Source organism: Glutamicibacter sp. B1 (assembly GCF_039602135.1).
Taxonomy (GTDB): Bacteria; Actinomycetota; Actinomycetes; order Actinomycetales; family Micrococcaceae; genus Glutamicibacter; species Glutamicibacter ectropisis.
Genome location: NZ_CP125942.1, coordinates 3,555,743 through 3,603,828, shown reverse-complemented (window position 1 = coordinate 3,603,828; position 48,086 = coordinate 3,555,743). Strand labels below are relative to the sequence as shown.

Sequence of the window (48,086 nt, the reverse complement as noted above, 5' to 3'; positions counted from 1 at the left end):
TAAGGGCGCCCCACTCTCGTCAAAAATGCAATGTTGGTCACACGATCCTTGTTTCCAAGAGTCGAAAACACCGCCTTTTGGGACGGCATCACCATTGATTCTATCCACCATCCACACAGTTATGCACAGCTAGGTGGAAAAAGTTGACCTTGAAGGTGTGGAAAACAGGTTTTCCCATGAAAATGTGCGTTTTAAGCAGGGAGATGACTAGCACTTTCATGTATAGATGTGAACTTTCTTTCCTTCTTCATCAAAGTAATCCACAACTTTGAGGTAGATTATTCACAGGCCAACAGTTCCCATAGGTGCCGCTGGCGCTACTTCCATGCCAATTTGACCTATGGCGCGCATTTTTCTATTGTTATTCAGTCCTGTGTGCATCATTTTGCGACTTGCTCATTTTGTAGAGCCCGTGAATTTAGCACATTTTATAAAAACAAAGAGCGTCAACCTGTTGTTATCGAGCTAGCTGGTCAACGGGAAGAACGCATCATCTAGATCGTCTTGGAGTGTCACCGTGAGCAAGCGGACTTTTCAGCCTAACAACCGTCGTCGTTCGAAGAAGCACGGTTTCCGTCTTCGTATGCGTACCCGTGCAGGTCGTGCCATCCTTTCGGCACGTCGCGGCAAGGGCCGTGCAGACCTTTCAGCATAAATTTGCTAATCAGCTGTTGGCTTCATGATTTCAACGAGCTCAACTAAAGAGCTGGTCCAAAAAACATGTTGCCAAAGAATCAGCGACTGCGCCTAGCGCAGGATCTTACAGCCACAGTACGTTCCGGCGTCCGAAGCGGACGCCGGAACGTCGTGCTATATGCACGCCGCCGTCAAACTGATGAGTTTGTGGGGGACCGGTTTGGATTCATTGTGTCCAAGGCTGTAGGTATTGCCGTTAAAAGGAATCTCGTCAAACGACGAATGCGAGAAATTGCCCACGAGCTCAGGCGCGTAGATGGCGATGTCGACATTGTCGTCCGAGCTCTTCCTGGCGCCTCGGAACTTTCATGGGATGAACTTCGTTCCCAAGTAAACGCATCTTTTTCCGCTGCGTTACGGAAACTCGAGGATCGCTGATGCGTAAGGACTCCGCTCCCCGGACTGGTGTTTTGTGGTTCATTGCCGATATTCCACGGAACATAGTCATTGGGTTGCTTAAGATTTACCGAAAAATCATCTCGCCACTTTATGGCGATGTATGCCGATACTTTCCTAGCTGTTCTGCCTATGGGCTCGAAGCAGTGACTCAGCACGGCGTCATTAAGGGTGCCGGACTGACCACTTGGCGTATCCTTCGGTGCAATCCGTGGTCTCACGGAGGCGTCGATCACGTTCCCGAGGGACCAAGGATTTGGCCAGAAGGCAAACTGCCGAGGATCATAGTTCTGAATCATCCTGTGATTCCCGACGATGAAGACGCCGCGGATAGCGGCCGCAAGGAGCTCGACCACTGATGAACAACTTTCTAGACACGATATTGACTCCGTTTACGTATGCGGTGTCGTGGGTTTTGTGGGCATTCCACGAACTGTTCACTCGGATTGGGATGGATGAAGGCTCAGGTGTTACCTGGACCCTGTCGATCATTTTCCTTGTGCTGCTGATTCGTACCTTGCTGATTCCAGTCTTCGTCAAGCAGATCAAGTCGCAGCGAGCCATGCAGGCCCTGCAGCCTGACCTTCGTAAGCTTCAGGCTAAGTACAAGGGCAAGACCGACCAGCTCTCGCGTCAGGCAATGGTGCAAGAGCAGCAGGCGCTGTTCAAGAAACACAAGACCAATCCACTGTCGTCGTGCCTGCCACTGTTGATTCAGATGCCGTTCTTCTTCGCGCTGTTCCGCGTACTGAACAACGCCTCCCACGCCAGCGAGAACGGTCAGTCCGTTGGCGCTCTGTCTGTTGAGAACATCCGTAGCTTTGATAGCGCCCAGATCTTTGGCGCACCGCTTTCGGATACCTTCTTGGGCACCTTCAACTCGGGGAACACTAACTGGGCTGTAGTGATCGTGGCCGTTGTCATGATCCTGGCCATGATTGCTTCGCAGTTCTTCACCCAGCGTCAGCTGATGACCAAGAACATGAGCAAGGAGGCCCTCGAGGGTCCGTTCATGCAGCAGCAGAAGATGATGCTGTACATCTTGCCTTTGGTCTTCGGTATCGGTGGTATCAACTTCCCAATTGGTGTTCTGATCTACTGGACCGCAACCAACCTCTGGACCCTCTGCCAGCAGTTCTGGGTTATTCGCAACAACCCAACCCCAGGTTCGGAAGCAGAGCGTGAATTGAACGCCCGCCGTGCCGCTAAGGGTCTGCCACCAGTAGGCATGAAGAAGGAAGAAGCAGCTGCAGCCGCTGAAGAAGCCGCCCAGAAGGCTGCTAAGGGCCAGCGCGAACAGCCAAAGCGTAATAACCGCCGGAAGAAGAAGTAGCAATGACTGCAACTGAGAATATCGACGTACCAGAACTTGAAACTCAGATCGATGACGATCAGGAGGTTTTAGACGAGGGTGAAGTCGCGGCCGACTACCTCGAAGAACTTCTGGATATTGCTGATCTTGATGGTGACATTGACATCGAAATCCGTGGCGGACGCACCTACATCTCCATCGTCACTGAAGAAGAAGACACGTCCTTGGACAGCCTTGTGGGTGAAAAGGGCGAGATCCTTGACGCCCTTCAGGAGCTGACTCGTCTTGCTGTACTGACGGCTACCGGTGAACGTTCGCGATTGATTCTGGACATCGCAGGCTACCGTACGAGCCGTGCTCAGCAGCTCAAGAAGGTTGCCGAGAACGCTATCGAAACCGCTCGCGAAACCGGGGAAAAGGTTCATCTGGAACCGATGAGTGCATACGAGCGCAAGCGCGTTCACGATGTGATTGCCGATGCAGGACTGCATTCGGAATCAGAAGGCGAATCAACTCGACGCCATATCGTTGTTTCGGTATTGGACAGCTAAGTAACAATACGCACCAGCGTGCTGATCGACCTAAAGGACCAAGACCATGACTGAGGATCTCAGCCTTACTGCAGAAGAGACCCTGGCTGCCGAAAAAATCTTCGGCGACCGACTGGATCTAGTTAAGCGCTATGTTCAGCATCTGGCTAGTTCGGGCATTGAACGCGGACTGCTTGGTCCTCGTGAAGTCCCTAGGCTGTGGTCCCGTCACGTGCTCAACTGTGCAGTGATTGAATCGGTGATGGAACGAGACGTTGAGGTTGCCGACGTAGGCTCCGGAGCGGGCCTTCCAGGTCTTTGCCTTGCTATTGCCCGCCCAGACCTGAAGCTGACCCTGATTGAGCCCCTTGAACGTCGCTGTATCTGGCTGTCCGAGGTCATTGATGATCTAGGTCTTGATAACGTGACCGTCATGCGTGGACGTGCCGAGCAAATGGTTGACGCAGTCAACGCTCGGTATGTCACCGCACGTGCGGTGTCGGCATTGACCAATTTGGCAGGCCTGACGATTCCTCTGCTGCACGGCCAGGGCGAACTAATCGCCATCAAGGGTCGCTCGGCTGCAGAAGAGATTGAGAAGGCGTCTAAGGCTATTCGTAAGCTCGGTGGCAAAGAAACTGAAGTCTTGACCCTGGGTGAAGATTTGCTTGCAGAGCCTACTACGGTGGTTCGCATTAAGGTTGGCTAGGCCGACGCGATAGTCTGTTAATTAGTGCTGGATCGCTGACAAGCTTTTCTTTGGAGTTTCGAAGATCAAGTTTTGTTCGCAATTCAAATAACTTGTTTTGAATGTTTCACGTGAAACATTGTCAGTGAAACCATCGATAAGGTTTTCACTAATTCACGAGGAGGAGTTTTACCGGTGTCCAAGACTAAGAGCTCGTCGGATAGTGCTTTTGATTTCAGTGACTCGTCCTCGCCTCTGGCTACGCAGATAGCTAGCGAACATCGTCGTCGCGAAGCTTTGGAGGCCCGCACGGTGCCAGCTCCTGAGAAGACCCGCTATTTCACAATCTCCAACCAGAAGGGCGGCGTCGGCAAAACTACGACGACCGTCAACTTGGCCGCTGCATTGGCCAAGGGTGGCTTGAATGTTTTGGTTATCGACATAGACCCACAGGGCAATGCGTCAACCGCATTGGGAATTGAGCATCATTCCGAAGTTGATAGCATTTACGACGTACTTATCAATGATCTTCCGTTGTCTGATGTTGTCGCAACGTGCCCAGATCTACCGTCGCTTCAGGTTGCACCAGCCACGATTCACCTCGCTGGTGCAGAGATTGAGCTCGTCTCTTTGGTTGCACGAGAGCAGCGCCTACAACGAGCTCTGGACGACTATGCGCGTACGCGCCAACGTGAGGGGCTGCCACGCCTGGACTACGTGTTCATTGACTGCCCTCCAAGCCTCGGACTCTTGACTGTAAATGCGTTCGTTGCCGCGCGTGAGGTTCTGATCCCAATTCAGTGTGAGTACTACGCACTTGAGGGCCTCAGCCAGCTTTTGAAGAACATTGAGATGATTCAGAAACACCTGAATTCCAAGCTCACAGTTTCTACCATCTTGCTAACGATGTATGACGGTCGAACCAAGCTCGCAGCTCAGGTTGCCAACGAAGTTAGAGAGCATTTCCCCGAGCAAGTCCTCGACGCCGTCATTCCTCGCTCGGTACGTATCTCTGAGGCTCCGAGCTACCAGCAGACCGTGATCACCTATGATCCGAACTCTACTGGCGCTCTTTCCTACACTGAAGCGGCCTATGAAATGGCTGAACGGGGCGCTTAGCCAATATTCGTCGCTTCTCGGCTGAAGAATGCAGTTATTCAACGGTGAATTGTTGTTTTAGATAACTAGATTTTCCTCAAACTAACAGTATGCAACACCGACGCTAACTTTCATCAAGCATCCCCGGTTCAATGTCTAAAAACAGTAGACTAGTCTCGGGCTGAATGTTCGGACGAAAGGGCGTGCAAATATCATGGCAGAGAAGAAGCGTGGTTTAGGTAGGGGACTGGGAGCGCTGATCTCAAGCTCACCGGTAACTGAAGCGCCCGAAGATACCTCGGTTGTTTCACGTGAAACAAATAAGCCAGAAGCTAAAACTGCTGCACCTGCAAAACCTAAGACGTCTCGTCCTGTCGACATGTTCTTTGAGCCTGGGCGTAAGTCGACCTCACCTAAAACTGCAACTCCTACTGCTAAGTCGACGAAGCGTCCTCGAGCGACCATGCCAGGTCTGAGTACAACACTATCTTCCAAGCCGGCATCTTCTGGAAAGTCGACCTCTAAGAACGTAGAACCCACGGTCACACCCGTAGAATCAGCTGCTCAGGCCGACAAACCAACTACTGAGATTGATAATGCGACTGGGCTGGTAGAAGTACCGGGTGCACAATTTGCCGAACTCGACGTAAAGCTGATTCACCCGAATCGCAAGCAGCCACGTACCAATTTCGATGAAGAGCATATGGATGAGCTCATCCACTCCATTCGAGAGATTGGGTTGCTGCAGCCTATCGTCGTTAGGCCTTCCCGTGAGTCTGATGATGCCCCTTATGAGCTCGTCATGGGTGAGCGCCGTTGGCGCGCGACTCAAGCGGCTGGTCTCGATAAGATCCCTGCGATCATTCGTGACACGCAAGATACTGATCTTCTGAGAGACGCCCTCCTCGAGAACCTTCACCGTTCGCAGTTGAACCCACTAGAAGAAGCGGCCGCTTATCAGCAGCTTTTAGAAGAGTTCAATTGTACTCAGGAAGTTCTTTCTGATCGGATCGGTCGTTCAAGGTCGCAGATCTCGAACACGATTCGTCTCATGAAGTTGCCTCCATTGGTTCAGCGTCGCGTGGCTGCAGGCGTTCTTTCTGCCGGCCACGCAAGGGCTCTGCTTGGCCTGTCGAGCGGTGAAGCGATTGAACAGCTGGCACAGCGAATCATCAACGAGGGACTCTCAGTGCGTGCCACTGAGGAAGCCGTGGCCCTGAGTGATGACAAGCCAAAGAAGGCAACAAAGAAGCCGAGAGAGACCCAACGAAACGAACGGCTTGATTTCCTGGCCACGTCGTTGGCGGATCGCTTAGATACGAATGTGAAGATTCAGCTTGGCTCACGTAAAGGCAAGGTGAGCATTGAATTTGCGTCTGTTGAGGACCTGAACAGGATCATGCAGGTTATTGATCCGAATATGAAGCAGTAAATTATTTGCGATTGGCTCATGTTTCACGTGAAACATGAGCCAATCTCTTTTTAAGGCGATGTTTCACGTGAAACCTTGCACCTCACCAATGGCTGTAATTAGGAATCTAAGCGTGGGGAAATGAGTCTCTTTGTCCACTCTCGGAGAGGACTCGTTACTGAAAACGGCAGCTTGCTGCGATACCCGTTTCCAGTAGCAAAAGGATCGCAATGCAGATTTGAAGGCTAGTGGCGAAGAACGAGGGACTGCAGTGAATGAAAGTTACCGACATCCTGAACCAAAGGGTCGGGGAGCGGTCGGAAAGAACTAACCCACCCAAATTATGATGGACGGTTCGAGCTTGTGCGTGTTTCACGTGAAACAAGCATGAATCTAGACTGTATCTGGGCTTCAGGAAAACTGCCTTGCACTTAGGCTTCATTGCAGAACTGACTGTACCTTTGACTACTAGCGAGTTCTTCGTGCGGGGTTCACGGCGCGTAACTGCACTATTGGAGATACTAGCCTTCTCGATATTTGGAGGTTTGGAAACTAGCTGAACTGCCTATACGAGCCACTGAACCAAGTCTTGGTTATTGCCCTTGGATACTGCCTCTAGCAACGTCTCGTGCCATCAAGGGAATTGGTATCACTTGATGAGGTCTATCTGGTGAAGAGATTCATTTCCAATAGTTCGTAGAATACTTACGAATCTTGCAATGTGCTTCGAGCCGAAGGAACCCTTCATAGGTCGGTGTCCATGCGTCAAGGCTTCGAAAGACGTGGCACAGCCATTGCTCTCACCCCTTCAGACAGTGAGTAGCGGTGCTGGGACTTCATTCGGGAAGCTGCGGATTCCGCGGTTCACGACCAGCTGTTCTTTGGACGATGAATATTTACAAGATCCGGCGTTCAACTAGATCGGGTTCATGCTCATCACCAAGTAGCTAAAGTGAGCGCGAGGCTCAGCCTTCTTCGTCGCCTGTAAGTTGAATAGAACGATGGCGGGAATGAGTAGACGATGAGTCATAACCGTTTCCAAAGATCCTATCAACGCTTTAAGTCGGCGTCGAACGTTATGATCCGTGCATACGACAAGGCAGGAACCAGCACGGAAATAAACAACGCAGAACTGACTATGACGCTCTGCGATCGATTCGCAGGGGGAGAGCCATCAAGAGCTAACATCTTCGTCGCGTGCCCCAGCAAGGCGGATACCCCATCCTCGAAGCTTCGTTGAACATCACGGAGAGTTCCTGCCCGGCAGACGCGTGTCCATGTTTGAAACCTTTGACGCTAGATTATTCTACGAATCATGCCGGGACGCGCACTGCAGCGTTACAGGAACAACCGCAGCTGTTGCTACGTTCACGGCTTGTCCGTGCCCTAAATAACCAGTGGCTGGGAATGTGTACGCGAGGAAGAAAGTATCAGTTAGACCGCTTACTAACGCAATTACGGCACCGTTGCCATCACCCACCTTGAAGTCTGCGTGCACATAGAATTCACCGACGCAGTTCTTGAAATCCTCCATGGCCAACAACGGTTGCTTGGCCACAATACTGCTCCGAGCTTCATGCCATAATCAGCACCGAACTCTTGAATCGTCCATCTAAGGATGACACCGCTTTGCCCAATGCGATCTGCAATGGCTGTGCAATTGGGTGTAATGATCTGGTGAGCAAACTTGGGGAATGGTCGTCAGATCCTTTCATCTGATGTCGGTTAAGGAACACGGGGTCAATCTGGCGTTGCCGGTACTGCGCCTGAGTCGTGAATAAAGTGCTGGTTGAATTGGAAACGGTCTACCCAGTTGCTCAACATCATGCATTGAGCTCACCGTACGAAGTTCATTTGGGCTCGTCCCTCAAGACCGTCAAGATACGCATCTTAGTTGTGCATAGGTCGGTGGATCCGGACTCTACTGGCATTCGTGAGATAGTAACTAATACGCGAGGAGAGCTAACGATCAGCACTGTGGACTTGGATTCTAAACGTGGGTTACGCCAGGGATGGGTTCGGGGGAGTGATTGTAATCGATGGATTCTCTCGGAACTATTGAGCCTCTTTCTGAGCTTGGGTTTCAACGAACAGATGTGGGGTCGTTGAGGTAGCTCATTTCGGCTAGCCTCAGATTGTGTTAGGTGGTCTGATTCGTCGATCCAAGTTGAGGTATATCGAGCCATGAACATTCGTAGGTTTACGAGTCACCAAAACTCTCAATCGGAGTCACCTGCCCGATATGCCTCCCGGCAAACGACTAGACAGACATTGCACATCAGTGATGTCTACTAGAACTTTCCTGGCGGCCATAGGGACATCCAACATGAAATGGCGAACTGCTGTGGCTCCGGATTCAGAGAACCATTGTGTTAGCACTGCAAAACACGCGGGTACCGTAGCAGAGCGTAGCTCGATTGCTGGTCGAGAATGGGCCTGGCAGCGACGAAGTGATACAGCATTGCGCGGATGATGCTCAATAAGGATTGTGGGTGGCTCTCACCGAGAATAATGCTGTCCTCTGCTTATGGCTCTGAACGGCAATATTGGTGGCTCTCAATGATCCAGATATTCAACCATGCTGAGGTGGTGCCTTTGACTGGTGATTCGTACGTAGCGAAGAATCATTAGAACCTGCAATGTAGTTTTAGGACAGTTAGTACGGTGCGGTCAATTTTCCTTTGACATTAGAAGATCAATATTCACTTAGCGATGACTCTGAGACAAGAACAAACGACACTCGTGAACAGCTGAGCCTGTCGTGGCCCCAAAGCTGCTGGTGGTTGGCAGTGTCCTTCAAGGTGTTTGCTGGCTACCCATAGCAGTATTGGTGGTCCCTATAGGCAATATTGAGTGGCACCCAGACCTACGAATATTCATTTCCGCTAAGCTCGATTGCTAGATCGTGTGGGGGAGTAGTTATAGGTGGTAATCAGACAGCATGGCCACTCAAACCATTACGCCATACTGCAGAATGAAATGCCTTGATCACTGATCGATGCTCTTTTCAGAAGTTCAGCTATGACGCAAGTCAGGTGAATGTGTTTGTAGACGGAACGACGGATTGTTCGAATTAGACATTCTCCCTCTGCCTGATCAGGCTGACTGGCATGCTCAGCTATGTGCTGAAGCAATGAGCGATGGATATATAGACGGGTTGCACCGTATGGAACGTGAGCCGAGAGAGACTTCTAAGTAACTCGTTGCGATGAGCCGATCACGTGCGTAAAGCGACATACAGCGATATCTTCGATGCAGGGATTGTGTTCACCACAGACAGTTTCTCGTTGAGGTTAGGTTGTAGGAAAGTGCCGACATTCTGAATAGAACCGAACTGCGATATTTGGCGGCGCTCAAAAGGAATAACGTTGACGATCGACTAACCAAGGAATCCTGACTTTGAACCAAGAAGTCTTCGTGCCGGGTACATGTTCATTGATTCAGTTCATCAGCAGATTTCGACGTGGCACGTTTCGGATCGATGCGCGATTCAAAACCCGAGTGGGTGGAAAATTTGAAAGTACAGGGATGGGTGCCGTCCATACAAGGAAGCGCCGATGGTGTGCCAAAGCTACTCGCTGTCAACGTGTTCACGATTGAAGACGTTGGGGGAGTAGGTACCAGAGCTCTCAAACCACGTTCGCAGACGCTTCTTCAGGCTGTCTAGTTGCATTGAAAACATGCCCGCGGCGTTGGGGTACCTCGTTCCACCTGGACACTAGATCCATCCTGATGGCGGTCGTGTTTCACGTGAAACATTGCTTACGGCTCTTTTTGAGACAGCTACAGTAGTAGTTCCATAATCGTGTTTCACGTGAAACATGTTTGCTTCTTGGGACTGAAAGTTGGTCAGGACCAAGGGGTATCAGTAACGCCTGAATTCGGTGCAGCTGCAGAAATGGAAGATGCGTTCCGACTCGATTCTAATGAAGAGTCGATTGAAGGCTATTCACATTCAGCAGGTCTAACAGCTTCCGAGGTTCGGAACTACACAGATACTCCATCGGTGCTAGGGCCTACACTCCTCGTCGTCAATATCATCTCTAGCAACGTCGGAAGCCGTAACCTAAGCTCCTTCCATAGTCGTGGAACAAACTGATGAAGAAGCTGATTCAACGATAGGTAATCCGGGTAGAAATGATCCTTCAGTTCCACATGTAGGGGAACCTTGGAGGTGAATCTCGATTACTTGAGAGGTCTTACAACGAAGTACTGCAACTACTTTTTCGAAGCTTTGACCGTGACAATCTGAAATGACGAACGAACACGAAGAGCAAGGAAGCCACACTCTGTGGCTAGCTGCTTCCTGGACGAGACTTCAAAGAAAGCACATTCTTCCGACTCTAACGAACACAATCGCATTTAGAACTAAGGAAACCCGTCCTCACGCGAATGCTCACGTATAGCCCGTACATTGATCAGACCGGCGGGTAGGGGAGTCGATGATGGGTTACGGCGCTTTCGACTGCAGATGCCAGTGCTACAACCGGGAGTCTCAGTCGTTGCTTCATGCACTGGACACGACGCCAAGAACAACGTGGACGCGAGGCACTAGGCACATTACGTTCTCGAGCCTCGGAGACCAGATTGCGAACAAGATTTATTTGTTCGCTTCCTTCCTTCTAAGAAGTAGTAACTGTCTAAAGGGAGACGGAATAGGAGCAAATGTTGTTGTGTGCTGGCCCGTCCTACCGTTGAATTTTTCGGACACCGTCACAACAGCTAGCGCCGATAGCTTCAACGCAAAGGTGGCCATTGCTTGCTTGGAAGCGAAAACACCTTCGTCGATGCCTAAAGATTTTTGACATCGGTGGTCTTGTTGCCACCAGGATGATCACTGAATATCAGGAACTAGACTTTTGGGCCGCTCGAACAGCTACGCCAATGAAACCGCGAACACCACCAGAAGCACCGTCTGTAGCTGTTACGCCTCATAAGCTCTTTTACGGCCTCCTGTGGGGATTACAAGGAACAACTGCGTCTCACTCGACCACGACCGTACAGAAGCTTTCTAAGCTCCTCGTTGATAACAATTACCGACAGCCCAGACCCAGTCTTCGGTAGGCTGCACAGTCACGCAGACTTCAATCTCCAACGAAGAAAGGCACTAGCATCCGCCTGTCCGCATTGGGCACCAACACAACCTCGAAATAGGAAGCTCGATATGATCCACGATTGCATGGACCTCGGCAGTGCTCTCGTTTAGCCTCTGGCGCATCTGGTATGCGACGGCGATGTCTTTAGAATCTATGGCATTCATTGTTGATGCCGGCCCTAGGCTCTGGCCTAGATAGGTAATTCTCTTTCATGTTTCTCGATGGATCGGTCTCATCAGCTGCAGATCTCATCGTCAACGAAATGTAGGTGGAGCCGAGGGGTTCTACTTATAGATTTTCGTCTGCAACCGAAGATGCTGAGTTTGTTTCGAGGGTCCATGAGCACTGTCGGTTCAGAGAAAACGAAGAGCAGTTCCGGCTTCTCAACGCGAGTGGTGCTTCTTAGGTCCTCGCCGTAGAAACAACCGAACACCGATGTACATTCTGTTTCAGAGCGTTAGGAGGATCCTTGATACAGAGCGAACAACATATTTGATCTTCGAATGAGATTCATGATGTCTGGCAGCTTAAGACGCATTGAATTCGTCGATTGTCCTGACGTTTCAACGATTCGGAGTCGTAAAAATTCTTTTTACTTCAAAAACAAACGAAACAGTTTTCTATGCATGACTTCTTTTTCAGTAACGCTTCAAACGCACCGTTACAGATGCCTTGACCCCAGCTAGGGTCGATTAGTACCTACCGACACAGAAAAAGGGACCAGCCGAAGCTAGTCCCTCTCTCAAAACTGTTTTAAGACTTACAGGTATTCTGCGAAGTCCTTCTCGATGACAGCCTTAGGCTTAGCACCGATCGAGGTAGCAACGTGCTCGCCACCCTTGAAGACATAAACAGCAGGGATGCTGGTGATACCGTACTTAGCAGCAATGCCCTGGTTCTCGTCAACGTTAACCTTGACGACGTCTACCTTGGCAGCGTGCTCTTCAGCGATCTGATCCAGAACTGGACCGAGCTGGCGGCAAGGGCCGCACCATTCTGCCCAGAAATCGACGATGACTGGCTTTTCGGCTTCCAGAACTTCGCTCTGGAAGGTTGCTTCAGTTACTGCTTTTGCGTTGCTCATGAGAGACAACCCCTTTCTGAAAAACTAATTAGGCGGTAGCTACGGATTCGTTGACGTTAGCCAGGTAGTGCTCCACATCCTGTGCAGCAGCGCAGCCGGAAGCAGCTGCAGTAATTGCCTGACGGTAAGTGGAATCGATGACATCGCCAGCAGCAAATACGCCTGGCAGCGAAGTCTTCGAGGTACGTCCTTCGACGGCAATGGTGCCCTCGGAAGTTAGTTCGAGCTGATCCTTGACGAGATCAACGCGTGGATCATTGCCAATGGCAACGAAGATACCAGTGACATCAAGGGTGCTCTCTTCACCGCTGGTACGGTTCTTAACAACCAGACCCTGGACCTTGTCGTCACCGTTGATGCCAACCACCTCGGAATCCCACACGAAGTCAATCTTCTCGTGAGCCAAAGCGCGGTCAGCCATGATCTTCGATGCGCGCAGTTCGTTGCGGCGGTGTACGACGGTGACCTTGGAAGCAAACTTGGTCAGGAACAGTGCTTCTTCCATTGCGGAGTCGCCACCACCGATGACGGCAATGTTCTGTTCGCGGAAGAAGAAACCATCGCAGGTTGCACACCAGGAGACGCCGTGGCCGGACAGGCGCTTCTCATCTTCCAGACCCAGCTCGCGGTATGCGGAGCCGGTGGAAACGATGACGCTACGGGTACGGAAGGTGGTGCCGTCGGCCAGTGAGAGGGTCTTGATATCGCCTGTGAGATCCATCGCAGTGACATCATCGAAGAGGATTTCGGCGCCAAAACGCTCAGCCTGCTTCTGCATGTTGTCCATCAGGTCTGGGCCCATGATTCCCTCTGGGAAGCCTGGGAAGTTCTCCACGTCCGTGGTGTTCATCAGTTCGCCGCCAGCGGTTACTGAACCGGCGATGACCAGTGGTTTCAGGTTCGCACGCGCGGTGTAAATCGCAGCGGTATAACCCGACGGGCCGGAGCCGACGATGATTACGTCGCGGATTTCGTCGTTCTGTGCTGAAGTCACGGGGTAGAACCCTTTCGTCCTAATAATGCGAGGTGGATAGCGAGGCTTAACCTCACTATCCACCTCAACGTATGTCTTTGCTAAAAAATTCCGCTTCTATTACTTAGCGGAGAACTCACCGATTTGCAGACCGAATGGGCGTGATTCGTTACCGCCCGAAGCCTTACGAGGCAGGTCGGTGACGTTGAGGAAGACGTAGGAACCCTCCATGGAATCCTTATCGCCATCCTTGACCGTCACGGAGATTGATGGGCCGGAGAATGAACCCTTGGCCACGGACTTGGCATCGCCTAGGTCATCGGAGTCGCCGACTAAAATTTCGTAGTCACCGCCGGTAGCGTTGAGGCCCTCGAGGTTCACCTCGGAGATATCTGACTTATCTTCGAGCTCGAGGATGAAGACCATATTCGAGGCGAAGCCACCGAAGTTGCTGGTGGTGTACGTGTAGGTGTTGTAGACGCTGGAAGCGTTGCCGTCGATCATCTTCGACAAGGTGCCATCGGTTTCAGCATTCAGCTGCTGATTGCCTGGAACCAAGCGCGAGATGTCGGCGATCTTAGGTGCAGCGAGGGAAGGCTCGGTAGATTCCTTAGCCTTTTCAGTTTCTGCAGGCTGCGATGCCTCCGTCTTTTCGCTTGGACCGTTGGCAGTGGTGTTCTTATCTCCACCGAGGAAGTTGAACGCGAAGACTACGGCGAGAACCAAGACGATCAGTAGCACCGCGCCAACAAGCAGGCGGGTACCCTTCGAGCTGCTCTCTTCCTCTTCTTCCTTGGCTACAGGAGCTGCGGCGCTCTGCGCGGGCACGTTCTTCGCTGCTGCAGGGAAGGTTGATGCCTTGGCAGCCCCGGCGGTATCGGCAGCTGCAGCGGCACCAGTGGCTGCGCCGGTCGCGGCAGCCGCCCCCTTCTTCTTGGCTGGCTTAGCCTCGTCCTTAGCAGGCTTCTGTTCAGCAGGCTTCTGTTCAGCCGGCTTCTGCTCAGCTTCTGGCTTCTTTTCTGTCGACTCGGCCTTGGCCTGCTGCGACTTGGAATCTGCTGGGGTGTTGCCCTTGGACTGAGCGGCCGCAGCCAGAGCCGCGGTGGCGGTGACGTTTGGCTCGTCGTCTTTGTCATCGTCCAAACGGGTCACCTTGGGCTGACCCTCGGTAGCGGGCTGTTCAGCGGGCGCTACAGGGTTGGCGGTGGTGGCAGCAATCTGCTCGTTGGGAGCAGTCTGATCGAACTGCTGCTCTTCAGACTGCTCTTGGTTCTTCTTGCCGAAGCGGTTCTTCAGACCTGCGAGGCCACTGGAGAAGGCGGTGCCGAGCTTGCGCTGATGCTCTGGTTCCTCGTCTTCGTACTGCAGCTGGTCGTAGTACTGGCTGTCGTCGTCATAGGTTTCTGGCACGGCCTGGCGAGATTCGCCGAAGATTTCGGTGCCGAGGGTGTCGGTGAAGAAAGGCTCCACATAGGGTGCCTCGTCGGATTCGAGTACGAGATCCAACAGGTCCGAGGAACGAGCCACATTGGCGACTAGGTAAGTCTGGTTGGCGTCGGTGATGCCAAGGTCGAGAACCTGAACGTTGGAGGCACGCTCACCCATGGCGATTTCCCGGGCGCTGGCGGCAAGCTGCGAGGAATTCTCGCTGGAGGCCACCATGATGCTCACGGATCGATTGAGAACCTGGTCAATGCCGCCGAGTACCAAATCACCTTCAGCTGATGAAAGGACAGTCTCGGTGACCTGGTAACGGCCGCTGAGGACAGAGCCGACATCGATTGGCTGCGACACGTGCATCTCCAAGGGTTGATTGTTCTTCGGTAGCAGTCCAGAGACCACCACCTGTCATGTTACCTGTCAGCGGGGTCTAAATCGTGCCAATTTGCCCATAATCACTAGCAAGTTTTAGAGGATTTTCAACGCTTGATTCCTGGGATACGACGAAGGAACGGACCGAGGAAGCCAGCAAGCTCCGGCACCTTAGTTTTGTGCAGTAACCCGAGGTAAATCACGCCCATGGTTCCGGCGACGAGAATGATCGAAATAATCGCGTTGAACAACGAGCTATAGGCGAATCCAAAGCTGAATCCACCCAATAGCCATAGCACTAGGCAGCCGGCTGCCCCGGAGATGGTCGCCATCCAGCCCACACGGACGTAGGTATCGATAACCGAGGTGACACCATAATTGCCGTAGCGGCGTTTGACCAGGTAGTGCGTGCCGATGCAGGAAAGAATATTGGTCAGCCCGTAAATGAACGCGATGGCTGCGGCAATATGCAAAGGATCAACTAGCGCGGCAGCGGAGAAGGCCAGAATCAGGCCAAGGGCTGCGGTGGCACTCTGGATCAGCATCGGGGTACGCGTGTCTTCTTCGGCGTAAAACACGCGCAGCATGAAGAACTGTAGCGACTTAAACGGCAACCCCAACGCGGTGAGGACTAACAACTGACCCAATGCACCGGCTGCTTGAGCAGCATTCTGCGAGGAACCGGCGAAGAGTCTGCCCAAGGGGCCCGCAAGCACGATGAAGACGATGGTGCAGAAAACGATGGGGATTGCGGTGGAACGCATTCCGCGATTGAGCAGTTGGCCGACATCACCGGCACGCTTCTCGGCAAAGGCACGAGCAAAGTCGTTAAAGAGCACCGTGGCCACGGTCAGTGCGAACAGTGAGTGTGGCAGGACGGTGATCAGCTGGGAGGTGTTCAGGGCATATTCGCCGGCCACCGAGGCGGCCTGATCGGCTGGCATCTGGGCACGTGCTGCGGTCGCACCGGAGACGATCTTGGAGTACAACAACGAAGAAAGGTTGCCGATGACCATGGCAGCCAAGGTCCAGATCGCAAGCTTGCCCACGTGGCGCAGGCCCATGCCTCGCCATCCAAAATCGAAGCTGAGTTTCAGTCCGCTCTTTTTCAACGGCCAGAACAGGACCAGCGCCTGCATGACGATGCCCAAGGTGGCCCCGCCAGCGAGCCAGATGGTTTTCAGGGTGCTCCAGTTCTCCATTGGATCACCCGAGGTATAGGAACCGAAGGTCAGGATGAACGCACCAATCACCAGAAGCTGGATGATGTTGTTAATCGCCGGTGCCCACATGAAAGCGGCAAATCGGCCGTTGGCGTTCAGTACCTGCCCGAGTACCGCATAGAGCCCGTAGAAGAAGATCTGCGGCAGTGACCAGTAGGCGAAGGCCGTGCCCAGCACGATCATAGGCTCTGACCAGTTGTTGGTCAGGGCGATGATCAGCGGCCTAGCACTCAGCGTGAGGATCAGGGTCAAAATACCCATCACCACCACGGTGAGCGTAATCAGTTTGGAGGTGTAGGCAGCTCCGCGGTCTCTGGCCTTGGACGCCTTGATCAGCTGTGGGATCAGCACGACGTTGAACACGCCGCCGGCCAGCAACATGTAGATGATCGTGGGGATGACGTTGGCTTTTTCGAAGATATCGGCAACCGAGGTCACCGAACCGATGGCCATTGCCAGCAATGCCGTGCGAGCAAAACCAAGCAAGCGGGACACCATGGTGCCCGAGGCCATCAGGGCATAGATCTTCGAGCGCGACCTACCTTGCTGATGATGTAGCTCCGCTGGAGGTTCGGCGACTAAGTCCATGGCCCCGGTCATTGGTTGCTGATCGGAGCCGACGGATGGATTAGGAACCTGAGTCATGCTTTGTTAGAACCTCGCGTGCCAGATCAGCGATCCGGCGCTCATTAGGGAAGGACAGACGTTTGCCAAGTGAACCTAGCGGAACCCAGGCAACATCGACGGCTTCATGATCGGGATCGTTCTCGATCGTCAGATGCCCGCCGGTAGCTTCCAACAGGAAATGGTGCACGGTTTTGTGCACACGGTAGTTTGTCACGGTGAACCAATAATCGACCGAACCCAGTGGTGCCAGGATCCGTCCGGCGATGCCAGTTTCTTCCTCGATTTCACGGATAGCCGCTTCCTCGTTGGATTCCACACCTTCAGGATGTCCCTTGGGCAGGCACCATTCCAGACGGCCTCCACGGTTATACCGAGCAATAATCGCCACGGGAAGTTGTGGATCATTAAAGTCAATGACGATGCCACCGGACGAGACTTCTTCCACTGTTGGCAAGCTTGTGTGACCGCCAGTTGCCTGCGCGCGAGCCATTGACGCAGTCAATGGAGTGCGCTTTGGGGCAGACGGGATCGGTCGGTTCATGGATCCACTCTATCGAGAAAGTGGCCAGGTTCGCCTTATCGACGTGGACAAGTAAGTTATCTCGCAAGCAAACTCGGTGCTTTTTCAAGCATTTCGCCCAGATTTCTGGCACGCTTAAGTAACTATGCATGCACTTCCCTCACCTGACGCGTTGCGTCAAATCCTGCCCTCGGTCATTTTCGACTTGGCCGACCGCTTTGTCGCGGCAGGCCATGAGCTGTCCCTGGTGGGTGGACCGGTTCGAGATTTGTACCTGGGTCGAGTTTCTCCAGACCTTGACTTCACCACGAGTGCGCGCCCCGACGAAACTATCAAGGTGATCTCTGGTTGGGCCGACAACATCTGGGATGTGGGACGCGAGTTTGGAACCATCGCACTGAAAAAGGGCGAACACACCCTAGAAGTCACGACTTATCGTGCTGACGCCTATGACAGTCAATCCCGTAAGCCGATCGTGGCTTTTGGTGATAACTTGCACGATGATCTCTTCCGGCGTGACTTCACCATGAACTCCATGGCCCTTCGCTTGCCTCAGCTTGAACTGGTTGACCCGTTTGATGGCGTCTCCTCTTTGAAGGATCAGTCGATTCGCACCCCAGGTGCTCCCGATGTTTCCTTCTCGGATGACCCGCTACGCATGATGCGTGCTGCTCGTTTTGCTTCGCAACTGAAAATTGAAGTCAGTGCCGAGGTACGTCAGGCCATGAGCGAAATGACCGATCGCATCGATATCATTTCCGCCGAGCGCGTGCGCGATGAACTGGTCAAGCTGATCAACGGGGCAGATCCACGTTCTGGCATTAACTTGCTTGTTGAAACTGGGTTGGCCGATAAAGTGCTTCCCGAAGTTTCTGCGCTGCGGCTGGAGATTGACGAGCACCATCGTCATAAGGATGTTTATCAGCATTCGCTCACCGTGCTCGAGCAGGCTATTGCCTTGGAAACCGATCAGGACGGGCCGGTTCCAGGTCCGAACTTTGTGTTGCGCTTTGCAGCGTTGATGCACGACATTGGGAAGCCTGCCACGCGTAAATTTGAACCAAACGGTGCGGTGTCTTTCCGCCACCACGACGTGGTTGGTTCCAAATTGGTCAAGGCACGCATGCGAACCTTGCGCTTTGATAAGGAAACCACCAAGGCCGTTGCTCGACTCGTTGAATTGCACATGCGTTTTTACGGCTATGGGGACGCTGGATGGACTGATTCAGCAGTCCGTCGATACGTCACTGACGCAGGTGACCTTCTCGAGCATCTTCATCGCTTGACCCGTTCGGATGTCACCACCCGTAATCGTAAGAAGTCCGACCGGTTGGCCTTTGCTTACGACGATCTCGAGGCGCGCATCGCACAGATTGCAGAGCAGGAAGAACTCAAGGCCATCCGTCCAGATTTGGATGGTCAGCAAATCATGGCCCTGCTGGCAATCAAACCCGGACCTGTGGTTGGCCGGGCGTACAACTACTTGCTGGAGCTTCGTTTGGACGAGGGGCCGCTGGGCGAAGAAGTAGCGACAGAGCGACTTCGCTCATGGTGGGAAGAGCAACCCGAAGCTCAAGAGGCTGTTACCGGAGAGTAACGCCTGACATGAGAAGAGTTGAGTGAAGATGCCTGGAGCCGTAGTGGCGCCAGGCATTTTTGCGTCTCAAAAAAGATCTTAAACTTTTTGACTTAACTAGTGGCGTTGCGAATCGAATCCATGTAAGCTAAATATTGTGATTGGGAAGTCTCAATGAGATTTGCGGATCGATAAAACTTATCAACTAAGCCTCGTGGTTGCTCACGACTGGCTACGAATAGATTTTAGGAGGTGGAGAAACGATGAATATCATCCTGGATATTTCTACTCATCGCGCATGGCGACGTCAGGGCGGCTTTGTGCCGACCGGCAATTTCGGCTTCGTCTCTCCAACCTCCGGAACAGTGGATTCCTAGACTACGGTGAATCCCCACCCAAGTTCCTGAGGTTGCAGGTCAGTAATCGACTCTCACCTTAGGAACTTTTTTCATGTCTAGCACCCTGTACTCCTCGTCCGCTCAACGGGCCGTTCGCACCGCGGAACTGATCTTCGCTGGTCCAGAAAGCCTGAAAGCTCGCGCTGTTTCAACTACGCGCCAAGATCTTCCCTCTCCTTCAACAGTGAATGAAGGGAGGGACAGCAAATGAAAAAGCGTCAAGAGAGCAGCAAGCTGAAAAACTTTGACAGCACGGAATTCCATCGCCGAATGCGAGAGCACGAACTGAAGAATCACGTGCCTGTAGAAATGTACTTACGTATTCGATAATTGCGCACAACGCCATTACCGTTGTCCGCCAATCGAATAAGAGGTACCCACTATGAACTCGCAAATTAGTGCTCAGAGGCCCGCCGGCCTGCAAGCCGGCGGGCTTCTCCGCGTCTATGGGTATCTATAGATACAACAATGGGCCAGAACAACAAGTCCTGACCCATTGAATGCTTTTCAGCTTGAACGAAAAGCTTAACGCTCGACCTCGCCACGAATAAAGGCTTCTACCTTGGCGCGTGCGGTTTCGTCGTCGTACTGCTCAGGTGGCGACTTCATGAAGTAGCTCGAAGCCGACAGGATCGGGCCACCAATGCCACGATCCAGAGCAATCTTGGCTGCACGAACAGCGTCGATGATGACACCAGCAGAGTTTGGTGAGTCCCAAACTTCCAACTTGTATTCCAAGTTCACCGGAGCATCACCGAAGTTACGGCCTTCTAGGCGAACAAATGCCCACTTGCGGTCATCAAGCCACGCAACATAATCACTTGGACCGATGTGAACATCATCAGCACCCAGCTCAGCCGAGGTGTTTGAGGTGACTGCCTGAGTCTTGGAAATCTTCTTTGACTCCAAACGATCACGCTCGAGCATGTTCTTGAAGTCCATGTTGCCACCTACATTCAGCTGGTAGGTGCGATCAAGAACTACGCCGCGGTCTTCGAACAACTTGGCCATCACACGGTGGGTGATGGTCGCACCGATCTGAGATTTGATGTCATCGCCAACAATTGGAACACCAGCGTCGGTGAACTTCTGGGCCCACTCTGGGGTGCCTGCGATGAAGACTGGCAGTGCGTTCACAAAAGCGACGCCGGCGTCGATGGCGCACTGTGCGTAGTACTTAGCTGCTTGTTCAGAACCAACTGGCAAGTAGCACACGAGGACATCAACCTTGTTGTCCTTGAGCGACTGAACAATGTCTACAGGTTCGGCATCAGATTCTTCGATGGTTTCGCGGTAGTACTTTCCAAGCCCATCTAGGGTGTGGCCACGCTGCACAGTCACGCCAGTGGTTGGAACGTCCGCGATTTTAATGGTGTTGTTTTCGCTGGCCAGGATAGCTTCGGACAGATCAAGTCCGACCTTCTTGGCATCAACGTCGAAGGCGGCTACAAACTGTACGTCACCTACGTGGTACTGACCGAACTGAACGTGCATGAGTCCAGGAACGGTGGACTCCACATCCGCATTTCGGTAGTACTCGACACCCTGGATAAGGGATGTGGCGCAGTTACCTACGCCAACGATGGCAACGCGGATCGGGTTAGCCGACACATGAGCTCCTTATTGAAATGTATAAATCCTTGGGAATCCTGGCATGCCAAAGGCAGGCCATCTAAATAGACTCCCATTGATCTTAAGTCCTTAAGACCGTGGAACATTCCCATTCAACTTGGTTTTCAGTCATTTGGCTGATCGTTAGGAGTGTTCACAAAATAACGTGAGCACCGATCCTATGGATTGATCTTTGATTCAGTACAAGTGCAAAACATAAGATGCTAATGACAACTACTGCGTATTCAGACTAGAACCTGATGTCATTTGCAAAACTACTTTTAGTCATGACGCACTTTTGTACCCTGCCCACGTGATTGCCGGTAGCCATGACGCATTCTTAATAGCGCCTTAACCAAAGGAGTTGGCAATGCGGTACGCAGCCGATGGCGCAACGGTTGGCGCCGGATGAAGGTCAGAATTTCTGGATCTGTACGCAATTTACCGGCATTGGCACGTTGGGCAAGGATCTCCAAGGATTGAGAGAAACTGCGATCCATGCGATGGAAGTAGTTCTCCCGTAGCCACGCCTTGCTCGGGACACCAAAATTCAGGGACACGACGTCCTCCAAGTTTCCGATGATTCCGGAAGCAACAAACACGGTATTGATCATTTGTCGGTTCACGCCGAAATCCGAAAGCACCATCGTGGGTAGGCCTCGATCGATGGATTCCAACGCAGCCGTTGAGGAAACCGTCACCAGCGCGCTGCCAGCGACCAGGGCTTCACTCATGGATCCGGTATCAAAACGAATCCGTGATTCGCAACTGATCTTTTGACGCGCCTGCAGATCTGCGAAGAGGCTGTCATAAGGATAGGCCTCGAGGTGTGTCTGAGGTTCGCCAGCCTTAGCGCGAAGCTTGATCACAACTTCCACACCAGGATTCATCTTGCTGGCCTGCTCGAGCGCGAGCAGGATTGATTCGCGCTCTGCGAGGGTCTCAGGCACCTTGGCTTGGGGCGCGAAAACCAAACGGGTGATCTTCTGATCTGGTTCTGGTGGGAAGCCGGCACAATGCAAAAACGGCAACTTGCTGACCATAATCGTCGGTTGATGCCCAGAGTGAGACTCGGTCATAAACGAAAAATCGCGGGCTTCGGCATGCGAATGGCAGATGAACGCGTCGCCGGCACGACGATAGTTCCAACCCTTCTGCGTGGCTGGGTAAGCAACACCTGGCAGTGCAGAAATTAGGGCGGTGCGCCGGGCGTCAACGGGCTCGGAACGCAGGATCCGTGAATATATCTCCGCGACTACTGGACCGGTGGCCGAAGCGAAGAGAATATCCTCATGGACCGAGTCTGCATCTAGTTGGGAAAGGTTTACGACCTCCAACATTTGTGGATCCAGATCGGTACCTTCAAAGGCTGCAGCAATTTGGGCCTCGGTGGGCATCACCGGAGTGCGCGCCAAAAACACCCTCCGGTCCCATTCTGGACCGAGTCGATGCAAAAAACTGGTCGCCAGCTTCAGATACGAATCTGAATCGGCGATGGCAAGTACTGAGGGTTTCATTCGTGGCTTCACACCTTCAACGAACTAGACAGGTGTTCACGCAACTCGAGATCGGTGCTCTCAGTCCACCAGTGGTCGGGGACCGCCTGAGGATAGAGATACCTAGAATCTGGCCCCAATAGCAGGCGTAGAGATGGGATAACCGTAGAGGGCAATGCGCGGATTTCCTGACCAGGACGCAGCACACGCAACCGCATTTCAATGGGGACCGTGTGTTCCTTGAGCACAACCTGGTCAATCTTCGAGATCTTTTCGAGCAGCTCAGGAGTTTCACGACGGTGCGGGAAATAGGCCACCGGACCATCGGCAGAAATCTCCTCGATCCACTGCAGATAAGGTTCTTCGTGAATCAACTGGTCAGCAACCATGGCTGAACCGATGAGCAGGGTCGGTTCGGTAAAGCTCTCAGCCACCGGCTGAGTCGAGAGCCACTCAAACTTATGTTGAGCGAACTTAATCCCAAGCTCAGTCATCCTTGCACGTGTTTGAGCATCAATAAAGAGTGCAGAAACAATTAGCAACCGGCCCTCTCGAGCCAACTGACGCAGTCGATGCCAGGTAGCTAGCCCCATAGCGATGCGCGCGGCCGAATTTTTGGCACGCGCACGAACCAAGGGTGTTGGGGTCTCGCTGATCAGCTGCTTGATCAGTGCCAAGGTAGCGAGCCCGTCATCGATGATGATGATTTCCTTGGCCTTCACGCCAGCGAGCAAACTGCGCTGAACCTTGCCTGAAAACGCATCCCCGGTGACATACCTATCCGAGGAGCTCTTAGGCTGTGGTGGTTTACGAGCTGCCTTCTCGAAGCGTACCCCTGCCGGAGCATGCTTCAGCAATGCCTGAGTTGTCGCTTCCAAAGGCATCCCCAAGCGAGGGATGATCCGGATATCCGTGCCAAGAAGGCCCGCAGCGTGGGTTTCCACAGCGGAGAGCAATTGCAGTGGGGATTCGACCCACACATGAGCCGTCCCGAATCGTGGACGCGGAACCTCATGAGTGTCGTGCTGGGTCAGTTTCATCATGGTGAGGGTCATTTTGCCAGTCGGCTCAAGGATTTGGACAAGCTCTCCAGTTGCTTGGAGCCTTTTCGCAATACCCGGCGTGAGGCTCCACGCACCTTTGAAGGCAAACTGCTGCGCGAAGCAAGGTGCACCCAGCGTGGCGGTAGGTCCAGTTTGGTAATGCGCCGGCGCTTGAAGTGCGCGGAGAATTCAGCGTAGTGAGTGTTGAGGAACTCGATGGCCGGTTCACGCAACTGAGGCAACTGCGCCGCCTGCATACAGTAAGCCACGGTGAGCAAGAGTTGCGAGAGCTGATCCTCACCATCACTGTGCGCGGGTGCTGGCACATCTTGAACAAACAACGCGTGAATGATGGACAGCGGAATACGGTTGGAATTCTCGTAAGGTGCCAGTGCCTGCAACATCATTCCGGTGCCCACCGCGTGGACATCGGTATTTAGAATGTATTTGGCGGTGGCCAGACCGGTAGAGAAGCACGAGATCACGACTTCTGGGCGGGCCGAAGCGATCACGGTTTCTGCAAGGTGATCGGTAGCCAGCAATTGGAAACGTAGTCCCATCTCCTGCGCTACACCGGCCAGACGTGCCGCCGAGGTGGCACTGGCCGAAGGATGAGCCTTGAACAGCACCGTATCAATATTGCGGTTCAGGGCTTCCTGCAGCATTTGTACATGCAGCTCAAACTCTTCATCCGCATCCATCAGACCCAAGGATCCCAAGTACTGTCCGAGGATCAGCGCATTTGAACCCGGCTGCTCAAAATGAGCGTCTTGGGCAAGCTCATTGAAGATCTTGGCCAGCTGGTCGGCGTACATCACCTTACGGACCGGTTCGAATTCGGCCAGCAGGTGTGGTTCCAAGCCCGGGACTAGATCAACGTGGACGGTACCCATCAACCGCTGACTGATCGACAGTGGAAGCTTGTTACGGGTTGGACCATAGGACATCAGCCCATCGGAGTGCACCCACAGTTGGGCATCAAAAAAGATGCGTGCCAACGCACGAGCCGGGTTAACCTGAATAGATTCCAGGACCAGGGTGAGCGGACCGCTACCCAGATTCCATGCTTGACGCAGCAAGGACTCAAAAATGTGCAGTTCATCTTCGCGCGGGTTGAACTGCGCGGGACGACGTGGCGCGGTTAAAGCAGCAAAGTCCACCACACGGTCAAAACGGGCGGCCAACTGTTCAAAACCTGGGGCTTCGTTCAGTGGCGTGGTCAGCTCGGGAACCTGAGACCCATTGGCCAACACCAGGATGTGTTCATCTGCTTCGGGGAGCAGTCCTGCATCGGCCATCGCGGCCAGAGAAGCTAGCTGAAAGTAGCTGCTGGCTTCAATCAGTGCGATCACTTGGCGACCCCGATCTGCCCTGGCTGGAGGTAGGAAAGGATGTGGCGTCGACGGGCAACATCCATCTCCAAAACTACCTGATGTGCCACGGCAACATCGATATCACTGAAAATCTCACGCAACTGTTTCTTGATGGTCAGGCGCACTTGTGGCGGGTAGTTCTTTGAACGCTTTTCATGGTGGCACACGATGGCAAAGAATTGGCGTAGGGCCTTGGGCAGGTGGCGCGCGGAGTTCGGGTGTTCACGCACGGTGGCCAAAACCTGGGTGTAGGCCTCGAGGAATCCGAGCTGGCGTTCGTCAAAGACCTGGCTGAGCGAATTGGGCAGGCCGCGACGGTAAAAAATACTTGGGGATGAAATGACCGCGTACCGCGAAGTATCTAAGTGCAGCTTCCAGATCCATGGGCGGTCTTCAGCCGAGAGCAGTTGCTCATCAAAGTAGAAGCAGTCAATGGATTTCATTAGCTCGGTGCGGTACATGCCGGCCCACGAGTAGGGGTAATCCACCATGGACGGTGAATCAATAGGTTCAATGTCATCGGCGGGGTTCAGCACAATGCCACGCAAAGCCTGTGGAGCACGGTAGATCACCCGATTGGTGCCGGTGACCCGCACATGGTCGCAACGCACAAAGTCCACGTGCAGTTTGCTCAAGGTATCGGCTAGGGTGGCCAGGTGTTGTGGCCCGTACCAGTCGTCAGGGTCCAAGAAGGTGTAGAACTCGCCGGTGACCTGCTTTAGAGCAATGTTCCTAGCGGCTGAGACACCCACATTCTGCTCGAGCTTGATCAGTTTCAGCCCAGGGACCCGATCGAGGTAGGACTCGATCAATGAGGCGGTGGCATCGGTGGATGCATCATCCACCACGAGCACTTCCATCTCCCAGTTGCCCAGCTTTTGCCTCTCGAGGGAAGCCAGCGCATCACAGATGTACGCTTCCTGGTTGTAGGCCGGGATGACCACGGATATGCGGCCAGGGATCAGGCTCGTCATGGCGGGACTGGCTTCCTTTACTTGGTGCGATACTGCTTCGAGATGACTCATGGAACTCGGCGGCCGGACCTAGAACAGGTTCGGCCGCCGAGATAACACGCTGTGTGGTGACTAGGCGTCGACGCGACGCAGGCGGCTCAGTGGAGCCAATTCGCCTGGGAAGACCTTCTTGACGCCGTCACCCATGGCCTGCTCGAGGATGCGGATGTCGCGGATCAGCGACTCGAAGCCCTTTGGCTCCAGCGAGGAAGCCTGATCCGAACCCCACATGGTGCGGTCTAGGGTGATGTGACGCTCTACGGTCACAGCGCCCAGTGCCACAGCAGCCAGCGAGATCTGCAGGCCACGCTCGTGGCCCGAGTAACCTACTGGAACCTGGTAGCGGTCGCGCAGGGTTTCGATCATGCGCAGGTTAGCTTCTTCTGGAGGCAATGGGTAGGTGGAAGTTGCGTGCATCATGACCAGCTTGCTGGTGCCCAGGGTCTCAACAGCCTTGTCGATCTGCTCGATGGTGGACATGCCGGTGGACAGGATGATTGGCTTGCCGGTTTCTGCCAGTGCCTTGAGCAGCTCAATGTCAGTCACCGATGCGGAAGCAACCTTGTGGGTTACTGCACCCTGCTCTTCCATGAATTCCACCGAAGGAACATCCCATGGGGAAGCGAAGGCGTGCAGGCCCTTGGATGCTGCGTAGGAGATGAGCTCCTTGTACTGAGCCTGATCGAACTCAACGCGGTAGCGGTAGTCCAGGTAGGTCATGTCGCCCCATGGGGTGGAGCGGATCTTGTCGCGCATGTCGGTTGGGGTGGAGATTTCTGGGGTGCGCTTCTGGAACTTCACCGCGTTAGCGCCGGCCTCAGCCGAAACGTCGATCAGCTGCTTGGCGATTTCGATATCACCATTGTGGTTGATGCCGATTTCGCCGATGACGTAGACCTGCTGGCCAGCGCCAAGCAGGGATTCGCCGATAGCAACTGGCTTGATTTCGGTGTTCACGGAGGTCATTGATTTGCCTTTCATTGGGTGAAACTTGTGAAAAATGTGGGTTAGCGTGCTGCGAGGACCAGTTCGGCCAGTTCTCGCACCGCCCCGTATCCGCCCTTGCGGGACAGGCGGTGGCGTGCAGCACGGTGTACTTGTTCGTTAGCGTCGGCCACGGAAATGGGCCAGCCAACAAGGCCCATGGCGCCGAGGTCATTCACGTCGTTGCCGACGTAGGCCACACGCGCCGGGTTGATCGACTCATCGGCCAACCACTGGGCCAAATATTCGGCCTTATTATCGATGCCGTGGGCTACTTCAACCTTGAGTTTTGCGGCCCGAGCGGCAACCACCGGGTTAGCTTCCTTGGAGAGGATCAGGAACTTCACTCCGGCGGCCCGAAGTCGAGCCACTCCCATGCCATCTGAACGGGACACACGCACGGTTTCGGTGCCGTGTTCGTCCACATAGGCGGTGTCTGGGGTGTGCACGCCATCAAAGTCGGTGATGATCGCATCCACGTTGATCGCTGCCGGTTCATCGTTGATGGTTAGCTCCGCCAACATCAGATCCGCTTCGGTATCAATGTCGATGCCGTGCTCACCGGGCACTTCGTGGACCTGAACGCGTCCGAAGAAACGGTGACCAGCTTCAAGGAAGCCTTCGGTGTTCATTGCATAGAACGCCCCGGTTTCACGGAAACGCGGTTCACGGTCCTGCCGGCGCGGACGGTGCGACTTCTCGTGTCCCACCGCGATGGCCTCGCCGTTCTCGTCGATTGCCCAGTGGAAGCCGTGGTCGGCAACCGCTGCGAAGCTGACTTCTGCTACCCCGGAGGTGACCGTGGTGATGGCTGCATCCAGGTCGGCCGGGTCAATGATCGGGCTGGTGCACTGGATGAACAGTGTCACCGCCGGCTTTGACTCGGTGTTGGTCAGGACATGCTGCAGAACCGACTCGCTGCTGGCCGTATCCCCGGCGATATCTGCCGGTCGGTCCACCACACGAGCGCCGTAGCGTAGTGCTTCGGCTTTGATCTGTTCATGATCGGTGCTGACCACGACGTCGCTGACTGTACTCGCGGCCTTTGCTGCTTCAATAGCGCGTCCCAGCAGCGACTTGCCGCCGATCTCACGCAGGTTCTTGAGCCGTATGCCTTTAGATCCACCCCGGGCGGGGATGATCGCCATGACATCTGGCTGATTGGTTTTGCTCACGAATATGACGCTATGGGCCTTAGTTAACTAGCCGGGAGTATTTAGGTAAACGAGGGGTGAAGTCGCGGTGTAATCACCTGCTTGTTTGCTGAAAGTGAGGTCAGCTAGCGGTTTAGCGGGTTCTTTCGGTTTGCTGGTGCATTAAATAGGGAGCTTAGAAGCGTTTGTTAACGCGAAACGATGTAGTGCACGCCGGTGCCCGTGCAGAAAACATTTAGGCTGTTGTGTATGCAGGAGCCAAACCAGTCACCGCCCAAGCGTGGTCCTTTGCGTATTACTGTTCCCTCACGCGCCGATAGCTTCCTTCGGGGATTCACCGCAGTTATCGGAGGCCCGCTGGGTCGACGCAGCGATCCCGGACGAGTTGACCCAGGATTTTTCAGCGTGGAACGAGTCATCATCCTGATGACCACCCTGGGCGCACTGCTCATGCTGCTGGCCAAGAACCCGTGCCGGGTCCTGGGCTGGGGTGGGACCAACCCTTACACCTACGCCTGCTACAGCGACTGGGTACCGCTTTTTAGCGCCCGCGGTTTTGCCGATAACCCGTGGGCGCCCTTTAGCGCCACCGCCGAATTTGAATACCCGGTACTGATGAGCTCCGTCGCCTCCGCGGTGGCCACGCTGGTGCCACAGTCGGCAACGAGCCGTTCACTGATCTACTTTGATATGAACCTGGTGCTGGTGGCGATCCTGTGGATGATCACCGTGCTGTGCACCTTGCGCATGACCGGACGTCGCCCCTGGGATGCCGCCATGGTGGCCATTGCCCCGGGCATCATTCTGGCCGGCAGTATTAACTGGGATATGTGGGCGGTCGCCCTGCTGGCCGCCGGAATGCTGGCCTTTGCCCGTAAACATACGGTGCTGGCCGGAGTGCTCATCGGTTTAGGCACAGCGATGAAGATCTACCCCTTCTTTATTCTCGGCGCGATCCTGGTACTGGCAATCCGCACCGGAAGACTAAAAACCTTCTGGGTCACCGGCGGCACTGCGGCCGGCACCTGGGTTCTGGTCAATCTGCCTTACGCCCTGGCTTTCCCCAAATCCTTCATGCACTTCTTTAACTTCTCTTCGGAACGTGGTGCGGGACTATCTAGTTTTTGGCACGCTTGGAATGCGGTGGCCGCCAAGAACCCGGGCATGATCAGTTTTGATGCCCAACAGATTTCGCGCTACGGCCTCATCCTGTTCTTCTTGTGCTGTGTGGGTGTGGTGCTGCTGGGCCTGCTTGCAAAATGTACCCCACGCCTAGGTTCGATGGCCTTTTTGATCATCGCTTCCTTCGTGATGGTCAACAAGGTCTACTCGCCGCAGTTTATTGTCTGGCTGATCCCGCTCTTTGTGCTGGCACTACCGCGCTGGCGAGAATTCGTGATCTGGATGCTGGTGGAGGTCGCCCACTTCTATGGCCTCTGGAACTACCTCGCCTCGACTTCTGCAGAAGACCCGCATAAGGCCTTCCCAATGGTCGGCTACGTGGTCTTGGTACTCGCCCATATGATCATGCTCGGTTACCTGATGTACCTGGTGGCCCGCTCGATCCTCGACCCGCGCCGAGACCCAATCCGTGCGGTAGGCCAAGAAGATCCGCTAGCCGGTGAATTTGCCGGTCTAGAAGATAAGTTCACCCTGCGCCCATGGTTACCCAAGGCGAAAAAGCACTATGAGACGGCGGGAAACAAATCATGATCGACGTTGCTGTCATCGGTGCAGGACCCAATGGTCTGGCAGCTGCCGCTGTGGCCGCCAGGGCCGGGCTTAACGTACAAGTCTATGAAGCCAATGACAGCATTGGGGGAGCGGCCAGAACCCAATCCTTAAATGGTTCCGAAGCGATCTTTGACCTAGGCAGTGCCGTGCATCCAATGGCCCTGCAGTCACCGGCCATGCGTGAGTTGGGAGTTCACCAGAAGGTTGATTTCATTACCCCTGAGATATCTTTCGCCCATGTGCTCGATGAGCGTACCGCCTACGCTTACAAGGATTTAGAGCGCACCGTAGAGGAATTGGGTGGCGAGGATGGACAGATCTATCGCCGACTAGTTCAACCGTTGGTTCACCAGATCGATCAGATCAGCGACACCCTGCTCAATACCCTGCTGAAAGTACCTAGCCACCCATTGGCTCTGGCTACCTTTGCGGCCTCCACGGTGGGCGGCATGGGGCTCAAAGATGTGTTCAGCAAAAAATACGAACGCGCCGCCGCCCTGTATTCGGGATGTGCCGCCCATGTGGCCGGTGGATCACGCGGACCAGCCAATGCAGGCGCCGGACTCTTCCTTGCCGCCACCGCCCATGCCAAAGGCTGGCCCATTCCCCTCGGCGGTTCACAAGCCATCAGTAATGCCCTGGCCGCTGAAGCCACTGCCCACGGCGCGCAGATCCACACCGGAGTGCGGGTGAACCATATTGATGAATTGGCTGCGCAGAACATCCTCTTTGATACTTCCGCCGAAGAAGCCGCAAAACTCAGCACCGGCCACCTGCCACACCAGCTAACTTCCGCCATGTCCACTACGCGGCGCTCGCCGGGTAGCTGTGTGGTTCACTTTGTGCTCTCCGAACCGGTGCCGTGGCGGGATCAAGCCCTGTCAACCGCCGGCACCGTACACCTAGGCGGCACCGCCAAACAGGTTGGTGCAGCTGAGCGCACTGCCAACCGCCGCGGGGCAGCGAACCCCTTTATGATCGTCGCCCAGCCATCATTGTTTGATGACTCTCGAGCACCGGCCGGGCAACACGTCATTTGGGCCTACTGCCATGTTCCCTTGGATTCCTCCCAGGACATGCGCCAAGAGATCCAAACAATGATTAACAAGGCCGCCCCGGGCTTTAGCGAGATCATCCTTGAAGCCCATGTGGTCACCGCACAAGACTTGGAGCGGCAGAACGCCGCCCTGATCGGGGGAGACCTTTCTGGTGGCACCATGGATTTGCTGGGCACCATCAAACGCCCACGAATTTCTCTAGATCCCTGGTATTTGCTGTCTAAGGGGCTCTACCTCATCTCCTCGGCGGCCCCTCCGGGACCATCGGTGCATGGCATGGGAGGCTTCCTTGGAGCCCAGTCCATGCTCAAACGTGAATACAACATCAAAAACTGGAAATCGGTGAAATAACTAGCAATGCAAGAACTCCTAGTTCAAGTCATCGGATGGCTCCTGCTTGTTGTACTTTGGGTGCTTTTCATCTGGCAGTATCGCAAAGACCCCCGTCGACTCGGACTAGCTGCACTACTTCTCCCGCTAGTATTAGTCAGCATTTCCGCGGTGGTGGATCTGTTGAGCGCCCTAGTGCCCGGTTTCGGTTTCTTGATAACTCTTATCGTGGTGATGACCCCACTGATTGTGGTGGTCTTTGGCGGGGCACTGATCTATAACGGTGTTTTGATGTGGCGTCGTGAAGGCGTGCGGCTTTCTAATTTGATGTCTTTGGCCGCCGGGGTACTGGTGTTTGTTCTGCCGGTACTTGCGGTGTTACTCGTGGGCATCGGTACCTGGTGGAGTTACTGCCTGGCATTTATCTTGTTCATGGCTTCGGTATTTACCGCGTGCCTCTTTGTGATGATGTTGCTCTACGCCTGGGTCCATGCGATTTTCCCGGTGAAAAGTCGGGCCGTGGCAGCAGTCATCCTTGGGGCACGCACCATCAACGGCAAGGTCACCCCTTTGCTGCGGGGCCGATTGGATAAAGCACTCGAACTCAACGCTTCGCAGGCTCAATCGAACTTGTTGATAGTCCCTACCGGGGGACAGGGGCCCGATGAACTGGAGCCCGAGGCGGTGAGTATGGCCCGATACCTGCGCGAGAAAGGGATCACCGAATCTCAGATCCTGATTGAAGACCGGGCCAAGGACACCATCCAGAACCTCAAGTTCTCTGACGCGTTGGTGCGCGAGCGGCAGCCCGCTGGAAAATTGTGGCTGGTCACCAGCGATTATCATGCTCTGCGGGCGGGGCTAGCCTCACGCCAGTTGGGCCTGGATGCCCTGGCCTTCGGCGGGAAGACGGCGGCCTATTACCGGCCCAGTGCCTTCCTTCGTGAATGTGTAGCGATGGCCCGTGATCACCTTAAACTCATGATCCTTTTGGCGTTACCCTTCGGTCTGGGACTAGCGGGATTAATTCTGGTAGCGATCAACTCTGGGTTCTAACGGTCTCGCAGTACCTTAGTGGGCATGCACCATCAGGCGCATGCCCACTGTGCTCACACCCGGTACCCTCACCCTTTTGAGTGAGTCGAAGATCAGCATTCGGGGCGGTTCATTTGCACCCCATTTTTCCTAAGCTGGAAACATGATCCAGGCTCAGCAGTTGACGAAGAGATACGGTAATAAAACCGTGGTCGACCACGCGTCGTTCACGGTGCAACCCGGAGCGGTGACCGGCTTCCTCGGCCCCAACGGTGCCGGCAAGTCCACCACCATGCGAATGATCGTTGGGTTGGCAGCTCCCACCAGCGGACAGGTGCTGGTAAACAATCGCGAGTTTAAGAAGTCTCAGCACCCCCTGACCGAGGTGGGTACCTTGCTGGAGGCGAAGTCCGTGCATAAGTCACTGACTCCCTTGGCGCATTTACGTTCCATGGCAGCCACCGCGGGCTTGCCCAATTCAAGAGTCCAAGAAGTTTTGGAACTGACCGGCTTGAGCGGGGTACAGCGTAAAAAGGTCGGTGGATTCTCCCTCGGGATGGGCCAGCGTCTAGGTATCGCTACTGCACTGCTGGGTGATCCGCAGGTCCTGATTCTTGATGAACCTGTTAACGGTTTGGATCCTGAAGGCGTGGCATGGGTACGTAACCTGGCCCGAGCGCAAGCAGCGGAAGGTAAAACCGTCTTCATCTCCTCCCACCTGATGAGCGAGATGGCACAAACAGCAGACCACCTCATCGTCATTGGTCGAGGACGCATCATGGCTGATGCCCCGATTAGTGAATTTATTGATAACGGACTTGCTCAGACAATCGTTCGGGCAGCAGATATTGACGTACTCATGAATGCCTTGAGCGCTCAAGGAGTCCAGCTTCGCCGTATTGACGCGCAGACCTTGGAAGTCACCGGCCCGGAGTCAGAAATTATTGGCCGTCGCGCTTTGGAAACAGGGGTGGCCCTCAGTGAGCTCCGTCCGATACAGCGAACTTTGGAAGATGCCTACATGGAATTGACTCGAGATGCCGTGGAATACAACTCAAATATTGTTGCCAAGCACAGCGATGGGAAGTAGAAGAGCATGACTACTCAAATTCAAACGCCAAGGCGTGGCAAAGTCACTTTTGGTGGAGTTCTGCGCAGCGAAGCGATTCGTATGTTCTCCCTAAAATCCACGGGAATTCTGCTGAGCATTGCTGTCGTACTATACGTGGTGATTGCCATGGGAGGTACCTGGGGTATCGGTTCCTTATTGCAGAGCATGGGCGATGTCAGCCAGATGGAGGGCATGGGTGCCATGACCCAGCCTGGCTTTGCCAGCGAGACCATTGGTTCAGGACTGGTCTTCAGCCAGTTGATTCTGGGCGTATTAGGAGTTCTGTTATTCAGTGGTGAATTCACCACGGGTTCAGCGGTCAGCACGTTCTTGGCCAGCCCCCAAAGACTGCGAGTCATGTCAGCCAAGATTGTTCTCATCGTATTGCTGACCGGCGTGACGCAACTGGTCTCTAGCCTCCTTGCTTTTGTTGCGGCTAAGCCAATCGCCGAAAATTACAACCTAACCCTGGACTTCGGAGGCGAATCCTTCCAGTTCGTGCTTTGGTATGGCGCCTTGGCTGTCATCATGACTGCGTTGATGGGTCTTGCGTTGGGGATGATTCTGCGTAACTCTGCCGGCGGCATCACGGTTCTGACGGGCGTGTTTTTTGTCCTGCCGATTATCACGTCGCTCCTTGGAATGCTTGCGGATTGGTTAAGTAACGTTTCAGCCTTCCTCCCGTATCAGCTGGGACTGTCTTTGGCCACGCCGTTGAGCGTTCCGACAGAGTTGGAGCTGTGGCAACAGTTGGCCGGCGTCGCCGGATGGATTGTTATTCCTTTGGCCTTGGGTGCAGTTCTACTAGCCAAACGGGATATCAAGTAACAAGCTGACAGGTTAGAGAAAACTACACTGGAATCATGACCCAACAGACGCTTCAGGAAACTGTTGCTTCCTTTGACGAACTGACCGCCAAGCGGATGGGTCGGTTGCGCCGTTATCTGCGCACCCACCCACGCTTGGTGGTCATCGGCGCAGTAGTGGTGTATCTGTTACTGACCCTGCCGGGCGTGTTGATCACTGCATCCATGCCGGGAGCCAACTCCACCGGACTGCTGGTAAGCACCTTGGCTGTGAGCGCAGCCCTGCTGTATCGCCGAAAAGCACCGATGACGGTCATTATTCTGGTGTTTATCTTTGAATGCGTCGCGTTGATTATTGCTGGTCCACAAGGTGGCCTAGGCGGCGTTGGAATGATCATCGCGCTGTACACGGTGGCGACCAGCTATTCGGCGAAGCGTACTATTCCTTTGGCGGTCTTGGCCGGTAGTTTCCAAGTTGTCCTGATGGTGCTCATGGGGTACCCGGATATGGCGGATCTGGAACTAGATCCGAGCGAAGGGATTGACGAAGCGACGTTCAGCCGAATCGTCATCGGTATCTCCGGAAGCTTTGTTATTGGTTTTTATATTGCCGCGGCAGCGGTAGGTATGAATGTGCGCAATGCACGAATCCACGAAGCTGAACTCAATCACTGGGCCCGTCAGGTATCAAGCCTCGCACAGGTCCAAGAACGCAACCGTATTGCCCGAGAAATGCATGACGTGGTGGCCCACTCTTTATCAGTGATGATTGCCTTGTCTGAAGGGGCCCGAGTGGTGGCCAAACGGGATCAGGCGCGAGCCGACGAAGTACTGAATGAACTCTCTGGCACCGGTAGGGCTGCCCTCGCCGATATGCGACGCATGCTAGGAGTGCTGCGCCAAAACGAAACCGGTGAATTGGAGCCGCAACCTACCGGTGGGAATGTTGAACAGCTCTTGGAGGGTTTCCGTACCGCCGGGTTACCCATTACCTTCACCCAATCCGGGGGAGAGCTGCCAGAAGACACAACATTCCAACTGACGGTCTTCCGGATGATTCAAGAATCTTTAACCAATTCACTTCGTTATGCCCGCAACGTAAGCGACGTACAGGTACGTTTGGAACGACGGCGTGATGAACTCCGGCTGGAGGTCATGGATAACGGGGACGCAACCAGGGTCCCCAGCGTCGGTAGTGGACGCGGACTGCGGGGGATGCGCGAACGCGCCGCACTCTTTGATGGAACAGTTGAAGCCGGCCCGGTAGCCAGTGGTGGCTGGATCGTTAAAGCCGTATTGAAGATCCCCGAAACTGACGCGAAAAACGAAAAGCAGAAGACAGCGAAGGAATAGACATGGACGAGCAAATTAGAGTTTTGTTGGTTGATGACCAGCCGCTGTTGCGCATGGGATTTCGACTCATCCTTGAAGGAGAGGAAGACATCCTTGTCGCCGGAGAAGCCGCCGATGGTCTGGACGCGTTGACCCAGACAGCGACACTGAAACCGCACGTGGTGCTGATGGATGTTCGCATGCCCAAAATGGATGGCATTGAAGCCACCGAACGCATCGCAAAGCAGTACCCCGATACAAAGATCATCATTCTGACGACCTTTGACTTGGACGAGTACGCGTTTTCTGGGCTACAAGCGGGCGCCAGCGCATTCCTGCTCAAAGATGTTGCGCCTGAAGAACTGGTTCATGCGGTGCGTCTCGTGGCTTCGGGGGATGCTGTCGTGGCACCTCGAGTTACCGCGCGGTTACTGGAAACCTATGTCCGTAACGGTGGCAAAGCCCATGCTGGGCCAGCCACTGAAGCCCCGCGTGACCCATTACTTGATGATCTCACTCCACGCGAGCAAGAAGTGTTGCGAGCGCTCGCCGAAGGGTTATCCAATGCAGAGATTGCTCACCGTTTTTTCCTGTCTGAAGCGACGGTAAAAACTCACGTGCGTAGGATCCTCACCAAGCTACATCTGCGTGATCGAGTCCAGGCTGTGGTTTATGCCTACGAAACTGGACTGGTGATTCCTTCTCAGGGACTCGACTACTGATCTCAATACATAAAACTGCTGGTCACTGAAGATATTCAGTGACCAGCAGTCTTATGTGAACTTAACGTTTGTTAGTCTTACGCTTCTTCTTTGCAGTAGACCTTAGCTGGATGACGCGTGCTACTCCAGCGATGGCCACAACTAATGCTCCACCGATAGCAGCGATCAGCAGAGCCAAACCGAGGTTTGCTTGTCCCTCGTAGGCGAAGTATCGAAGCGTCACTACGTCCTGATTCTGTGCGATAAAGACGATCAACAGAATCAGTACGATGATGCCAAAAATGGTGGCCGTCCAAATGCGACCGAGTTTGGTCACTGGAAGCTTTTCCTGAGACTTAGGAGATTCGCGAGATGTCTTGGGTTCCTGATGTCCGCGCGGTTGGACAGCATGTTCACCGGAATTGGCTTGCAGACCATTTTCAGGTTCCACGGGCAGGTCGTGTGGCTGTGGTGTTGGATCAGATGTAGCCATAATGATCTCGCTTTCGTAGTCTCCGGTCTGTCTTCAGCTTTACTGACGCTCGGCTCCAAGTCAAGCATGAGATGCAGGTATTTGATGGGTGCATTGTTCACCGCTGGAGGGCTGAACCATCGGGAATCGAGCACGGGGATACTAAGCTGGAGTGCAACCCGGTAATTCAGGCGGGAACCTTATCCTGGATTTCAGTGAGACGATGACAGAAAGAAGTGAGTAACCAGCTATGGCACAAGCCGCAGCAATGGCCCACATTGCAGACCTGGCCGAATACGTCGCAACTTCCCCTTCCAGCTACCACGCCGCTGCCACAGCCGCTAAGCGTCTGGATGCTGTCGGGTTCACCGGCTTGAACGAAGCTGACGCCTGGAACCTTGGTCCAGGTTCCTATTATGTGGTGCGCGATGGCGCGATCATCGCATGGGTTCAACCCGAAACCGCCACCGCAACCTCCGGTTTCCACATCCTCGGCGCTCATACAGATTCTCCAGGATTCAAACTCAAGCCAAAACCGACCACCGGATCCAATGGTTGGTGGCAGGCCGGCGTTGAGGTCTACGGTGGCCCGTTGCTTAACTCGTGGCTAGACCGTGAATTGGTGCTCGCTGGCCGATTGGTACTTAAAGACGGCACCGAGCATTTGGCTCAGACCGAACCGATCCTGCGCATTCCTCAGCTGGCCATTCACCTTGACCGTCAGGTCAATGAGGGTCTCACCTTAGACAAGCAGACCCACACTAACCCCATCTTCGGTGCCGGTGACTTAGCTGATGCCGATATCTTGGCTGTACTTGCAGAATCCGCCGGGGTAGATCCAGCGATGGTGGCCGGCTATGACATTCTGACTGCGCCGGCACAACGTGGTGAGGTCTTTGGCCAAGGGAAGAATTTCTTCGCCAGCGGCCGACTGGATAACCTGACTTCGGTGCATGCCGGGATCATCGCGTTGACCGACCATTCACGCAAGCCTTCGGGACAGCACATTGCGATGTTGGCTGCCTTTGACCATGAAGAGTTGGGTTCTAGCTCCCGCTCGGGTGCTTGTGGCCCCTTCCTTGAAGAACTGATCAACCGTATTCAGGCTTCCCTGGGTGCAGGTGTGGAAGACCAAGCCAGGGCGCTGGCTAACTCGGTATGCCTTTCGGCTGACGCGGGCCACGCGGTTCACCCGAATTATCCAGAACGCCACGACCCGGCTAACCGCCCACAGGTGAATGCTGGTCCGTTGTTGAAGATCAACGCCAACCAGCGTTATGCCACCGATGCAGTGGGCGCTGCGGCCTTCGCCAACTGGTGCGAGAATGCGGGGGTTCCTTATCAGGAGTTTGTCTCTAACAACCGGGTCCCTTGTGGATCGACCATCGGTCCGCTGACTGCTACTCGACTGGGGATCCGAACCATTGACGTCGGCGTTGCCCTACTGTCCATGCACTCCGCACGTGAAATGTGCGGTGTTGATGATCCTTGGTATCTCTCCAAGGTGGCTCGCGAGTTCTTCGGAGCCTAGTAGAAACAGCAGCTTTACGGCGCGACGAAAGGGTGTGGCAGCAATTCTTTTTTGGTGCCACACCCTAAGTAGTTTCCGCGGTCGTTTTGAGATTCGCTAATCGGAACAAGCTTCGATCTTTATGCGGTCCTAAATCTCTCACCTATCGATCAAATGATCTTCTCTGACACAGGTCGAGTATCGTGATCAGCTCAGCCTTTGCGCATCACAGTGCCATGTGCAGGAGAATAGTGGGCAGCACCGAAGGAACCTACCCAAGTTCATCGCACTAAAGTAGATATACGCATCTCGTTAACAATTTTTTCCTAAGTTGCGTACTCAGAGCCATGCATCTAGATTTTTGATACGTTGGTTTATTTAATTGTGCGAATTCAAGGAAGGTAATTTGTTCTTCCGGCATTGTTGACGCACTTTTGCCGATCGTCAGGCCAGACATTTCACGGGTAGCTACTACTTTGTCTTCTATCTGCGACACCGACTACTGCACTTATTGGAAAGTGTCAGGTAATTACGATGTCCAAGTGCCCTTGGCGAAGTCCACGCACAGTGTCTGAAGCGGTAGGGGTGGTGCTCACAAGACCCGCGAAAATCGAGACTCACAGGGATGAGATCCTACGACGAACTTCTTTGCAAATGCGCACGACCACGAACAAGTCCGTAGGGGCTTGCCCTAATTCTTGACCTGACATGTAGCACTTGCTAGCGAACCCATGCGATTGCGGAGTTCTGCTAGGACCCGTAGTCGGCCCATAGCGGCATTAAATGAGAATGAAAAGTGGATAAAAAACTAAGAATCACGACAATTTGTGCCGTTTCGATGTTGTTCTTGAGCGGTTGCACGGGTGCGGATAGCCCTAAGACAAGTTCTAATGAGCCGAGTAACATGACCAGGGCCCAGATGGAGAAGGAATATGCGTCAGCGATTCAGTCTTTGGAAATGCCGGAGGGAGTTTCGTATCCCGATGCTCCAGAAACGCCGACTGTAGACGGTGTTAAGGAATCGGATGTCACCTGGCAGAAAGGTGCAGGCGAGGCTGACGCAATTATCGACTGGAACTGCCTGTGGGGCCACGAGTGGCTTAAATATCAAGGTCAAGATCAGAAGCTAGCGACGAACGCACTCAATATGTACAAGTCCATTCTGGACCAGCCTGCTTTTAACAAATACTTTGACGCCGAAAGCTTCCAACCAGTAATCCGCGAGAATATTGAGAAGGCTGAATTGGGAGATCCTTCGGGGATTAAATCTGATATGCAATCTTCATGCAGAGGTGACCTGTGGTGAGGACAATCCGAAGCACGGCCATAGTGCTTCTTGGTATTTCTCTACTCACCGCATGTTCGGCTTCAGTCAATGCTGAAGGCGATGTACCGGCGTCTGGCGACGGTCAAATTCCAAGAGCCCAAGTCTCGAAGCAGGACATTACCTCTGTCCTCGCTGTATCAGGGCACACGGAGACCAATTCGGAGATCTCTCTAGTCGCAGAGAAGTCTGGCCCTATTGAGTGGAAAGTCAAAGAAGGGCAGACAGTCAAAGACGGGGCGGTCTTGGCTGAAATCGACGGAGACAAAATAACGTCACCGAGCGATGGAAAAGTCCTGAGCATTGCTGTGCCAACAGGGACTACGGCGCACCCCAATTTTCCAATTGGAGCATTTGAAGCAAGAACACTAGGCATCAAGGTACAAGTTCCTGTTGAGGACGCTTATCGCTTGTATTCGACCCCGACCAAAGCCAAGGCAAACATCGAATCGGGTCCTGCTGCCCAAACCTGCGATTTGTTTTTGGCCTCGCAACTGGAGAATGCTGACTCTGAGGAACAAGGTCTACCGGAGTTCGTATGCTTATTAGAACCAGAAGTTAACACGATGCCGGGATTGCCAGCAAAGCTAGGCATTGAAACTGCTTCTAGCGCGAACACACTGACGCTGCCCGTTGAGAGTGTTTCCGGGTCGGCGCAGTCGGGTCAAGTAACGATTATTTCCGACGACAACCAACTGCAGAAACGGGACGTCAAGCTGGGCATTAGTGATGGAAGCATGATTGAGATCATCGAAGGAGTGAAAGAAGGGGACAGCGTAATGGCTGTAGCTCCTGAGATCTTCGATGAGTGACCAAGGATCGACAATCAGCTCTACGGGCGCTCCCTTGGAGCTACGTAAGATTGATATTCGCCTTACCGGCGAGTCTCAAAAACTTCTGGTCAGAGAAGCTTCGGGAGTAGTCTCCGAAGGAGAATCTGTAGGGATACTCGGGAAATCCGGAAGCGGAAAAACCAGCCTACTTTCAGTGCTCGGTTTGATGTCAAAACCTACCGGTGGCGAACTACTGCTGTCGGGTATACCTACTTCTGGGCTGAACGATGCGGAGTTGGCACGCCGCCGCAATGAGGACATTGGCTTTGTATTCCAAAATTACTCATTGATTGGTCACTTGAACGTATTCGAGAATGTTGCCTTGCCTTGTTCGTATGGAAAACCAATGAGCAAGAAGCAAACCACTGAAGCTGTGACAGAACAATTGCACGCGGTGGGCCTTGAAGGATTCGAAAAAAGACGGCCTAAAAGTCTATCTGGCGGTGAACAGCAGAGAGTCGCTATAGCTCGCGCCCTTGTCCGTTCACCACGGCTGGTGTTGGCAGATGAACCAACAGGGGCGCTGGATACTGCTACTGGATTGCAAATTCTAGAACATCTAGCTTCCGCGACCAGCCGCGCCGGCGCGTGTTTAGTTGTTGTCACGCATGACCAGGAAATTGCGAGGGCAATGGATCAAACGTGGGTCTTGCGTGACGCTGAGCTGCACCATGAAGTGAAGGGGCGACGATGAAGTTTCGCCATATGCTCGTTCATGGATTGAATGACTTGCGTGCAAATAAACTTCGGCATTTTCTAGTTGGAGTAAGCATGCTGCTCGGAGTCTTGGGTATTGCTGCCGTGTCTAGCGCCGACCAACTAGTAACCAAGTATCTAATTGCTGAACAAGAGCAGTTGCATGGACGCGCGCAAACTTTCGCAAGCGTATTGAACCCGGGAACCTTGGACGGAGAGGATCTAGCTGATTCGCTAGAACACTTGAATACGGTCGCAGAAAGCGTCGGAGGAAACGTACTGTACACAGTTTCCAGTCCAATTACTGTTCCGAGTGTTCGCGGTCAAAACATTGAGCGCGTTACTTATACGGGGGACTTCGCGGCATCTTATCGAGTTCCACTTTCTGCTGGTATATGGCCGCGTGAAAGTGGTGGTTTCGCCCATGAGGTCGTTCTGAATGAACAAGCGGCTGCCCTGCTTGGAATTGATGACGTCGCACAAACTTTCGCAATTGATACCCCGCATGGAACCAAGACGGCCATCGTCACTGGAATCGCCCAGGACGGACTCGTGGGGGAAGAAGCGCGAATATATCAACCCCAAGGTTCTGTTGATGACGCTGGCTTGCTGAGCAGTGAACCAACCACAATGCTCTTGACTGCGCCCGGCGATAAACAGATTGCCTTGCAACAATTCGCTGCCGACTTTCTGGCCCAGCATGGCAATCCGTCCGCGGGCTCCATGGAGTTCATGCGTCAAGATACTGTCGACAGCACAAAGAATTCGGTTGCAGTAACCAAAGCTGCGTTCTTGACTGCAGGTATTTTGACGCTAGTTGTCGCCGCAGTAGGAGTTCTCAACGTTGGGCTAGCGACTGTCGGCGAACGTTCTGAAGAACTGGTGATTCGCCGAGCGTTGGGTGCTACTAAAGTGCAGATCTTCGGTTTGGTCATGGGTTCGAGCTTGATCATCGGTGTCGTGGTTGCTGCGATTTCGGCAGTCATCGTTTCTGTTTCTGCCGTATTTGTTGTTCCGCGATTCATGGGTACTACAGGTCTAGTTGGAGGCATTGACTTGCCGTTTGGCGCGTTATGGTTTGGCCTAGTTGCTGCATTGATTACTTCGTTCCTGGGCGCCTTGTCTCCCGCGATCAAAGCTACAAAGCTTGATGTCGCTCAGGCTCTTCGTTCATAGAAACAACCAGGTGCAAAAGTATTTAATTCATCAGCCCAGGTTATTGGCGCTAGAAGTTCAGGTGGCACAATTATCAGTATGACGATCTTTGCCCAAGACACGCTGATTTTCCAGCAAACCAAAAACTTCTCAAAGAACGATTTTGCGATTCATGATGCTGCTGGTGTGCAGGTAGCTCATGTCGAGACTGGTGGAAGTACGCTGGGGCGGATGTTCACGGGTGCACGAGAACTCACAGTATTTGATGGACCGCAGAATCCGGTCATTATGGTCAAAGATACGATGACCATGGGTCGCGACCGATTCGAAATCTTCGATGGAAACGGCAGCCCACTGGCGAGCTTGGTCAAACGGATCACCTTCCTCAAAACCCGCGTCACCATTTCGATGCTCGGAGAAGAACTGGACTTGCTGGGTAGCGTTTGGGATTTTGACTTCCAAATCACTAATGCTCAGGGAGTACTCGGAACAGTTACCCGCAAGTGGTCTGGAATGGGTAACGCATTCCTAGGGATGTCGACCTATGCTCTGCAGCTGGGTGGAAACCTGAGCGTTCAGCATCGTCAAGCGATTATCGGGTCGGTCCTAGCCTTGGATCTGATCCGTGAAAAGCAAAAGCGCCACTGATCATCAGGGAAGCGTCCGCAGTCGATTTAACTGCACCCGTCACCCCACAAAGGTATGCCCTGCGGGGCATATTCAAAAGGTGCAAGTCAGTTAGCGTTTGATTTGCTCCCGAAAGGCTGTCGGGTGGCTGTCGGGTAGTTGTCGTGACCTTGTCGTCGTCCTGTCGTGGTGTATTGAGACCCCGAGGGATAGCTTTAATGCCATGAACATATCAAGGATTGCAGAACTGCGACGCTCCAAAGGCTGGACTCAAGAACGACTGGCCAAAGAGAGCGGTATTACTGTCAGAACCATTCAACGACTTGAAGCCGGTAACGATGCCAGCCTGGAGACCATCTCACTTGTTGCCAGAGCCCTGGACGTTCAAGTAGGTGATTTGTTCCAAAGCGTACAGGCACCAGATTTCTCTCAAGCCGTTGAGGGGCTTGAAACCAGGACCCTCGCTGATCAAGAACGACGCGATTCCATTACTCAAGGGATCATGATGGTCTTTAGAGCAATAGGCATTCTAGTCACTTTCGGTACGGTCATCCTTGCGACAATGGGTCAGTTTGGTTGGTTCATTTGGCTGCTCATCCCTATCTACTGGGGTGCCGGCAAGATCCTCTTAGACGCAATTATGCGGTTGGCCGTTGACCCAAAATTGGATGCTAAGTATCCGTTGTCGGTTCCCAACCGTAGTGACGACAACTAACCTTCCCATGAGCAGTTTCCTCCGCTGATACCGTTTGATTACCTGCTGTTCATCGGGAAGTGGTCATATCGAACAATATGAGTTCGAATTCCGTGCAGGTCAAAAATTTCAGACCAGAAATCCAAGCACTGCGAGCACTTGCAGTTCTGCTAGTGGTCGCATACCACCTCGAACCTAATGTGGTTCCAGGCGGTTACATCGGCGTAGATATCTTCTTCGTTATTTCTGGTTTCCTGATTACCTCCCACCTACTTAGGGAGGCTGCCAGCACCGGAAGAATCAAACTCTCAGCATTTTATGGCGGAAGAGCACGGCGCATTCTGCCCGCAGCGATGCTTGTGATTCTTGTGGTCGTGGCGGTTGGGTTCCTCGTGTTCCCTAAAACTCAGTGGGGCACACTGGGCGTCCAGGCTTTAGCCTCGGCGTTCTCGGTGCAAAACTGGGTGTTGGCTGCGGACTCCGTTGACTACCTCGCCGCCGAACAGGCAGCCGGACCACTACAACACTTCTGGTCCCTCGGCGTTGAGGAACAGTTTTATCTGTTCTGGCCACTACTGATATTGATCGTTTGTTGGTTGGTGAAGCCCAAAATATCGGGGTCACACTCGGACCATTTTGCTGCACGCCGTCGATGGATATGGATGGCCTTTGGCGCAGTGGCGCTGTTGTCGCTGGGATATTCCATTTTTGCCGGGTATTCGGGAGACGCCGCAGGATATTTTGTGACCACCACCCGCATCTGGGAATTAGCTATTGGTGGTTTGTTGGCCCTTGGCGTGCAGGCGCATGAAGCAGGAGCTTTGAACCTGCCACGGTGGGTTTCTGCTTGGTCCACGCGCAATCTGGCAGTCCTCATTGCGCTGATTGTTATCGGTATCGCGGCCTTTACCTATGACGCATCTACCGTTTTCCCCGGTATTGCAGCTGCCGTTCCAGTGTTTGGATGCGCGGTAATCATTGCCGCTGGCAGCACCCGAGGCCCGGGTTCCTTGCACCTGTTGGTGAACTGGTCTGCGGTCCAATGGGTCGGTCTTGCCTCCTACTCGTTATATCTGTGGCACTGGCCGCTGATCATTTTTTACACCGAGATCTCCGGTGGAAAACCTAGACCTTTGCAATCCATCGCCCTGTTCATTGCATCGCTGCTCCTAGCGTGGCTCAGCCTCAAGTTTGTGGAAACCCCGATTCGTCACCTGCGATTCTTGGCGGTCTCCCCGGCCCGTTCGCTGATTGCCGGCGCCGCAATGGTGGCGATCACCGCTTCGGTGGCTCTACTTCCTGGGCTGACCCAAGAGCGCATCGTGGAACAAGAACAGCGCGTAGCCACTGCACTGGCCGAACAACCCCCTGAAGGATTTGGTGCGGCCTCACTCTCGCACGGTGCGCCAGCATTTGTCACCAGTGAGCATCAGGTTGTTCCTGTTCCGGCAGAAGCGGCCAAAGACCTTCCTAATATCGGCAATTGTGTCCAGAAGCCACAATCCACGCAGATCAAGGAATGCGAGTTCGGGAACAAAGATGCGAAGTTCACCGTGGCCCTGGTGGGCGACTCACACGCCGCACATTGGTTTGAAGCACTAAGTGAGTACGCGAAGAGTAAAGACTGGAAAGTCGTCACGTACCTCAAAAACTCATGCCCATTCAACGAAGCTCAACGTAAAGCTGATCAAGACGGAAGCATTAACTGCCAAGAGACGTTCGACCAGACCATGGATGCTCTGACCAAACGCAAAGACATTGACGCTGTAGTCACCGCAAGTTGGGGTGGATCCACTTTCGTGTCGGATCCAGCAAAGGGCCTGGCCGCAGCCTGGGGCAAGCTTGAAGATGCTGGACGGCCGGTCTACGCCATCGTCGATACTCCTCGACCACCGCAAGATACCTACGCCAGGGACTGCGTAGAAGAGAATATCGATAACCCGCAGGCCTGTTCCTTCCCGGAAAAGGGAGCCTTTGAAAAGGGTGATGCCACCAAGGCCGCAGCCAAACTAGAACCGAGGGTGAAAGTCTTAGACTTCAGCGATCAGTTCTGTGTGAACGGTACCTGCCCGGCCGTTGTTGGCAATGTTTTGATCTACCGGGATAAGCACCACATCTCTGATACTTACATGAGCACACTCGTGCCAGTCTTTGGACAACGGCTACAGAAGGCCATCGATTCCCAGTAACCGTCACTCAATGAAGGTGAATTTGATTCGGAACAGCAGGCACAACTCCGTAGGTTTCGTCGACAGAAACCATATCGAATAATCAGATGCCATGGTTTTAGGACAACCTCGGAAGGGAATCCTTTTGTTCCCATTCACTTGGCCAATATGCTGCTGAATGATTCGAAGTGTCTGGCGAGAACAGCGCTGACAAGCATGTAAAGAGACGTAGCATATGTAGTTTTGTTGACCTTGGGCCTTGTCTCATTCGCTTCATGGAGTCGAATCGTGACCTTGGGTTGAGCTCTGGTGATGCCACTAGTCATAAAGGCGCGCGTGAATATTTGAATCATCAATACTCGGTGGAAAGCAAATAACTTTTCACCGAGGGGCCAGCATTGAGCAGTGTAGTTTTCGACATTGAACAGCAAGCGGGTCGAAAGTTTCATGAAGAACTTTCGCACATTAACGCTGACATTGAAGTTGTCGCGGGATCGGCACAGACCGTTGCATACATGCACGATCGAACTGCTGATCCAACGCGTTCAGACCTTCCTGAACAGGGACCCATTGTCGTCTTTCCTACCTCTGCGTCGCAGGTCCAAACGATAGTTAAAACTGCGGCGAAGCACGGATTGAGCATTGTTCCGCGAGGCGCAGGGACAGGGCTATCTGGAGGCGCAACCGCCCAGGAAACACAGGTGGTACTGAGTACTGAAAATCTCAATCAAATCATTGAGATTTCAGCCGGTGATGGTGTGGCTGTCGTGGAACCGGGCGTGCTCAATGGGGATCTTAACCGGGCACTGGAACCGCTGGGCTTGTTCTATGCCCCAGATCCAGCAAGCGCAGCGATCTCGTCCATTGGCGGAAATATCGCCACTAATGCCGGAGGAATGCGTTGCGCTAAGTACGGGGTGACGCGTGAATCTGTCCTGTCTTTGAAGGTTGTACTTGCAGACGGCTCTCTGATCACGGTGGGGCATCGTTCGCTTAAAGGTGTCACCGGGCTTGATCTGGTGTCTTTGTTTGTCGGCTCAGAGGGCACGCTAGGAATCGTCGTGCAGGCGACCGTGAGGATCCGTCCGCTGCCCGTCGCTCGTAAGACCCTGAGTCTCTTCTTTGACCATACACTCGATGCCGCCCGAGCCGTAGAAAGGATCAAAACCTCCACGGTGCAGCCGGCCGTCCTTGAACTCATCGATGCACCAACCCTGACAGCGATCGACGCAAATTCAGGCAGCTCGCTACGCGAAAACGGGGCAGGGCTGCTGCTCATTGAGCTCGATGGCTACGGCATTGACGAGCAGATTCGAGACCTCAGGGACATTGTGCTCCCGTTGGGAGGGCGCCTGAACGAGGTCAGTGATGAAGAGGGTCAGACCCTGTGGGAATTGCGACGTTCCGGACGCAACTTCCCAACGCACAAGTGGCATATCGGGGAAGACATTGCTGTTCCTTCGTCAAAACTTGCAGAGATTTTCGAGTTTTTCCCAGAAATCGAACACGAATTTGGGGTGAAGGTTTCGGCGGTTGCCCATGCTGGCGACGGGAATCTGCACCCCCTTCTTACACAAAACCGCGAGGAGGACGATAGTTCACATATCGTCCCTCGCACACTGGCTCAAGCTGCAGATGCCTTGGTCAAAAAGACGTTGTCTCTGGGAGGAACTATTACCGGTGAACACGGTGTAGGGAATGTGAAGTTGCGCTGGGCCGAATGGGAACTCGCTGATCGAGTCAGAGCTCTGCAGCTAGAACTCAAAAATGTTCTGGACCCGGCTTCCGTGTTCAACCCCGGCAAAGCACTCTAAGTTTCATTTCACTCACACTCTTGAATCAAGGATATTAATTATGACTTCAACGCTCGTAAAGCGACGCAGTTTCCTGACAGGAACCGGCACATTGGCGGCCTTGGCAATTCTCACGGCTTGCGGAAATAAGCCTGATGTGGAATCGGTCGGCTCATCGACGCCCGTTCGAGGAGGAGCCCTGACTTTCCTCATCCAAGGTTTTGATGCGGGATGGATTTCGAGCAAGACATCCATCTCCAGCTATGAAGGTAACCTCTGGGGGCACCTGACTGACAAGCTTGTTTACGTCAACGAAAAGGGAGACCTGAGCCCGTGGGTCGCCGAAAGCTGGGAAGAAAATTCGGACGCCACAGAATTTGTTCTGCACCTGCAGAAGGATGTGACTTTCTCTGACGGCTCACCAGTAGATGCCAATGCCGTCGTCGAAAACATCAATGCTTGGGCCGTGGGAGATGCCGAACGTGGTATCGCGAAGGTGGGACTGTTCCCCTCAGCAAACTTTGAATCGGCCAAGGCTACTGACACGAGAACAGTGAAGGTCAATTTCTCGTCACCTACCCTCGGATTTATCG

At 53.7% G+C, this 48,086-nt stretch carries 40 protein-coding genes (1 of these 40 cut by a window edge); 26 read left to right on the top strand and 14 right to left on the bottom strand.

Translation table 11 applies throughout. The features are described from left to right. The first annotated feature begins 517 nt into the window (after positions 1-517). The 8 genes from rpmH (at position 518) to QMQ05_RS16885 (ending at position 6,152) form a co-directional block, all read left to right on the top strand. Complete coding sequence (gene rpmH / locus QMQ05_RS16920) at positions 518-655, top strand: 50S ribosomal protein L34 (protein ID WP_074439894.1); 138 nt, start codon at positions 518-520, stop codon at positions 653-655. Between the two features lie 65 nt (positions 656-720). Next, positions 721-1,074 (top strand): ribonuclease P protein component, encoded by a 354-nt coding sequence (gene rnpA, locus QMQ05_RS16915; RefSeq protein WP_058256587.1) that lies wholly within the window; start codon positions 721-723, stop codon positions 1,072-1,074. Then, complete coding sequence (gene yidD / locus QMQ05_RS16910; protein WP_345471963.1) at positions 1,074-1,451, top strand: membrane protein insertion efficiency factor YidD; 378 nt, start codon at positions 1,074-1,076, stop codon at positions 1,449-1,451. The genes rnpA and yidD overlap by 1 nt, the downstream gene beginning before the upstream one ends. Then, the gene (yidC, locus tag QMQ05_RS16905) at positions 1,451-2,425 is read left to right on the top strand and encodes a membrane protein insertase YidC (protein WP_334121279.1); all 975 of its coding nucleotides are present in this window, start codon (positions 1,451-1,453) and stop codon (positions 2,423-2,425) included. Before yidD ends, yidC begins: the two co-directional genes overlap by 1 nt. A gap of 2 nt (positions 2,426-2,427) precedes the next feature. Continuing rightward, complete coding sequence (locus QMQ05_RS16900; RefSeq protein WP_345471961.1) at positions 2,428-2,955, top strand: protein jag; 528 nt, start codon at positions 2,428-2,430, stop codon at positions 2,953-2,955. 46 nt (positions 2,956-3,001) lie between these two features. Continuing rightward, a complete protein-coding gene (gene rsmG / locus QMQ05_RS16895; RefSeq protein WP_345471959.1) occupies positions 3,002-3,643 on the top strand; it encodes a 16S rRNA (guanine(527)-N(7))-methyltransferase RsmG in 642 nt (213 codons plus the stop codon). A gap of 174 nt (positions 3,644-3,817) precedes the next feature. Beyond that, complete coding sequence (locus QMQ05_RS16890; protein WP_074439893.1) at positions 3,818-4,741, top strand: ParA family protein; 924 nt, start codon at positions 3,818-3,820, stop codon at positions 4,739-4,741. A gap of 193 nt (positions 4,742-4,934) precedes the next feature. Beyond that, entirely contained in the window at positions 4,935-6,152 is a 1,218-nt protein-coding gene (locus QMQ05_RS16885) for a ParB/RepB/Spo0J family partition protein (protein WP_345471955.1), read from the top strand. 1,285 nt (positions 6,153-7,437) lie between these two features. On the opposite strand, the gene QMQ05_RS16880 is transcribed toward QMQ05_RS16885, so the two are convergent. The 6 genes from QMQ05_RS16880 to QMQ05_RS16855 all read right to left on the bottom strand — a co-directional run bounded on the left by QMQ05_RS16880 (position 7,438) and on the right by QMQ05_RS16855 (position 17,487). Beyond that, positions 7,438-7,689 carry a hypothetical protein gene (locus QMQ05_RS16880; RefSeq protein WP_345471953.1) on the bottom strand — a complete coding sequence of 84 codons (252 nt, stop codon included), beginning with the start codon at positions 7,687-7,689 and terminating at the stop codon, positions 7,438-7,440. A 4,298-nt stretch (positions 7,690-11,987) separates the two neighbouring features. Beyond that, positions 11,988-12,311, bottom strand: coding sequence for a thioredoxin (gene trxA, locus QMQ05_RS16875; protein ID WP_058256581.1), 324 nt, complete (start codon positions 12,309-12,311; stop codon positions 11,988-11,990). A 28-nt stretch (positions 12,312-12,339) separates the two neighbouring features. Next, positions 12,340-13,305, bottom strand: a complete 966-nt coding sequence (gene trxB, locus QMQ05_RS16870) for a thioredoxin-disulfide reductase (RefSeq protein ID WP_334121283.1) — start codon at positions 13,303-13,305, stop codon at positions 12,340-12,342. A gap of 99 nt (positions 13,306-13,404) precedes the next feature. Next, a complete protein-coding gene (locus QMQ05_RS16865) occupies positions 13,405-15,078 on the bottom strand; it encodes a hypothetical protein (RefSeq protein WP_345471949.1) in 1,674 nt (557 codons plus the stop codon). 125 nt (positions 15,079-15,203) lie between these two features. Continuing rightward, entirely contained in the window at positions 15,204-16,964 is a 1,761-nt protein-coding gene (murJ, locus tag QMQ05_RS16860; RefSeq protein WP_345471947.1) for a murein biosynthesis integral membrane protein MurJ, read from the bottom strand. Beyond that, entirely contained in the window at positions 16,948-17,487 is a 540-nt protein-coding gene (locus QMQ05_RS16855; protein WP_058256578.1) for an NUDIX domain-containing protein, read from the bottom strand. The genes murJ and QMQ05_RS16855 overlap by 17 nt, the downstream gene beginning before the upstream one ends. Before the next feature lie 124 nt (positions 17,488-17,611). On the opposite strand from QMQ05_RS16855, the gene QMQ05_RS16850 reads away from it, so the two are divergent. Then, the gene (locus QMQ05_RS16850) at positions 17,612-19,063 is read left to right on the top strand and encodes a CCA tRNA nucleotidyltransferase (protein ID WP_345471942.1); all 1,452 of its coding nucleotides are present in this window, start codon (positions 17,612-17,614) and stop codon (positions 19,061-19,063) included. Positions 19,064-19,965: 902 nt separating this feature from the next. Here QMQ05_RS16850 and QMQ05_RS16845 read toward each other — a convergent pair. From QMQ05_RS16845 to QMQ05_RS16815, 7 genes are all read right to left on the bottom strand, one after another. Further along, positions 19,966-21,051 (bottom strand): inositol-3-phosphate synthase, encoded by a 1,086-nt coding sequence (locus tag QMQ05_RS16845; protein WP_058256576.1) that lies wholly within the window; start codon positions 21,049-21,051, stop codon positions 19,966-19,968. 281 nt (positions 21,052-21,332) lie between these two features. Continuing rightward, positions 21,333-22,568 carry a DUF6716 putative glycosyltransferase gene (locus QMQ05_RS16840; RefSeq protein WP_345471939.1) on the bottom strand — a complete coding sequence of 412 codons (1,236 nt, stop codon included), beginning with the start codon at positions 22,566-22,568 and terminating at the stop codon, positions 21,333-21,335. Positions 22,569-22,576: 8 nt separating this feature from the next. Next, the gene (locus QMQ05_RS16835; protein WP_345471937.1) at positions 22,577-23,590 is read right to left on the bottom strand and encodes a hypothetical protein; all 1,014 of its coding nucleotides are present in this window, start codon (positions 23,588-23,590) and stop codon (positions 22,577-22,579) included. Between the two features lie 8 nt (positions 23,591-23,598). Then, entirely contained in the window at positions 23,599-24,942 is a 1,344-nt protein-coding gene (locus QMQ05_RS16830; RefSeq protein WP_345471935.1) for a polysialyltransferase family glycosyltransferase, read from the bottom strand. Further along, a complete protein-coding gene (locus QMQ05_RS16825; protein ID WP_345471933.1) occupies positions 24,939-25,937 on the bottom strand; it encodes a glycosyltransferase family 2 protein in 999 nt (332 codons plus the stop codon). The genes QMQ05_RS16830 and QMQ05_RS16825 overlap by 4 nt, the downstream gene beginning before the upstream one ends. A 111-nt stretch (positions 25,938-26,048) precedes the next feature. Further along, positions 26,049-26,942 carry an N-acetylneuraminate synthase family protein gene (locus QMQ05_RS16820; RefSeq protein WP_058256571.1) on the bottom strand — a complete coding sequence of 298 codons (894 nt, stop codon included), beginning with the start codon at positions 26,940-26,942 and terminating at the stop codon, positions 26,049-26,051. Positions 26,943-26,983: 41 nt separating this feature from the next. Then, the gene (locus tag QMQ05_RS16815; protein WP_345471930.1) at positions 26,984-28,135 is read right to left on the bottom strand and encodes an acylneuraminate cytidylyltransferase; all 1,152 of its coding nucleotides are present in this window, start codon (positions 28,133-28,135) and stop codon (positions 26,984-26,986) included. A 228-nt stretch (positions 28,136-28,363) separates the two neighbouring features. Here QMQ05_RS16815 and QMQ05_RS16810 point away from each other — a divergent pair, with 228 nt between their 5' ends. The 7 genes from QMQ05_RS16810 (at position 28,364) to QMQ05_RS16780 (ending at position 36,242) form a co-directional block, all read left to right on the top strand. After that, a complete protein-coding gene (locus QMQ05_RS16810; protein ID WP_345471928.1) occupies positions 28,364-29,827 on the top strand; it encodes a glycosyltransferase family 87 protein in 1,464 nt (487 codons plus the stop codon). Further along, positions 29,824-31,257, top strand: a complete 1,434-nt coding sequence (locus QMQ05_RS16805) for a phytoene desaturase family protein (protein WP_345471926.1) — start codon at positions 29,824-29,826, stop codon at positions 31,255-31,257. The genes QMQ05_RS16810 and QMQ05_RS16805 overlap by 4 nt, the downstream gene beginning before the upstream one ends. Positions 31,258-31,263: 6 nt before the next feature. Continuing rightward, positions 31,264-32,292 (top strand): YdcF family protein, encoded by a 1,029-nt coding sequence (locus tag QMQ05_RS16800; RefSeq protein ID WP_345471924.1) that lies wholly within the window; start codon positions 31,264-31,266, stop codon positions 32,290-32,292. Positions 32,293-32,434: 142 nt separating this feature from the next. After that, positions 32,435-33,361, top strand: a complete 927-nt coding sequence (locus QMQ05_RS16795) for an ATP-binding cassette domain-containing protein (protein WP_345471922.1) — start codon at positions 32,435-32,437, stop codon at positions 33,359-33,361. A gap of 6 nt (positions 33,362-33,367) precedes the next feature. Beyond that, positions 33,368-34,210: an ABC transporter permease gene (locus QMQ05_RS16790; protein WP_345471920.1), complete on the top strand. Its 843-nt coding sequence runs from the start codon at positions 33,368-33,370 to the stop codon at positions 34,208-34,210. A gap of 35 nt (positions 34,211-34,245) precedes the next feature. Then, positions 34,246-35,541 (top strand): sensor histidine kinase, encoded by a 1,296-nt coding sequence (locus QMQ05_RS16785; RefSeq protein ID WP_345471918.1) that lies wholly within the window; start codon positions 34,246-34,248, stop codon positions 35,539-35,541. 2 nt (positions 35,542-35,543) lie between these two features. Continuing rightward, positions 35,544-36,242 (top strand): response regulator transcription factor, encoded by a 699-nt coding sequence (locus tag QMQ05_RS16780; RefSeq protein WP_334121300.1) that lies wholly within the window; start codon positions 35,544-35,546, stop codon positions 36,240-36,242. Positions 36,243-36,303: 61 nt separating this feature from the next. Here the strand turns inward: QMQ05_RS16780 and QMQ05_RS16775 are convergent, their stop codons facing one another. Further along, positions 36,304-36,714 carry a LapA family protein gene (locus tag QMQ05_RS16775; protein ID WP_345471915.1) on the bottom strand — a complete coding sequence of 137 codons (411 nt, stop codon included), beginning with the start codon at positions 36,712-36,714 and terminating at the stop codon, positions 36,304-36,306. 229 nt (positions 36,715-36,943) lie between these two features. Between QMQ05_RS16775 and QMQ05_RS16770 the strand changes: the two genes are divergently transcribed. The 10 genes from QMQ05_RS16770 to QMQ05_RS16725 form a co-directional block, all read left to right on the top strand. Further along, positions 36,944-38,224, top strand: a complete 1,281-nt coding sequence (locus QMQ05_RS16770; protein WP_334121301.1) for a M18 family aminopeptidase — start codon at positions 36,944-36,946, stop codon at positions 38,222-38,224. Between the two features lie 883 nt (positions 38,225-39,107). Then, positions 39,108-39,509: a hypothetical protein gene (locus tag QMQ05_RS16765; RefSeq protein WP_334121302.1), complete on the top strand. Its 402-nt coding sequence runs from the start codon at positions 39,108-39,110 to the stop codon at positions 39,507-39,509. Further along, a complete protein-coding gene (locus tag QMQ05_RS16760) occupies positions 39,503-40,339 on the top strand; it encodes a biotin/lipoyl-containing protein (RefSeq protein WP_345471912.1) in 837 nt (278 codons plus the stop codon). Before QMQ05_RS16765 ends, QMQ05_RS16760 begins: the two co-directional genes overlap by 7 nt. Before the next feature lie 34 nt (positions 40,340-40,373). Beyond that, on the top strand, positions 40,374-41,054 hold the full coding sequence (locus QMQ05_RS16755) for an ABC transporter ATP-binding protein (RefSeq protein WP_345471910.1): 681 nt from the start codon (positions 40,374-40,376) through the stop codon (positions 41,052-41,054). A 77-nt stretch (positions 41,055-41,131) separates the two neighbouring features. Next, a complete protein-coding gene (locus QMQ05_RS16750) occupies positions 41,132-42,232 on the top strand; it encodes an ABC transporter permease (protein ID WP_345471908.1) in 1,101 nt (366 codons plus the stop codon). 78 nt (positions 42,233-42,310) lie between these two features. Further along, positions 42,311-42,859 (top strand): LURP-one-related/scramblase family protein, encoded by a 549-nt coding sequence (locus QMQ05_RS16745; protein ID WP_334121306.1) that lies wholly within the window; start codon positions 42,311-42,313, stop codon positions 42,857-42,859. 202 nt (positions 42,860-43,061) lie between these two features. Then, positions 43,062-43,553, top strand: a complete 492-nt coding sequence (locus QMQ05_RS16740) for a helix-turn-helix domain-containing protein (protein ID WP_058256555.1) — start codon at positions 43,062-43,064, stop codon at positions 43,551-43,553. 77 nt (positions 43,554-43,630) lie between these two features. After that, on the top strand, positions 43,631-45,721 hold the full coding sequence (locus tag QMQ05_RS16735; RefSeq protein WP_345471904.1) for an acyltransferase family protein: 2,091 nt from the start codon (positions 43,631-43,633) through the stop codon (positions 45,719-45,721). Between the two features lie 377 nt (positions 45,722-46,098). Then, positions 46,099-47,514, top strand: coding sequence for an FAD-binding oxidoreductase (locus QMQ05_RS16730; RefSeq protein ID WP_345471902.1), 1,416 nt, complete (start codon positions 46,099-46,101; stop codon positions 47,512-47,514). Positions 47,515-47,554: 40 nt separating this feature from the next. Further along, on the top strand, positions 47,555-48,086 hold the 5' portion of the coding sequence (locus QMQ05_RS16725; protein ID WP_345471900.1) for an ABC transporter substrate-binding protein. The gene runs 1,112 nt beyond the window's last position; 532 of the gene's 1,644 nt are visible here — the first part of the coding sequence; the start codon lies at positions 47,555-47,557; its stop codon lies off the right edge, out of view.

Coding starts and splice junctions, on each gene's coding strand:
- trxA (WP_058256581.1), bottom strand. CDS start 12,311: ATGAGCAACGCAAAAGCAGTAACTGAAGCAACCTTCCAGAGCGAAGTT.
- QMQ05_RS16790 (WP_345471920.1), top strand. CDS start 33,368: ATGACTACTCAAATTCAAACGCCAAGGCGTGGCAAAGTCACTTTTGGT.
- QMQ05_RS16810 (WP_345471928.1), top strand. CDS start 28,364: ATGCAGGAGCCAAACCAGTCACCGCCCAAGCGTGGTCCTTTGCGTATT.
- QMQ05_RS16900 (WP_345471961.1), top strand. CDS start 2,428: ATGACTGCAACTGAGAATATCGACGTACCAGAACTTGAAACTCAGATC.
- QMQ05_RS16770 (WP_334121301.1), top strand. CDS start 36,944: ATGGCACAAGCCGCAGCAATGGCCCACATTGCAGACCTGGCCGAATAC.
- murJ (WP_345471947.1), bottom strand. CDS start 16,964: ATGACTCAGGTTCCTAATCCATCCGTCGGCTCCGATCAGCAACCAATG.
- QMQ05_RS16765 (WP_334121302.1), top strand. CDS start 39,108: ATGACCAGGGCCCAGATGGAGAAGGAATATGCGTCAGCGATTCAGTCT.
- QMQ05_RS16850 (WP_345471942.1), top strand. CDS start 17,612: ATGCATGCACTTCCCTCACCTGACGCGTTGCGTCAAATCCTGCCCTCG.
- yidD (WP_345471963.1), top strand. CDS start 1,074: ATGCGTAAGGACTCCGCTCCCCGGACTGGTGTTTTGTGGTTCATTGCC.
- QMQ05_RS16775 (WP_345471915.1), bottom strand. CDS start 36,714: ATGGCTACATCTGATCCAACACCACAGCCACACGACCTGCCCGTGGAA.
- QMQ05_RS16835 (WP_345471937.1), bottom strand. CDS start 23,590: ATGATGAAACTGACCCAGCACGACACTCATGAGGTTCCGCGTCCACGA.
- QMQ05_RS16785 (WP_345471918.1), top strand. CDS start 34,246: ATGACCCAACAGACGCTTCAGGAAACTGTTGCTTCCTTTGACGAACTG.
- QMQ05_RS16825 (WP_345471933.1), bottom strand. CDS start 25,937: ATGACGAGCCTGATCCCTGGCCGCATATCCGTGGTCATCCCGGCCTAC.
- QMQ05_RS16740 (WP_058256555.1), top strand. CDS start 43,062: ATGAACATATCAAGGATTGCAGAACTGCGACGCTCCAAAGGCTGGACT.
- QMQ05_RS16750 (WP_345471908.1), top strand. CDS start 41,132: ATGCTGCTCGGAGTCTTGGGTATTGCTGCCGTGTCTAGCGCCGACCAA.
- QMQ05_RS16855 (WP_058256578.1), bottom strand. CDS start 17,487: ATGAACCGACCGATCCCGTCTGCCCCAAAGCGCACTCCATTGACTGCG.
- QMQ05_RS16800 (WP_345471924.1), top strand. CDS start 31,264: ATGCAAGAACTCCTAGTTCAAGTCATCGGATGGCTCCTGCTTGTTGTA.
- QMQ05_RS16735 (WP_345471904.1), top strand. CDS start 43,631: ATGAGTTCGAATTCCGTGCAGGTCAAAAATTTCAGACCAGAAATCCAA.
- rnpA (WP_058256587.1), top strand. CDS start 721: ATGTTGCCAAAGAATCAGCGACTGCGCCTAGCGCAGGATCTTACAGCC.
- yidC (WP_334121279.1), top strand. CDS start 1,451: ATGAACAACTTTCTAGACACGATATTGACTCCGTTTACGTATGCGGTG.
- QMQ05_RS16820 (WP_058256571.1), bottom strand. CDS start 26,942: ATGACCTCCGTGAACACCGAAATCAAGCCAGTTGCTATCGGCGAATCC.
- QMQ05_RS16840 (WP_345471939.1), bottom strand. CDS start 22,568: ATGAAACCCTCAGTACTTGCCATCGCCGATTCAGATTCGTATCTGAAG.
- QMQ05_RS16805 (WP_345471926.1), top strand. CDS start 29,824: ATGATCGACGTTGCTGTCATCGGTGCAGGACCCAATGGTCTGGCAGCT.
- QMQ05_RS16885 (WP_345471955.1), top strand. CDS start 4,935: ATGGCAGAGAAGAAGCGTGGTTTAGGTAGGGGACTGGGAGCGCTGATC.
- QMQ05_RS16795 (WP_345471922.1), top strand. CDS start 32,435: ATGATCCAGGCTCAGCAGTTGACGAAGAGATACGGTAATAAAACCGTG.
- QMQ05_RS16780 (WP_334121300.1), top strand. CDS start 35,544: ATGGACGAGCAAATTAGAGTTTTGTTGGTTGATGACCAGCCGCTGTTG.
- rsmG (WP_345471959.1), top strand. CDS start 3,002: ATGACTGAGGATCTCAGCCTTACTGCAGAAGAGACCCTGGCTGCCGAA.
- QMQ05_RS16745 (WP_334121306.1), top strand. CDS start 42,311: ATGACGATCTTTGCCCAAGACACGCTGATTTTCCAGCAAACCAAAAAC.